This window comes from Nonomuraea turkmeniaca (genome assembly GCF_005889735.1).
GTDB lineage: Bacteria > Actinomycetota > Actinomycetes > Streptosporangiales > Streptosporangiaceae > Nonomuraea > Nonomuraea turkmeniaca.
The window spans coordinates 1-40,803 of the sequence record NZ_VCKY01000082.1; the positions used below are offsets into that span (position 1 = coordinate 1).

The following is a 40,803-nucleotide window of genomic DNA, read 5'->3' on the forward strand; positions in this document are numbered from 1 at the left end:
GGGAGCGAACTGCAGGGCGGTGTTGTTCGCCGCCTTCCCACCGTTGATCATGACCATGGCGGCCGTCGCGGCCAGCACCGCCGCGCCCGCCAGCACCACCGGCGTGAGCCGCCGCGGCCGGCGCCGCCGCGAGCGGCGCTCGGTCGTCACGGGGAACCCGGCCCGGTCGAACGTGTCCCCCCGATCCATGATCAGCGTACGGGTCGCGCCGCGGTCCGGGCTGAGACATGTGTCGATCACCCGGCGGCGCAGCGAGATCGGCGGGAACGCGACCGGCACCATGTCCAGCAGCCGCCCGGCGGAGACCTGCCGGTGCCTGCCCTCGGTGCACACCTCGCAGCCGCCGATGTGCCCCGACAACCGCCGCCGCAGCAGCGGGGTGAGCGGCCCCTCCCACGAGTCGACCATGGCCGACAGGTCGGGGCAGTGCGCCCTGCCCGTCCTGGCCAGTACCACGGCCGCCGCGGCGATCTCCAGATGGTCGCGGGCCCGGCCCAGCTTGGCGGCCGCCTGCCGCGAGGTCAGCGCCAGCACCGCGCCGGCCTCGGACGGGGTCAGGCCATGGCGCAGCGACAACTCCAGGACCTCGCGCTCGGTCCCGCCGAGGTCGCCTAGCGTTTCGTGAACCAGGTCGGCCAGCTCCGGATCCGCCTGCTCCTCCAGGTCGGGGAGCTGCTGAGTGGGAGTGTTCCGGTGCGCCAACCTGGACTGCACCTGGAACCTGGCCAGCGCGTACAGCCAGGCCCGCAGCCGGCCCGGCTCCTTCAGTCGCTCCACGCACCCCTGCGCGGTGACCAGGCCGTCGTGAACGGCGTCCGCCGCCAGGTCCCGCTCGCCGGCCAGGGAGAACGCGTAGTCGTACAGCCGCTCGGCGTAGGAGTCGAAGAGCTTGGCGGGAGCGTCGGCGTCCACGCGCCGCAGAGCCTCCACCAGCTCCTGATCATCGGCGCGATCGACGGTCGGCCATCCAGGCACGGATTCCCTCCCCGCAGGTACGACGGGCATTCAAGCCCCACGCGGAGAGGACGCGGCCTCGTTTGTCCAGGTTCGCCCGTCATGCCCATCGGGCATGACTGTGCTGTGTTGATGGCCTCCACTTTGTGGAGGCGGGCTCGGTCGCTGGAAGCCGCCCTGTGTTGATGGCCTCCACTGCGTGGAGGCGGGCTCGGTCGCTGGAAGCCGCCGCCTTCCCTCGTCGCTCCGGTCGCTTCGCTCCCTGCGCTCCTCAGTCCAGGCGGCGGCGCTCCCTCGCGCTTATCAGCCGTCGCAGTTCGGGGAGCAGAGGCGCCGTTCCATGCCCTGCAGGAAGAAGTCGCGGACCTGGAGGATGTTCTTGGCGATGTACGCCTCGCCGCCTGTGGCCTTGGCCAGCGCGTCCATCTGCTGCTTGCCGGACGCGGCGTCCGGGCCGAAGGCGATGAGCAGGATGCTGACCGGGCGCTTGGGGTCGTAGGTGTCCTTCAGGAACTGCAGGATCGCCGGGTTCTTGATGCCACCGTCGGGATCGTCGTTGCCCGCGCCGTCCGTGAGGATCAACAGCGTGTTGATCTTGTCCTGCTTGTACGTCTTGGTCATCTCCGTGTACGCGGCCTTGAGCGTGTCGTTCAGCCCCGTGTCACCCGTGGCCTTGGCCTGGATCGTGGTGAGCTGCTTGGCCAGAAGCTCCTTGCGGAGAGTGCCGTCGATGCTCTCGGAGAGCGGCCCGACGGGGACGACCTCCCTCCAGTCCTTGCCGCGTCCGTTCATGTGCGTGGAGAACGCCCACACCCCCACCTCGGAGTCGGCCGGGAACAGGCCGAGGCCCTCCGTGGCGATCTTGCTGATGGCCTGCATGCGGGTCATGCCCGTGCCCGGCACCGGCAGCGCCATCGTGCCCGAGACGTCGAGCAGGGTGAGCATGCGGGTGCCGAGGTTCAGCCTGGACCAGGTCTGCACCATCCGCGCCACGGTCGCGCCGTCGGGGGCGGGCAGAGCCTGCGGCGTCTCCGGGGTGAACCCCTTCTCCTTCGTCAGCACGGATCCCGCCTTGCCGTCCGCGCTGCGGAAACCGGCGTCGCGCAGGATCTTCGTGGCCGAGTCCGTGGACAGCGCCTGCTTGAAGTCCGCCGCCGCCTTCAGCGTGGCCGGCTCCTTGGTGAGGATCGTGACCGGGTAGTCGAGGCTGAGCGTGCCCTCCTCGGGGTAGAGGGCGACCACCGGGGCCTCCGGCTTCTTCGCGTTGTGGGCGTAGATGGCCTGCTCGGAGGCGACGCCCACAGGCACCTTGGTGCCCGACTTCACGGTGAGGCTGGCCAGCAGCGCCGTCGAGTCGGAGGCGAGCTGTCCCGACAGCTCCTTAAGCGCACCCACCAGCGCCTTGTCCTGCCCGGCCTCCCTGGCCGTGCCCGCCGCGGCCAGCAGCGCGGCCAGGCCCGCGGAGTTCTTCTGCGGGTCGAGGGCCAGCACGCGGACCTTCTTGCCGGGGCCGTCCACGTTCGCCACGTTCGCCGCCGCGATCATGCTGGTCCAGCTCGGCGTCAGGGAGCCCGACAACTTCGACGCGGCCGACTTGGCCGCCGCCAGTACGACGGGGGAGGCCGCGATCGAGCCCTCCGGCTCTGGCAGCGCCTTGCCCGCCGGGGTCCTGCGCAGGCTCTCCATGAGCAGGCTCGAGTCCGCCACCCAGAAGTCGGCCGTGGCCTTGCCCGCGGCCAGCGAGTTGGCCGTCCTGGCCGCCGCTTCCTTGGCCACCGTCACGTCCACGCACTTGCTGTCGATCGAGTGCATGGCCTTGTTATAGTTGTTCGCGATCTTGGTGAGCGACGGCTCGATGTCAGGGGCCGCGACGACGCGCAGCGCGAGCTTGCCGCCCGAGCAGTCGTGGTCGCGGTTGAAGATGACGAACGCGGCCACACCGAGGAGCACGGCCAGCGCCACGGCGCCGGCCAGTGGCACGAGCACACGGCCCCGGCTGTTGCGGCGCCTGCGGGTCGGGGGTTCGCCGGATCTGTATCCGCCACCGTATCCGCCGTCGAGCTCGTCTGTGCGGTGTCGCCCCACGATGTCCTCTTAGGTGTGTTGAGACCTTCCGGAGACCCTAGCGGGAGATGCTCCGCAATACTCCGGGAACGATACTCGGTGCAGTCAATGGTGCAAAACAGCCCTTTTGGTGCGCCGATTACGCTGTGTGGTGGAAGTCGACCGCCAGTGTGACCAAATGGCAGGCAATATACGGCGGTTGTGCCTGGTGAGCAATGGGCGGAATGGTGGTCGGTGGGGGCAGCCGGCCGATGCTCAGTGGGAGCAGATGTGGCCGCGCCAGGCCCGCCGCCCCTCCCGCACCGCGACCGCCGCCAGCATCAGGGCCACGGCCGGATCCACCCACCACCAGCCCAGGGTGTTGAGCCACAGCCCGGCCAGGACGCCGGCCGCCATCGCCCCGCAGATCACGTTCTGTGTGCCCTCGCCCGACGTGGCCGCGGAGACCAGCCTGCGGCCCAGCCGCCGCTTGACCATCCCCAGCACCGGCATGCCGACCAGGCTGCACGCCGTCACCACGATCCCCAGAGCGCTCGGCGTGGCCCGATGGCCCTCGCCCAGGTCGTGGGCCACGTGCACCACGAGGTAGGGCGCGAGCAGCCAGAAGCTCAGCGCGATCGCCCGCCTGGCGGAGCTCTCCGCGCCCGGCGACAGTGTGCGCGCCCCGGTGAACCGCCACAACACGATCAAACTGGCCGCCGCCTCCACCAGCGCGGACAGAGCCCATCCGATCAGCGCGACGGAGTGCGAGGCCAGGCCCGCCGCCAGGCCGAGCGTGCTTTCCACGCCCAGCCAGGCGAGGGTGGCCACGGAGAGTCGCCGCGCCGTGCGAGCCGCGCGGAGCCAGTCGGCTGACGCGGCCGGACGCTCATGAATCCGCTGATCAGGCACCATGAACCCCCGAATTCCCGGCTATCCGGCCGTCGACAGCGTCCCGTTATCTACCCACCACGGAGTGTGACAGCGGAAGGGGGAGGTAAAGGATCTTCTTTCCTTCCGCACATAATGGGCACTGATCGTTCGGGGATTGCTCAGGGGAGGGCAAGTCTGTGCCGTTCACGCCCAGTCACATGGCGGTGGTGGCGCCGCTGATCTCGTCGCCGCGGGTACGCAGATTCGTGGACCCTTGGGCGCTGGCGATGGGCGCGATGATCCCGGACCTGCCGATCTTCCTCCCTTTTCTGCCTGACTACACCAACTGGCACTCCTGGCTCGGCGTCGTCACCATCGACCCCGTCGCGGTGCTGGTGTTGTTGCCGCTGTTCCACTGGGTCTTCAGGGACCCGCTGATCTCCCTGCTCCCCCCGTCGCTGGCGGGCCGCGCCGCGCTCCTGGCCCCGGACCGGCTCCGGCCGCTCCCCATCGTGGCGGGCGCCGTCCTCGGCGCGGCCACCCACGTGCTCTGGGACTCCTTCACTCACTCCACCGGCCCGGCGGAGTGGGGCCCCTGGCTGTCCGTCTCGGTCTTCGGCGTGATCAGGTTGTTCCGCCTCCTGCAGTACACCTCGTCGGTGATCGGGCTGGCCGTGGTGGCGTGGTGGGGCTGGCGGGGGTTGTCGCGGATGGCGGCGGCGCCCGTACCGGACCGGTTGCGGATCTCCCCGCGCACGCGCTGGACGGTCCTGGCCACCGGCGTCGCGGGGATCCTCGCAGGGGCGCTCCTCTGGCCCCTGGTGGACCAGCCCGACCCGGCGTTCGGCCTGCCCAGCGTGATCACCAAGACCGGCGCAGGCACGGTGATCGGTCTGTGCGCGGTGCTCACCTGCTACGCCTTGGCGTGGCAGGTCGGACGGCGCTCGACCGTATCGGAAGGCGCTTGAGCACGTCACCGGCTGGCAGTATCGGAAGTGTGCTGGAGTACGTAACCGACGCCGACGACCCGCGCCTGTCCGACTACACCCGCCTGCGGGACACGGAGTTGCGCAAGAGCCTGGAGGCCGAGCGCGGCCTCTTCCTCGCCGAGGGCGAGAAGGTGATCAGGCGCGCCATCGGCGCCGGCTACCCGATTCGCTCCGTCCTGACCATGCGCCGCTGGCTGCCCCCGCTCTCCGACGTCCTCGGCGACGCCCTCGTGTACGTGGTGAGCGACGAGACCATGGCGAGCATCGCCGGCTTCCCGGTCCACCGCGGCGCCCTGGCCTCCATGGAACGCCTCCCGCTGCCCGCTTCTGAGAACCTCCTGAAGGGTGGTGCGCGGCGGCTGCTGGTGCTGGAGGATCTCGTCGACCACGCGAACGTCGGCGCGATCTTCAGATCGGCCGCCGCGCTGGGTGTGGACGGGATCCTGCTGTCGCCCCGGTGTGCGGATCCGCTGTACCGCCGTGCGGTGAAGGTGTCGATGGGCGCGGTGTTCTCGATCCCGTACGCGCGGCTGGAGGACTGGTTCCACGGGTTGGCGCAACTGCGGGAGGCGGGCTACCAGACGCTCGCCTTGACCCCGGACCAGGCCGTCACGCCCATCGACAGAGTCAAACTGGCGGATCGGGTGGCGCTGCTGCTCGGCTCCGAAGGGGACGGGCTCTCGTCTCACTGGCTGGAGGAGGCCGATGAGGCGGTGTGCATCCCGATGAGCGCCGCGGCGACGGCCGCAGGCGTGGATTCCTTGAACGTCGTGGCCGCCGCCGCGATCGCCTGCCACGGCTTGATGCGGGCCGACAAGTGAGCAGCACCTCCGTGCCGCACGAGGCCGGCGACCTGTGGTCGAAGGACCGCGAGCGGCAACCTGGCTCTCGGTGACACGGAGGAGCGCACCCTGGGCGGGCTCGCCTCGCTGATCTGATCGAGCCGACCACCCGATGCGCGAACGGATCATCGAGCTGATCAACGGTGGGGCCGAGGGGGAGATTCCGGCCACATCAGGAGCCTGAGGGCGCCGCGTCATCGCCCAGGGCGGCGGCGAACTCAGGACGGCGCGCGTCTGTCGCCAGGCCTTGTACGCCCCTGACCGGGGCGAATAGGTTGATAATTCGCATCAACGGACATTACGGTACATCGGAACCCCGAGCTCCTCCCTCCGTAAGGGCGTCATGTCCATGACCGCGAAAATCCCGAGAGCATGGGCGATGGTCTTGGCCATCGTCCTTGTCCTGACCACAGCCGGCCAGGCGACCGCCGCGACCGCCGGCACGGCGGTCGCCAAGCCCCAGCGGCCGAACATCATCTTCTTCCTCGTCGACGACATGTCGGCCGAACTGCTCCAGTACATGGACACCGTCAAAGGCCTGGCCAAGGGCGGCACCACGTTCACCGGCTACTACGTGGCCGACTCGCTCTGCTGCCCGTCGCGGGCCACGATGTTCACCGGTCAGTTCCCGCACAACACCGGCGTGCGCACCAACGAGGGCTACGACCGGGGTGGCTACCGGGCCTTCGCGCCGCACGAGGGCCGCACGTACGCCGCCGCGCTGCACCAGGCCGGCTACCGCACCGGCTACCTGGGCAAGTACATCAACGAGTATCCGGCGGGCGCGGGCTACAAGGTGCCCGCCGGGTGGGACGAGTGGCACGTGACCGCGGCGGGCGGCTACAACGAGTTCCGTTACCAGCTCACCCGCTACATCAAGGAAGAGACGCCGGCCGCGCGGCCGCGCGACCCCTCCGACGGCACCTACCTGGTGGACGAGCTCGGGCAGCGCGCGGTCGGGTTCATCGAGCGGTCCCGCAGGTACGCGCCCGGCGAGCCGTTCTTCCTCCAGGTCTCGCCCTTCGCCCCGCACAACAGGGTCGACGTCAAGCCGGGCGACAAGGAGCCGCGTTTCCCGCCCGCGCGGCGTGACCGGCCGAAGACCAAGTGGCCGGCCGGGGAGTTCCCCCACGGGGACTGCGGCGGCCCGGACTGCGCCGGCATCGATGTCAGCACACTGCCCGCGTTCGACGAGGACACCGCCGACAAGCCCTCCTGGGTACGCCGGGAGCCGCTCGGCCCGAAGCTCGTCGCGGAGCTGCGCACCGACTTCCGCAACCGGATCCGCATGATGCAGTCGATCGACGACATGGTGGAACGTGTGCTCGCCTCGCTGACGGAGCGGGAGCGGCGGAACACGTATGTCGTGTTCACCAGCGACAACGGATTCCACCTCGGCCAGCATCGCCTGGTACGCGGGAAGACCACCGCCTACGACCACGACGTCCGGGTGCCGCTGCTGGTCAAGCGTCCGGTCGCGGGGCGGCAGGACGACCTTGTTACCGACGCCATCGCCCAGAACGTGGACCTGTTCGCGACCTTCCTCGACATGGCCGGGATCGACCCGGCGCTGCGTGACGGCCGAGACGGGCGCAGCCTGCTGCCCCTCATCCAGGGCCGCCCGGTGCGCGACTGGCGGAACGCGGCGCTGATCGAGCACGTCAAGCCGAACCCCCTCGCGCCGGGCACCGACCCCGACGCGGACCCCCGCAAGGTGGGGAACCCCACGCCCCCCAGGTACGCCGCCGTGCGCACCGCCGGCGAGCTCTACGTCGAGTACAAGGGTGACCCGAAACCCGAGTACTACAACACCGTCACCGATCCTCATCAGGAGACCAACGATCCCGGCAATCCAAGGACGGCCGAGCTCGCCAAGGTCCTCGACGATCTGGCGACGTGCGGCAAGCCCGGCAGGACGAGCTGCTGGACCGCCGCGCACCTGCGCTGACGGTTCAGGACTGGTTGGTGAGCCAGTCCGGATAGTCGTCGACGTCGTGGGCGACCGGCCGGCTGACGATCGGGCCGACTTCGCCGCTGCCCCTGATGTGCTGTTCGAGGGTCTCGGCGTGCTGGACCGTCGTGATGAGCGTGAGCTGCCAGGCGCTGATGGACGGGTGCGGCACCTGCTCTATGTCGATGGACGTCGCCAGGCCCGCACGCAGAATGCCGTTGGCGATCGCGGCCGCCTTTGTGCGGCCCGCGATCGTCGCGCGCACCTCGATGAGTCTCGCCATGGCACATTCCTTCTCAAGTGCTCAGGGGATTTGCTGCTTGGAAGGTTCTCCGACTGTCAGTCCGCGAGGTTCGCATCGACATTGGGGGGCCATTCCTGTCCGTCGCATGGCGAGTGAACCGTACCCCATAGGACTGGGCCTCGCCAGGACAGTTCGTCCCGTTAATGGCATATGTGCGTTTAGAAGCGTGATAAGGGGCACAGGGCAGTTCTCATCGTGAGGAGATGTCGAGATGCAACCCCTTGAGAAAGCCGTATCGCTGGGAATGAGTATGGCCAGCGCCGCGCTGGCGGCCGCGTTGTTCAAACGGGTGTGGAAGCTGACCTCCGGGGACGACGACACGCCGGACGCCGGTGACCTGGAGCGCGGGTGGACGGAGGTCCTCGTCGCCGCCACCGTTCAGGGTGCGATCTTCGGTCTGGTCAAGGCCGCCGTGCATCGCGCCGGCGCGCAGACCTTCCAGCACAGGGCGGCCGGCGGCCGGCGGCGCTGAGCGCCGGACCAGGCGTCAGGCCTGACCCGCGGGGGGCGGGGCGGTGGAGGAGCGGACGATCAGCTCGTGGGGGAAGATCAGGCGCTCGGGCCCGGTCGTGCCGCCCGACAACAACAGCCGCCCCGCCGTCTCGCCGATCTCCTGCTTGGCCTGCCTGATCGTCGTGAGCCCGGCCTCCTCGGCGGCACTGTCGGAGAACCCCACCACCGACAGCTCGCCAGGCACCTCCAACCCCAGATCGGCCGCCGCGTCCAGCACGCCCAGCGCCAGCACGTCGGTGTTGGTCAGGATCGCGGTGGGCCGCGGAGAGCGGCCGAGCAGCGCGTGCCCCGCCTTCCGGCCGGCCTCGCGCGAGTTGCGCGCCACCTCGTAGAACGGCACTCCCGCCCAGTCCAGCCCGGCCTCCTCGCACGCGCTCTGGTAGCCGCCGCGCCGCCGGCGCATGGCTTCGAACGCCGCGCCCTCCTGCCGCGACGGGTCGGCCCAGCCGGTGTGGCCGTCGTCGTGGAGGCCCACCATGGCCACCCCGATCCGCCGGTGCCCGAGCTCCAGCACGTGCCGGGCGGCCGCCGCGCCCGCCGCGGGCTCGTCGATGCCGACGAACGGGTGGCCCGGCACGTACGGCTCGTCCACGATCACGACCGGCAACTTCCTGGCCAGCACCTCCGCCAGCGCCGGATGCCCGTCCGGCAGCGAGACCACGCAGAAGGCGTCCACGACCGCGTCGCGTACGGTCTCGCTGCGGCGGTCGCCGTGCGGCAGCGGCAGGATGAGCAGCCCCACCCCGGCGTCCTCGGCGGCCGTGGCCAGTCCCTGGAAGAAGCCGATCGCGTACGGGTCGGCGAACGCGTAGGCCAGCGTCTCGCTGAAGATCAGCCCGAGCGCCCCCGCCCGCCCGAGACGCAGTGAGCGTGCGGTCGGGTTGGGCCCCGCGTAGCCGAGCTCGTCGGCCACCTCCAGGATCCGCTGCCGCAGCCCTTCGCTGAGCTGGTCGGGCCGGGAGAAGGCGTAGGACACGGTGGCCCGGGAGACGCCGAGCCGGTCGGCGATCGTCTGGAGCGTGACCCTGGCCATCGTCCAACCGTACCGAAGACCTTGCAGGGGCGTTCTTAATCAATTAAGGTCTTAATTGATTAAGGAGGGTCATATGGATGCCATGCAAGTCCTCGCACACCGGACGGCGATGGGCTACCGGGAGTCGCTGGGCGACGCGCTGCCGGGTGCGCCGCGCAGGCCGCACCGGGATCGGGGCGGCGTTCGCGTACGGCTGGCGCATTCGCTCAGGTGGACGGCCGACCGCCTGGATCCGGCGTGCCGCACGGCATGATGCTGCAGAATGTGACGGACCGATTACCCAGGGAGGGGTCCGTGAACATGGCTTGGATCATCGCCGTCGCAACCGCGGCGGGACCGCTGAGCGCTGATGCGGGGAGCTCGCTGAGCCCGCCGGGGGTGGGCGGCGCCCGAAGCCCGTCAGCCGCCCTGACCTGCGCGGTCACCACGCCGCCAGGCCGGCCGCTGGTGTTCCGGCCGTGGGTCGGGCTCGCGCCCCGGCGCGCCGCCGTCCGGGGCCACCTCCAGCTCACGGACTGCACGTCGCCGGACGGCTCGGCGCCCGGCCTGCGCTCCGGCTGGGTCGCCCTGCGGGCCACCGCCGTGCTCTCGTGCACGAGCGCGCGCCGGGTTCACGGCCGCGCCGTCATCACCTGGTTCGGCGGGGACGGCCGCCCCGTCGGCACCTCGACGCTCCGCAGCCGGGGCGACCACCTCGCCACCCAGCGTCCGGCCGACGCCCTGCTCACCGGCGCCGTCACGGCGGGACCGCTCAGGGGTGAGCAGACCCACGGCGGCATCACGCCCGGCACGGGGCTGCTCAGCTGCGCCACCCAGGGCCTGGAGCGCCTGCCCGGCGCGGGCCACATGACCTTCGGTTAGCCTCGCCGGTCTCAGCCCCCTTCCCAGGGCCGTCTCCCTCTTCGAAGGCCCCGTCCCAAGACGCGGGGCTAGCCGCCGGTGATCTGCTCCTCCGCGTGGTCCAGGAGCCGCTCGGCCGTGCTGAAGCGGCGCTCGTTGGCGTCGTTCAGCAACACGCCGACCACCTGCCGGCCGCCGCGCTCGCCCGCGAACAACAGGCAGTAGCCGGCCGCGTTCGTGTACCCGGTCTTCACACCCAGCACCCCGTCCGCCCGGGCCAGCAGTTTGTTGGAGTTGCGCCACGTGTGCGCCCGGTGCAGCGAGGTCTTGGCCACCTTGTACGTCTCTTTGCCGACCACGGTCCTGAACGTGCTGCTCGCCAGCGCCTGCTGCGCCAGCCGGGCCTGGTCGACGGCCGTCGAGTAGCCGCCGTTGGCCGGCGTGGGCATGCCGTCGGCGTTGGTGTAGCGGGTGTCGGTCAGGCCGAGGGCGCGGGCGGTGCTGTTCATCTTGGCGACGAAGGCCGTCTTGCCCGGGCCGTAGTGTCGGGCCAGGGCGTTGGCCGCGTCCGCGCCTGAAGGCAGCATGAGCCCGTACAGCAGGTCTCTGACCGTGAGGCGCTCGCCCTTCTTCAGCCCCGCCGTGGCGGCGCCGCCACGGGCGGCGTATTTCACATCGGTCGCGGTGATCGTGATCGTGTCGCTCAGGTGGGCCTCGCGCAGCACGACGTACGCGGTCATGACCTTCACCAGGCTGGCCACCGGCACCCGGCGCGTCTCGCGCTTGCCGAGGTGGATCGTTCCCGCCGAGTCGACGACGTACGCCGACGTGGCCTTCACGGTGGGCGCCTCGGCCGCGGCGGCGGGGGAGGAGACTCCCACAACCACTGCGAGTACGACAGAGCTGATCAATCCCGCAATACGCATGCCAAACATGTTGGCAGGAGATCAAGGGTTCGTTTGCGAAGTAGCGCCATAAAGCCGCATCAGGCGGGGGTAAACGAATGTTAGATCGGAGCAGGAGGGGGAGGGGCCACCGTGGCAGGGAGGTTCGTCATCAGCGAGGACGGGCAGGGCGGTTGGCGCTTCGCGCTCGTCGCGAACAACGGGCAGACGCTGGCGGTGGGCGAGGGTTACCCGACCAAGGTCGCCTGCGTGAACGGCATCGAGACGGTACGCAGGAACGCCGTGGACGCCGTCATCGTGGACCTGAGCGGTGAGGAGCTATGACACCAGGAGCTTCTCATCCACGGAGCGCTGCTTCTTCCTGCGCCGCCGCACCATGAGCCAGGTCACCCCCGCGACGGCCAGCACGGCGACGACCGCCGCCGTGACCGGCGATCGCCCGGCCAGCTCCAGCCAGCCCCACACCACCGCGGTCAGGCCGAACCACCACATGGGCGCCCAGGTCAGGCAGCCCAGCGCGCTCGCGACCACGTACCAGGGATAGGACACCCGGAGCGCGCCGGCCACCCACGGAAGCGTGTGCCGCAGCATGGGCACCCAGAAGCACCCGTAGACGGCCAGCGCGCCCCACTTCTCGACGACCCGCTCGATCTTCGCGATCCGCTCGCGGCCCACCTTGACGCCGATGCGAGAGTCGTAGAGCTTGTCACCCAGCTTGCGCCCGACCCAGTAGTAGACCTGGAACGCGCCGAACAGGGCGAGGATCAGGATGGCGCCCACCAGCCAGTACGGCAGGCCCAGCCAGAACGGCCTGGCGAAATCGTCCATCGGCCCGCCCTCCTGAAGCCTTAGGTCAGCCTTACCTTAGTTCAAGGTGCAAGTGATTGCCACACCGGCTTGCAAGCCCCCAGCAAAAGGTGCAACTCGCCGACAACCAGCACTCAACCACCTAACTCCACTCTAGGGGTGAGCCAAAAAGGGGTGTTGAAGATGTCGACAACGAGAAGCGCGGCCGTCCTGGCCAGTGGCACCGCGAACGCGGCCAAGTTGTTCGTGGCCGCCCTCGCTTTCACCAGCGCGTACGTCGGCTTCTCCGCCTACAGTAGCGCCAGCTCCACACCCGAGCCCGCTCGGACCGTCAGCCTGTCGGCCCAAGAGGTGCCCATCACGGAGCGGCTGTCCGCCCAGGCCGGCAAGGTCACCGTGAGCGTCCTGGCCGACGGCGGCGCCGGGTGCGCCAAGTCGTACGTCGCCCGCAGCGTGGTGCTCAACCCCGACCCCGCCCAGGGCATGGCGTACGGCTGGCGGCTGTCCCGCTGGAGCTCCGCCACCAAGAGCTGGCGCACCTACCTCGTCGACCACGACGGCTTCGCCGGCGCCGCCCGGACCGTCGAGTGGCGGCCCCAGATCACCGGCAACCCCGGCTGGTACCGCGTCGAGCTGACCGCCGAAGACGCCAAGACCGTCAAGAGCGACCGTTTCCAGGTGAGCTGCTGACCGACCGCTGGGCCGCCTCCACCCAGCGCGGCACGCCCACCCGCTCGGCCACCTCCAGAGCCTTCGTGTAATGGTCCCGCGCCGCGTCCGGCTGTCCCAGGCGGATGGCCAGGTCGCCGAGCGTCAGCGCCACCGGCCACAGCGCCACCACACCGGTGCCGGCGCCCGCCACCCGGTCGGCGAACGGCTTGAGCTTGTCGTAGCAGTCGACCATCCGCTCCCGGTCGTCCAGCAGCATGCCGGCCAGCGCTCGCCAGGTCATCGCCAGCTCGTAGAGGAAGTCGGGGCGCACCGGCGGGCGCGTGGCGGCCACGGCCTTGGCGTCGTTGACGTGCCCGGCCGAGGCCAGGGCCAGCGCGTAGGCGTCGAGCGTCCACTTGGCGCCGCTGTGATGCTTCTCCGCCAGCTGGTCGACGGTCTCCGCGGCCCGCCCGTCCACCAGGTGCAGGCAGAACATCGTGATCAGCGGCAGGTCCTGGCGGCCTTCCAGCATGCCCGCCCGCGCGGTCATCCTGGCCGCCTCGCGGTAGGCCCGCTCGGCGCCCGCGTAGTCGCCGGCGATCATGAGCCGCATGCCGCCGTACCAGACCACGACCGCGGCCGGCGCCGACAGGTCGTACTGCCTGGCCAACTGGTCGGCGGCGGCCGCGTGCTCGTCGGCCGTGGTGAATTCGCCCCTGGCCGCCGCGCATTCAAGTAACACCAGGTGCGCCAGCGCCTGCGTGGCCATCTGCCCCGAACGCTGGGCGACCTCCAGCAGCTCCCTGCCGATGCTCTCCCGGGTGTCCACGGCCGGGATGTCGTACGACTGCCGCAACCGCCCGCTCAGCGCCGCCGCGATCAGTGCGGGGTCGCCGCTCTGCCGGGCCAGCTCCAGCGCCTCCAGCGACGCCTGCCGCCCCCGCTCCGGCGAGGAGGAGCCCTCCAGTTCCAGCGCGAGCGTGGTCAGCAGGCTGGCGCGCAGCCGCTGCTCACCCGCGGGCAGCTCCATGAGCGCCTTCTCGGTGACGTCGACGATCTCCCACGCGGTGCGGGTGAAGTCGCGTGCCATGCCCTTGTGCGGCACGGCCAGCGACGCCGCCACCTTCGCCGTCATCTCCAGGTCGCCCAGCGGCAGCGCGGCGTCCATGGCCTGGCGGCGCAGCAGCCGCGCGGCCGTCATGTCGCCGCACAACGCCAGCGCCCGGATCTGGCGCAACATGAGCCGCAGGCGCTCCTTAGCGCGTTCCGGCGTCTGCGCGCCCGATTCGTCGTTGCGGGACCGGTCGAACGCGGCGATGGCCTGCTCCCACAACGTGGCCGCCTCGCGGTGGGCGAAGCGCCGCTCGGCCTGCTCGGCCGCCAGGCCCGCGTAGTGGACCGCCTTCTCCGCCGCGTCGGCCAGGAAGTAGTGGTGCGCCAGAGCGGCCACGTCGGCCGGCGTGTGCTGCTCGATCACGCCGGCCACGGCCGCGTGCAACCTGGCGCGGCGCAGCCGGGAGGCGTCGGAGTAGATGGTGTCGCGGACCAGGTCGTGGTCGAACCTGAGCAGCCCTGGGCCCGGCTCGGTCACCAGCCCGGTCAGCAGCGCCGCCTCGACCGCCTCGATCACCGCGTCCTCGTCACCGGCCACCGCGATCAGCACGTCGAGATCGACGTCCCGGCCGATCACCGCGGCCTGGAGCAGGATCTGCTGCGCGCCGGACGGCAGCCGCGAGATGCGCCGCCGCAGCACGTCGCGCACGCCGGACGGCACCTGGGAGAGCACCTCGGTGGCGCGGGCCCGGTCGGCCGCGCCCTCGGAGTCCAGCAGGCGCACGGTCTCGCGGACGAAGAACGGGTTGCCGCCGGTCCGCTCGACGATCGACTCGACCGCGTCCTCGTCGATCTCGCGCACGCACGTCGCCCTGACCAGCTCCGCCACGGCCTTCGGGTCGAGCCCCGACAGGCCCACCCGGACCGGTCCGAGCCGGGCCAGCGCGGCCAGCACGTCGGACTGGCGGTCGTTCAGCTCGCTCTCCCTGCACGTCACCACGAGCAGCACGCGGCTGGTCGCCAGCAGGCTCGGCAGGGCCCGCAGCAGCGCCAGCGTCTGGTCGTCGGCCCAGTGCAGGTCCTCGAGCGTCACCAGCACCGGCGCCCGCCGCGCGATCCCGGCCAGGTAGCCGCCGACCGCGCGGTGCAGCCGGAACCCGCCGGACACCTCGTCCTCGTCAGGGTCGGGCGCGGCGTCGTCCAGCAGCGGCGCGAGCAACTGCGCGTATTCGCCCGCGCCCGTCATGCCGACGAGCGTGCGCAGGATCTCCACCCACGCCCACCCCGGCGGGGTGGCGCTGGAGTCGGGGCAGGCGCCGGAGGAGGTGATCCAGCCGTCGCCGCCCAGCTTGCCCGCCAACTGGCGCAGCAGCGTGGTCTTGCCCGCGCCCGCGACCCCGGTCACGATCGCGACCTGGAGCCGGCCCGTGCGCGAGGCCGTCGTGGTCAGCCTGGCCAGCTCGGCGTCGCGGCCCACGAACGGCTCGGGCTCCAGCGGCGGTGGCTCGACCGGCGCGGCGGGACGGGGCGGCCAGGTGTCGGTGGTGGCCGGCGCCGGTCGCGAGGGCCGCGCGGGCATGGCCAGCTCCAGCTCCGGCGACTGCGCCAGGATGTCGGACTCCAGCTTGCGCAGCGCCGGCCCCGGGTCGATGCCGAGCTCGTCGGCCAGGATGTTCCTGGCCCTGCGGAGCGCCGCCAGGGCGTCGCCCTGCCGGCCGCAGCGGTAGAGCCCCAGCGCCAGCAGCCGCCAGCCCTCCTCGCGCAGCGTGTGCTCGGTGGTGAGAGCCTCCAGGTCCGGCACGGTCTCGGCGTGCATGCCCAGCCGCAGCCCGGTGTCGGCGTGCCGCTCGCGCGCCACCAGGCGCAGCTCGGTCAGCCGGTTGACCTCGGCCTCGGCCCACTGCTGGTCGGCGAAGTCGGAGTACGGGGTGCCGCGCCACAGACCGAGCGCCTTCTCCAGGCGGCCTCGTGCCGACTGCGGGTCGCCCTCCTCCAGGTGCTCGCCCGCCGCGCGGACGAGCTGCTCGAATCTGAGCGCGTCGACCTGGTCGGAGGCCACCCGCAACGCGTAGCCGGACGCGACCGTCACCAACAGCCGGTTCGGCCCACCGCGCGGGCGGCCAGGCTCCAGCACTCTGCGCAGGCGCGAGATGTAGACCTGCAGGCCCGACTGCGCGCCCTTTGCCGCATCGTCGTCCCACAGATCGTAAAGAAGCGTGTCAACCGGTACAACCTGACCTCTGGCCACGAGAAGTCGGGCGAGGACGGCCCGCTGCCGCAACCCGCCGAGGTCGAGTTCGTCGTCGTGTTCGTACGCCTCGACTGGCCCCAGAACTCGGAACGCCACCATGTCAGCCGCCACGCTATGCGGGCCTACGAATCACGCACAAGGCCCGTGGTTGATAAGTACGTGAGGGGTTTGGGATTGTCACTGGGGGGCCTTCGACTTCGAGATCGCGGATGGGGACTCCGTGCCGGCGTTCCGGCCGTTGCGCCTGCGCAGCAGTGCCCATGCGCCCAGTGCCAGGCCGCCGAACGGGATCTCGATAGTGTAAGTCCAGAAGCCGAAAAGCAGTGCGGTCGCGGTGGCCGGAGCCGCGGGAACGGCGAACGCGGTGGTGAGCAAAATCACCACGCCGCTCTCCATGATCCCGGCCCCGCTCGGCGTGATCACGGCGCTGGTGAGAATCCGCGACAGGGCGAAGACCGCGATCGACTGCGCCAGCCCCGGCCAGGCGCCCGTGGCGTGCATGCAGGCCGCCATGATCGCCCACTGGAAGCCGAGGAAGAACATCATGCCCAGCGACAGGCCGGGCCACCGGGTCCTGACGACGCCGGCGGTGTCGGCACGCAGCCGGTGGAATGCCTGGGAGGCGTCGATCCTCAGGCGCAGCAGCCGGGTGATCCCGTCGAGCGCCCGGCCGAGCACGTCGGCGGCGCGCTGCCAGTAGAGCGCGGCGGCCACGACCGCGCACAGCACCAGGATGGAGATCGCGCCCGTCCAGCCCGCGTTGGCGACCGTCGTGTTGGGCACCTCGCCCGCGATCAGCAGCGCGATGATCCCGATGGCCGGGAGAATGAATCTGAACAACGTGTTCCAGATGCCGCTGACCAGCGTCATGACCACGATCGACCGGTTGGGGAAACCCCAGCCCCTGGTCATCGCGAACGACAGCGCCACCCCCACCGCCCCGCCGAACGGCAGCAGGTTGCTCACCGCGCTGCCGGCCGCGTTGAGCGTCAGGCCCTGCAGGTTGTTGAGCCCGGGCAGCGAGTTGGTCAGCACGAACGTGTAGGCCAGCAGGCTCAGCAGCCACAGCGCGGTCATCAGGGCGATCTCGCCCGCGCCGAGCGAGCCGAACACCGCGCCGATCTCCGCCCAGGAGACGGGCTTGCCGGTGAGGGCGCGCACGATCTGCGGCAAATAGAGCACGAGCAGCACGGCCAGCCCGAGCGACAGCACGGACAGGGCGATCTGCAGCCACTTGTTCTTCATCGGAGTCCAGTCTGCCGGGTCGCGGCGGGCGGTCTCTTCGTCCGGAAGTATTACTTGGGCCACTGCTCGAAGGGATGACGCAGGCGAGTCCCCTCGGGAAGGCCGCGGCGAACGTACCACTCGGTGCCGAAGACGAAGCGGTAGATCGGGCGCGGGACCTTCAGCAGGACGGCGAGCGTGCGGTCGCTGTCGCCGCCGCTGGCCTGGGAGACGTGCGCGGCCATCGAGGCCCGCTTCTGTTTCGTATATTTCCGGACATTTACCCAGTGGGTGATGGTCTCACCCGGTGAGTACGCGCTCTCGAACGTCCGCACGTCGAACTCCGGCGGAAACTTGTAGAACCGGCTCGCCAGCTTGAGCAGCCGCACCAGCGGATCCCGGTTGACCGTGGCCTCCAGCACGATCTCCGTGCCGGCGATCTGCGCGGCCCGCTTGCCCACCCGGTGCACCTGCACGTGATCGGGATGCCCGTAGCCGCCGGCCGGATCGTAGATCGCCAGCAGGTCGGCCTTCTCCTCCTGCAGGATCGAGGCCAGAGCCTTGGCCGCCCTCTCGGTGTCTGCGTCGATGAAGGCGTTGTCCGGCCGCTCGTCCGCGCTGCCGCCCTTCGGGCTCAGCCCCGAGTCGCCGTAGCCGAGGCACTCGACACGGGCGCAGCCCAGCACCGCCGCCGACTTGTAGAGCTCCTTCATCCTGGTCTCGCCCAGCGCATCGCCAGGCTCGATGTCGGCCAGGCCGCGCTCGCCCGCCGTGGCCACGACGAGCACCACACGGTGCCCCTCGGCCGCGAGCATCGCCATGGTGCCCGCCGTCAGCAGGGCCTCGTCGTCGGGGTGGGCATGGAAGAACACAGCGGTACGTGGAGGCACACGCCCAGATTAGTCTGGGAGGGGTGCGGATCTTTCACGTGAGTGACTGTTACCTGCCGCGACTCGGCGGGATCGAGGTCCAGGTGGCCGATCTCGTACGCATGCAGCGGGCGGCCGGACACGAGGTGGCGGTGGCCACGGCGACCAAGGGCGAGCCGCTGCCGGGCGTGCGCAGGATCGTCGCCAGGATGCCGTTCGACCTGCCGGTGCACCCGTTCGGCGTGGGGCATCTCACGCGGTGGATCACCTCGTCGCGTCCCGACGTGGTGCATGTGCACACAGGGGCGGTGTCGCCGTTCGCCTGGATGGGCGTGCGAGCGGCGGTGCGGGCGGGGACACCGTGCGTCGTGACCGTGCACAGCATGTGGGATCCGGTCACCCGGGGGGTCTACCGGCTGCTGCGGCTGGCGTTCGGCTGGCAGCGGTGGGGACTGGTGGCCACCACGGTCAGCAACGCCGCGGCGGCGCCCATCCGCGCGGTGGCCGGGCCGGGCGTGCCGGTGCGCGTGGTCTCCAACGGCCTCGACCTGTCGGGTTGGGCGCCGCCTCCCGCGAGCTCCGGAGCGCCGGATCGGCGGGAGGAGGTGCACGTCGTGGCGGTGGGGCGGCTGGCGCCGCGCAAGCAGCCGGTGCGGCTGCTGAGGCTCCTGCAGGCCGCGCGTGCCCGGGTGCCGGCCAGGATCCCCATGCGGGCCACGATCGTCGGCGACGGGCCCGCTCGCGGGCAGATGGAGCGGTTCCTGGCCAGGCACGGGATGAGCGACTGGGTGTCGCTGCCGGGCCGTTACACCAGGGAGCAGATCGCCAAGGTCCTGGAGTCGGCCGACGTCTTCGTGGCGCCGGCCCCGCGCGAGTCGTTCGGCATCGCGGCGCTGGAGGCCCGCGCGGCGGGGGTGCCGGTGGTGGCCAGGGCGCAGAGCGGGGTCGCCGACTTCGTCAAGGACGGCATTGAGGGGCTGCTGGGGCGCACGCTCGGCGACCTGGCCCGTGCGGTGGCGCTGCTGTGCGTGGACGCCGGGCTGCGCGAGTCCATCGCCGCGCACAACCGTGCCACGTCGCCCACGGCCGGCTCGTGGCCGACGGTGCTCCAGGGGTTCGAACGGGCCTACCAGCAGGCCCGCGGCTCGCACTAGGCACTCAGCGCCGTAGAACCACGTAACCGTCGCGTTCGAACACCTTCACGTACCCCTGCCCCTGCAGCTCGTTGACCTTGGCGAGCTGATCGCCGAGCGAGCCGAACGGGTACTCCCAGCGGAACGTGTCGGCCACCACCCACGGCGCGCCGCGCGGGGTGGGCGACCATAGCAGGACGGTGGCGCGCGAGGTCAGCGCCGGGCCGACCGAGTTGACGGCCTCGACGGTGACGCCCGAAGGGACCTTGCTCACCGCCTCCGCGGCGGCGGCCGCCTTGGGATCCCCCTTGTAAAAGGCCGGATGGTAGAGCTGGTCCAAGGCGAACTTCGGGACCAGCGTGAGCGCGACCGCGCAGACGGCCACGGACCAGGCCAGCTTGATCTGGGCGTGCCTAGGGTCGGGGCCGCTTCGGCCCTCGTCGGCTTGGCTCTCTCCGGCCGAGCTCTTCCCGCCATCGGCTTCGCTCTCTCCGGCCGGGCTCTTCCCGTCGTCCTCGGAGTACCACCGCAGCAGTCTGGCCAGCCCGTCCACGCCCGCGCAGAACAGGATCACCACGGTGAACGCGTTGTACTGGAAGTCGGCCTGCCACCACTGGACACGGTCGGACAACATACGTTCGAGCACGTGCGGCAGCGCCGCCAGCGACAGCGGCGAGAGCAGGCACAACATGAGCGTCGGCCACGCCAGCAGGAACAGCGTGTCGACCTTGGCCTCCTCGCTGAACGGCAGCAGCAGCGCGGCGAGCGGGTCCCGCATGATCCCCAGGGCCGCGCCGGGAATGTCGCTCCCGAGGTGCCCGTAGGCCCAGAAGTCCTTGGCGTCGCCGCCGAAGACCGCGGTCACCAGACCGCGGGTGAGCAGCACGGCCCCGATGCCGAGCACCGCGCACATGGCGCCCCGCCATCGTTCGCCCATGACGAACAAGCACAGGCCGAAGCCCGCCACCATGAGCCCCATGTCCTCCTTGACGAGGAGGAGCCCGATCATCGCCAGGAGCGCCGGCGCCATGCGCCCGGCGTGATAACGCTCGATCACGATCGCGGTGAGCAGCGGGACGAACATGACCTCGTGCGCGTCGAACACGACCGCCTGCGACACCGGCCACGACAGCGCGTACGCCACGGAGACCAGATAAGCGGGCGCCACGCCCAGCACCCGCCTGGTGAAGCGCCATAGGAACGGGATCGCCGCCGCGAACAGCACCGCCTGCACCACGATCAGGGTCTCCGGCCCGTCGTGGATCCAGTAGAACGGCGCGAGCAGCGCGTAAGCGGGAGAGAAGTGATCGGCGAGCTGGAGGTAGTCCATGCCGCGCCCATGGAACATGCCGAGCACCGGCGCGTACGGCGGCCGGAAGGCGGCGTAGTTGCGCACCGTCTGGTCGATGATCACCAGGTCGAACGTGCTGGCCCGGAAGGACGCCAGCTTGACCAGCCCCAGCACGGCATAGGCCACCGCGGCGAGCAGCGCGATCGCGCCCACCCGCGGGCGGTGGCCGGAAAGCCGGATCCTCCATGAGGCGGCAGCGGCGTCTACCCCCGCACGCGCCGCGAGCGTGTCACCCGTCACGGGCAGCAAGACTAGAACGAATCCATACGAATGTGGCGCGGCCGCCGCGCCGACCTGCCCCCCACAGGCGGAGCGGCGACCGCGGGACCCATCATCAGGTGCAGGCTGCGGTGATCTTCTGGGAGAAACCGTTCATCTTGCCGGTGAACTCGGTGACCCCGTTCAGGTCGCCCTTCTCCATGGTCTCGAAGCCGGCGGCGAGGTCGTTCAGCGCCGCGGCGACGTCGCCGTCGTACTTGCCGGCGAGCTCCTTCGTCTTGTCCGCCGCCGTCTTGGAGGCCGTGCCGATGGCCTTGGTGTCGGTGGCGTTCTTGGTGACGTCTGAGCTCCAGTCGGTCATGATCTTGGTGGCCTCGTTGGCAGCGGTGTTGCAGTCAACGGCCTGGCCCAGAGCACCACAGCCCGTCATGGTGAGGACGGCAAGAGTCAGCGTCGCGGCCGCGACGGCCAGACGACGGCGAGGGGGTGTCATTTCCAGTGCCCTTCGTAGGTTTAGCGAACGAAGGGAACATTATGGGCCCACACTTGACCATCACTTGCACCCCAGTAACACCATCGGTATCAAGCCGATGTAAAGCGGCCGATGTCGGGACAGTCTCGTATGCGCGCCATCGTGATGGGGCGCTGGTGCCGCTTGGCCGCGGTGACCTGCGGCGTTATCGGCGCGTCCGGTCGAAGATCGTGCGCAGGCCGGTCAGGCTCAGGTGGTGAACCAGCGCTTGCGCGGATAACGCACGACGAGCCCGCCGTACTTCGACCTGCCCGTGACCACCACGTGGAGCGTGCCGGGGCGGGGGCGGCTCGGCACGGCGCTCTTGGGCTGGCTGTAGTCGCTGCGGAACCCGTCCACGTTCGCCACCCCGCCCTCGGGCAGGATGATCTTGGCGGATCCGTAGACGAGGTCCAGTTCGACGTGCACGACCGGATGGGTGACGACCGCCTCGGAGAAGTCGAGCTCGACGCTGCCGTACTTGGTCGACACCCGCAGGCGCCGCGGCACCGCCCAGTCGCCCGAGCGCTTGAGGTTGCCGTGGGTCGCGTCCAGTTCGACCACGTCGTCGACCTGCGGTTGCTCATCCGGAAGATCGGTGATCAGTCCGAGCAGGTCGCCGTACGTCTTGGCGGTCAGGGCCACCTCGAGCCGGTCTTCGAGCTCCAGTTGGGTAAGACGGCCCTCGCTGAACGCGTGTTGCAGGCGGCGTGTCGTTCGATCACGATCCTCGTCGGAGACCCGCATCTCCAATTCCGACATGTCATGAGCATAGATCCGCCACGCTCAGAACGGGAGCTGTCGGCCGGAAGGGGTGCGCAGATCGAGGGGTGGCAGCAGGCGTGGAGGACGGGGGCGCTGGATGACCTGGACTCTCTTCACACCGCAATACGTACCCAACGGACTGCCATGAAGTCATCATCGTTGGGTAGCGTGACAGCTGATGCTGGCTGAACCATTCTCGCACCCTGCGCTCTTCTACCGGAGCGACCAGGAATATGTGGCTGCGACCACGGCTTTCGTGCGGGAAGGCCTGGCGGCGGGAGAGCCGGTCGCGGTCGCGGTGCCACCCAGGAATCTCGCCATGATCGAGGCCGAGCTGGGCGCGGACGCGGGTGCCGTGCGGCTGCTCGACATGACCGTGGCCGGGCGCAACCCGGGGCGGATCATCCCGGCGGTGCTGCGTGACTTCGCCGATCGGCACCGCGACGGGCACGTGCGGATCATCGGGGAGCCGATCTGGCCGGGGCGCAGCGAGACGGAATATCCCGCCTGCGCCCAGCACGAGGCGCTGATCAACCTGTCGTTCGCGGGGCGGGACGTGACGATCCTGTGCCCGTACGACACCGTGGGGCTGGTGCCGGAGGTCATCCGCGAGGCCGCACGCACCCATCCTGTGCTGCGCGACGTGTCGGGGGAGTGGTACAGCGACGACTACGCGCCCGATCTGGTGGTCGAGGGGCACAACCGGCCGCTGGATGAGCCCAAGGAGTTCCAGTCGCTGCGTTTCGATCACACCAACCTGTCGGCCGCGCGTGGCATGGCCACGCGGCAGGCGGTCCTGATGGGCTTCGCCGGCGACCGGCTCGACGACATCCGGCTGACCGCGGCCGAGCTGGGCGCCAACAGCCTCGACCACGGGGGCGGGTCCGGCCTCATCAGGGTCTGGGCGGAAGACGGCCGGCTGGTGTGCGAGGTCAGTGACAGGGGGCACATCGCCGACCCGCTGGCCGGGCGCCGGCCGGTTGATCCGCGTCGCTCGGGATCGCGTGGGCTGCTCATCGTCAACCTGCTCAGTGATCTCGTGCGCGTGCACACGCAGGCCGGCGCCACCACCATCCGCGCCTACTTCGACGCGCCCTGAGAGGCGTTTCCGCACAGCACAACGGCCGCCCGCCGTCTCCGCCGCGCCGTAACCCGGTGCAGGTCCTTCGGAGAAAGGGGCCGCGCGGGGCGCGTTCAGCGTTCGACCTCGGACATGTTCGGGTAGCGCGTGCCACGGACGGCGTCCGGGGGCACGGCTGCCGCCAGGGCGTCGAGTTGCTCGGGCGTCAGCGTGATGGCGGCCGCCGCCGCGTTCTCCTCCAGGTACTTCAGCCGCTTGGTGCCCGGGATCGGCACGATGTCCTCGCCCTGGGCGAGCAGCCACGCCAGCGACAGTTGCGCGGCGGTGATGCCGGCCGCCTCGGCGATCCTGGTCACCTCAGCCACCAGCTTGGCGTTGTGCTCGGCGTTCTCGCCCACATTGCGTGGCATGTGGCGGCGGAAGTCGTCCGCCGGCAACTCCTCCGAACGCGGCAAGGTGCCGGTCAGCAGGCCGCGGCTGATCGGCGAGTACGCGACCAGCGCCGTGCCCACCTCCCTGGCCGCGGGCAGGATCTCCGCCTCCAGCCCCCTGGTGAACAGCGAGTATTCGCTCTGCAACGCGGCGATCGGATGCACGGAGACCGCCTCGCGCAACGTCTCGGCGCTCACTTCCGACAGGCCCAGGTAGCGCACCTTGCCCTGCTTGACCAGCTCGGCCATGGCGCCGACCGAGTCCTCGACCGGCACGTCCGGGTCGCGCCGATGCATGTAGTACAGGTCGATGTGGTCCACGCCCAACCGCCGCAGCGAGGCGTCGCAGGCCGCTCTGATGTACTCCGGGCTGTTCTCGATCGAACGGCTGGAACCCTCGCGCTTGACGCCGAACTTGGTGGCCAGCACCACCTCGTCCCGGCGGCCCTTGATCGCACGGCCGACCAGCTCCTCGTTGGCTCCCTTGCCGTACATGTCGGCCGTGTCCAGGAAATCGAGGCCCAAGTCCAGCGCGCGGTGGATGACGGCGATCGACTCGGCCTCGTCGGCCTGTCCATAGAACTCCGACATGCCCATGCAGCCGAGGCCGAGCGCGGAGACCTGGGGACCGCCGGTTCCAAGCGTTCGCTTGTTCATGCCAGCTCCCTGTAGGAATCGATCTTGTAGTCCAGCACCTTCAGGTCCTGGGTGAGCTCGGCGATCCTGGCCCTGACACGCTCGCGGTGCAGCTCCAGCATCTCTCTGCGCTCGTCGGACGTGTGCTCCCCCATGCGGCGCAGCTGCGCGTAGCGGCACATGTCGGCGATCGGCATGCCGGTGCTGCGCAGCCTGGTGAGGAACTCCAGCCACCGGAGGTCCTGCTCGGCGTAGTCGCGGTGCCCGCTGCCGTTGCGCCCGACCGAGTGGATGAGCCCTATTCGCTCGTAGTACCGCAGCGTGTGAGCGCTCAGGCCCGACCGCTGCGCGGCCTCCTGGATCGTCATGTCTCCAGGGTCGCCCTTAGAGTGCGCTCTAAGTCAAATCGGGGGGATCCCTGTATCGACCCTGAGGGGGTACGCCCTACTCAGGGTCACTTCCGCACAGGTCAGCAAGGGTTGCCCAGGGGCGCCCCGACCTAAGGATTAGGGGGTGCTTCAGGGCCGCTTCGGGCCGATCTCCGATATTCGGGAAGGCCGTGTTCCACGAGCTTTGAGGCATGAAGGGATTGCTTGTCAGTGGATTCACGGCCATCGGCGTCGGGACCGGCGCCATGCTGACCCTCCACGCCGAGGCCGGCCTCGACCCGTTGCACAGCGTCATCAGCGAGTACGCCTTCCAGGAGTCCGGCTGGCTCCTCCCCGCCTCGCTGACATTGTTCGCCGTGGGCTCCGCGTTGATCGCGGAGGCGATGCGCCGGACAGGCGTGAACCGCTGGATCGTGGGGCTGCTGCTGGCCTGGGGCGCGAGCATGTTCCTGATCGGCGCCTTCCCCACCGACCGGCCCGGCCTGCCGCTGTCCCTGTCGGGAGGCATCCACCGCTACGCCGCCTTCGCCGCCTTCCTGGTGATGCCCGCGGCCGGGCTGCTGCTGGTCAAGGCCAGGATCCGGTACGCCAAGGCGATGAAGATCCTGTGCGGGCTGGCGCTCGGCGCGCTGGTGCTGGTCGTGATCCCGTACGTGGTGCGCATGTTCGGCATCCCGCTCACCAACGACGACATCCCTGCCGGGCTGACCCAGCGGGCCGTGGTCGTGACCGAGCTCGGCGTGCTGGCAGTGGCCGGGCTGTCGATGCTGCGGCACTCGCTCGTGGGCCGGCCGGTCGTCCGCCAGGCGTGAAAACCGCCCTAGGGGAAGGGGGCTGACATGACGATTCTGATCGCGTACGACGGATCCGACGACGCCAAGGCGGCGATCGCCTTCGCGGGCCGAATCTTGAAAGGGGAGTCCGCTGTCGTGCTGACGGTGTGGGAGCGGCTCGCGATGACCTCGGCCAGGGCGTCGGCCGGGCTCATGATGACCATCGACGGCGACATGGCCGGGGACGAGGCGATCGGCGAGGCGATGCGGAAGCTGGCGCGGCACGGCGCCGACCTGGCCCGGGAGGCCGGGCTGGACGCCGTTCCGCGGTGTGAGGCGGACTCGGTGGCGGTGTGGGCGACGATCGTGGACGTGGCGGACGAGATCGACGCCACGCTCATCGTGACGGGAACCCGGGGGCTGGGCGGGGTGCGCTCGATGCTGCTCGGCAGCACGTCCGACCGGGTCCTGCATCACACGCACCGGCCGGTCCTGGTGGTGCCCTCCCCGCAGACCGACCGCTGACCGGCCCGCCGCTGAGGTTCGTTCCGGCTTTTGTTCCGGTGTGTTCGGCCCGCTGTAACCCTTCTCCCGCTTCGCGTTGTCGGTGGGATGCGGCAGAGTGGGGCTCGATCGGCGGAGGAGGCGGGGGCGTTGCCCGAGGAGCTGGCGCGGCGGCTGGGCACCACGGACGCGGTGGTCGTGGGGCTGAGCGCGATGATCGGCGCGGGCGTGTTCGCCGCGCTCGCGCCCGCCGCGGAGGCCGCCGGCTACTGGCTGCTGGCCTCACTCGCGGTCGCCGCCGTCGTGGCCTACTGCAACGCCACGTCCTCCGCTCGCCTGGCCGCCCGCTATCCCGAGTCGGGCGGCACATACGTCTACGGCCGGCGGCGGCTCGGGCCGCTGTGGGGCTACCTGGCGGGCTGGGGTTTCACCGTCGGCAAGACCGCCTCCTGCGCGGCGATGGCCCTCACCTTCGGCGCCTACGTCGCCCCCGGCCTGGCCAGGCCCCTCGCGATCGCCGCCGTCGTGGCGCTGACGGTGCTCAACCTCTACGGTGTGCGGCGCTCGGCCTGGGTGGCCAAGATGATCGTGGCCTTCGTGCTGGCCGTGCTGGCCGCGGTGATCGTCGTGGGCTTCACCGGGGACTCGACGGTCACCTTCGGCTGGTTCGCCCACACGCCGCCGGCCGAGCCCTTTCTCACCACGTCGCTTGCCATCGGCACGGCGCCCGCCGGTGTCGACGCGTGGGGCGTGCTGCAGGCGGCCGGGCTGCTGTTCTTCGCGTTCGCCGGATACGCCAGGATCGCCACGCTCGGCGAGGAGGTCCGCGACCCGGCCCGCACCATCCCCAGGGCGGTGAGCATCGCGCTGGGCATCACGCTCGTCGTCTACGCACTGGTCGCGATGGGGGCGCTCCGCGTGCTCCAGCCCGAGCTGCTGGCCCGATCCGCGGCGCCGCTGATCGACCTCGTCAACGAAGGCGGGGCCGGATGGCTGGCGCCGGTCGTGGGGGCGGGCGCCGCGGTGGCCGCGCTCGGCGCGCTGCTGGCGCTGTTGCTCGGCGTCTCCCGTACGGTGCTGGCCATGGCACGCGAGCGGGACCTGCCCGGCGTGCTGGCCGCCGTGGACCCGGTGCGGCAGACGCCGCGGCGGGCCGAGGCGGCGGTCGGGGTCGCGGTCATCGTGCTGCTGCTTGTGGCCGACCTGCGGGGCGCGATCGGGTTCTCGTCGTTCGGTGTGCTCGTCTACTACGCCATCGCCAACGCGTGCGCGTTCACGCTGACCCGGGAGGAGGGCGCGCCGCCGAAGGTGGTGCCCGTCCTGGGGCTGGGGTTGTGCTTGGTGCTGGCGGCCACGTTGCCGGCGGCGTCCGTGCTGGCGGGCCTGGCGGTGTTCGCGGTGGGTCTGGTGATCTGGCTGGCCCGCCACCGCTCCCGCTGAAACACCGCTCCCGCTGAAACACCGCCTGCTCCGCCTGCTCCGCCCGCCGCGGCGCCCGCTCCCCCTGGGGCGGGGTCGCGGACGGTCGGGGGCGGCACCCGAGGTCGTCTTATCGGGTGGCCGGTGCGGCGGCGTAGTGGCTAGCATGGCGGGCATGACGATCTCGCTGGTGATGATGGCCCCCTAGGGGCTTTCATCGGCGACGTCTTGTTGAGGCCCTGCGATCCGGGGCCTCACGTCGTTTCCGGGGCCCTTGGGGAGGCACCCGATGTACATCACGACGACCATTCCCTACGTCAACGCCCGCCCGCACCTCGGGCACGCCCTGGAGCTCGTTCAGGCCGACGCGCTGGCCAGGCACCACCGGCGGCGCGGCGAACCCGTGCGTTTCCAGACCGGCACCGACGACAACTCGCTGAAGAACGTGCTGGCCGCGGAGGCGGAGGGCGTGCCGGTGCGGGAGCTGGTGGACAGGAACGCGGCCGCGTTCGAAGGGCTGCGCGGCCCACTGGATCTGTCTTTCGACTCATTTATTCGGACAAGTAGTCACCCAGGGCACCGTGCGGGGGTTGAGCGCATCTGGCGGGCGGTCGAGCACGATCTCTACCAACGGCACTACGAAGGGCTCTACTGCGTGGGCTGCGAGCAGTTCTACGCAGCGGGCCCCTGCCCCGAGGGGCACCAGGAGCCGCTGCAACGGGTGTCGGAGGAGAACTGGTTCTTCCGGCTCTCCCGCTACCAGGACGTCCTCAGCGAGCTGATCCGCGACGGGGGGCTCAGGATCGAGCCGGCCGCGCGGCGCAACGAGGTGCTGGCGTTCGTGGAGGCAGGGCTGGCGGACATCAGCGTCTCGCGGTCGGCCGCCCGCGCCCGCGGCTGGGGCATCCCCGTCCCGGGCGACCCCGCACAGGTGGTCTACGTGTGGTGGGACGCGCTGGCCAACTACATCACCGCGCTCGACGGCGGCGACTACGAGCGCTGGTGGGTCGCCGAGCCGCGCAAGGTGCACCTGATGGGCAAGGGCGTGATCAGGTTTCACGCCGTGTACTGGCCCGCGATGTTGTTGTCCGCCGGGCTACCGCTACCCACGGAGATCTTCGTGCACGACTACCTCACGGTGGCCGGGCAGAAGATCAGCAAATCGTCGGGCGGCGCGGTCGATCCCGTGGCGCTCGTGGACTCGTACGGTGTGGACGCCGTGCGGTGGTGGCTGCTACGCGAGGTGCCGCGCGTGGGCGACGCCGACTTCACCGAGGAACGCCTGATCGCCAGGGCCGACGAGGACCTGGCCAACGGGCTGGGGAACCTGGTCAACCGGGTCGTCACCATGGTCTGCCGCTTCCTGGACGGCCACGTGCCCGGCCCCGCGGAGGACCTGGCCGGCGTGCCGGGCGCGGTGCACGACGCTCTGGAGGAGTACGACTTCCGCAGGGCGGCGGCGGCCGTGTGGACGATCGTCGAGGAGGCCAACCGGTACGTCGAGCGCACCCGGCCGTGGCAGCAGGACCGGGCGGGGCAGGAGGCGTCGCTGGGCACGCTCGTGCACGCGTGCCGGACGCTGGCCGTACAACTGGAGCCTTTCCTGCCCACGGCGGCGGCGCGGGTGGACGCGGCGGTGCGCGGCACCCGCCTGGCCCGGCCCAAGCCTCTTTATCCCAGAGTGGCTGGTTGACGGCGGTCGTGCGGCGGGCCTACGTTGGCGCACACCGACCAGCCGGTATGGAGGCCCACCATGCCCACCGTCAACACCGTCCGCGGCCCGGTAGACGTCGACGACCTCGGCCAGACCCTGATGCATGAGCACATCTTCTTCATGGCCACCGAGCACCTGGACAACTACGGCAGGGGCGCTTGGTGGGACGAGGAGTTCCGGGTCGCGGACGCCGTCGCCAAGCTCAACGCGGTGGCCGCGAAGGGCGTGCGGACGCTCGTCGACCCGACGGTGTGGGGCCTCGGCAGGTACATCCCGCGCATCCAGCGCATCGCCGAGCAGGTGCCCGGCCTGAACATCATCGTCGCGACCGGCATCTACGCCTTCGAGGAGCTGCCGCACCAGTACGAGCACCGCGGCCCCGGCCTGCTCATGGACATACCGGAGCCCATGATCGACGACTTCGTCCGCGACCTCACCGACGGCATCGCCGACACGGGCGTGCGGGCGGCGTTCCTCAAGTGCGTGGTCGAGCAGAAGGGCCTCACGCCCGGCGTCGAGCGCATCTGCCGGGCGGTCGCGCAGACACATGTGCGCACGGGTGCGCCGATAACCGTCCACACGAACTCCTTCACACAGAGCGGGCTGATCGCGCTGGACCTGTTCGCCAAGGAAGGGGTGGACCTGACGAAGGTGGTCGTCGGGCACGCCGGCGACAGCAACGACCTCGACTACCTCATGCGGCTGGCCGACACCGGCGCGACGCTCGGGATGGACCGGTTCGGCCTGGACGTCTTCAACCCGACCGCGCAGCGCGTGGCCACGATCGCGGCGTTGTGCGATCGCGGATACGCCGACCGCATGGTGCTCAGCCACGACGCCGCCTGCTTCGCGGACTACTTCGGCGGCGCCTGGGACGAGGCCCGCGGCACGCTCGCGCCCAACTGGCGCTACGATCACATTCACGATGACGTCTTGGCCGCACTGCTGGACTCGGGTGTGACCGATGACCAGATTGAGCAGATGCTGGTGTTCAACCCGAAGCGCTACTTCTCGTAAAGTGGTCGACAAGCGGTCTCGATCGGGCGAGCAACGCAGGTAGGTGGAGTTGGGTGACTTCGGAGCAGGCCTTGTCGATCAGCCTCGGACTCCAGGGACCCTGCGTCATCGCGCGACTGACGGGGGATTTCGACTTCGGCTCCGCCGCGGAGGTCCGCGACCGCGTCACCAAGGCCCTTGACCTGACCCAGCCCCCGCTCCTCGTCATCGACATGCAGGCCGTCAGCGTGTGCGATTCCTCCGGGCTGTCTGTGCTGGTCTACCTGCACAAGGCGGTCACCGCCTCCGGCGGCCGGCTGCTGCTGTCAGGGCTCAACGGCCGGTGTAAGCACCTGTTCGCGATCACCGCGCTGGACAAGTTCTTCGACATCCGCAGCACAGCCGAGCTGGCCATCGCCGAACTCAACGACGAAGGGAATTCGCCGCCGTTTACCGGGTAGTGCCCGGGCATGTCGGCCGAAGATCCCGATCTGCTCGGCATGTATCTGGAGCAGATCGGAAAGACCCCCTTGCTCTCCGCCGCGGACGAAGTCGACCTCGCCCGGCGGATCGAGGCAGGCCTGTACGCGAGCCATCTGATCGAGCGCGGCGCGAGCACGCCAGAGCTCGCAGCCGTCGCACGCGACGGGCAACGCGCCAAGGACCTGCTGATCAGGTCCAACCTCCGACTGGTGGTGGCCACCGCCAGGCGCTACGCCTTCCGGGGGCTGCCGATCCTCGACGTCATCCAGGAGGGCAATCTCGGACTGATCAGAGCTGTGGAGAAGTTCGACTACCGGCGGGGTTACAAGTTTTCCACATACGGGATGTGGTGGATCCGCCAGGCCATCGAGCGCGGCATCCACGACAAGTGCCGTACCGTCCGGCTGCCGTCCCATGTGGCGGAGGAGCTGTCGCGGCTCATCAGGGCCGAGCGGCAGCTGGCCGCCGAGTTGGGCAGGGATCCGACCGACGTCGAGCTCGCGGAGGCGGCCGACCGCTCGCCGGACCAGGTCGCCGCGTTACGCGTGCTCGGGCAGGACATAGTCAGCCTGGACATCCCGATCGGCGAGCACGGGGAGGGCAGGATCGGCGACATGATCGCCGACGAGGACGGGCTGCAGGTTCAGGAGTCGGCCGAGCGGCGCGCGCTGAGCGACGAGCTCCACCAGGTGGTCACCATGCTCCCGCCGCGCGAGGCGATCGTCATCAGGCTCAGGTACGGACTCAGCGGTCAGCAGGTCCAGACGTACACCGAGATCGGTGAGCAACTGGGTCTGACCAGGGAACGGATCCGCCAGTTGGAGAAACAGGCGCTGAAACGGCTCAGGCAGGGAGGGCCGCTGCTGGCGTGGGCCTCATAGCCTCATAAGGTCGACATAAGCGGATAACCGTTTCGTATCGGATCACTCGTCCCAAATGTGGATCAGTCCGCTTCCCTGATAGTAGTCGGACAGGTACGAGTCGCTGCCAACAAAGCGACCGTCTCTGCATAGGGGGCAGAATGATCAAGAAACTTGCCGGCACGGTCTTAGTGGCTGCTGCCGCGACCGCGCTCATAGCGGCGCCCGCCAACGCGTCCTCCGCCACGGCCACCTCCGTGGCGAGTGTGACGACGGAATCGGAGGCCACCCTCACGGCCGCAGCACAACTGATCCGTACGAGGGTGTCCTTCGGCCGGTGCCGCGACACCTGCAGGATCAACGTCCGGGTCAAGAACATCTCCCGCAAATACCTCTACAACGTCCGCATGAACGCGCGGCTCAGCATCAACGGCAGAAGCGTCGGAACGTGCACCGACTACGTCGGCACGGTCAGGTCCTACGGGGTGCGCTACGCGGCGTGCACCGTGCGCACCAACTCGCTGAGCAACGCCTACAACGACTACCTGGACGGTTTCACCGGCTTCAGGTACTACGCCAGGACGAACGTGTCCTACAGGTACTACCGCTGAGTGAGTGGCCAGGGGCCGCCGACCCACGGCCCGGCCCCTGGCTCACGCGGTGACGAGGAGTGCTACCCCGATCAGCACGGCGACCGGGACGAGCCACATAACGGCCTCGACAGCGAACTCCTTGTACATCGCGCAAATCTCCTCTGAAACGCCCTTTCCGGGCACCGCCGAACGTCAATGGGCAGCATAGCGGCCGTCAGACGGTGATCGCGCCGTCCGAGGCGGAGCCGACCGTCATGACGTACTTGGCCAGCACCCCCCGCTCCACCGGCCGTTCGGGCCGCCGCCACGCGGCCCGGCGCTCGGCCAGCTCGGCCTCGGGCACCAGCAGGTCGATCGTCCCGGCCGCGCTGTCGACGACCACCGTGTCCCCGTCCCGCACCAGCGCGATCGGCCCGCCGTGGTACGCCTCCGGCGTCACGTGCCCGATCACCAGGCCATGCGAGACACCGCTGAACCGCCCGTCGGTGACCAGCGCCACGGACGAGCCGAGACCGCGGCCGACGAGCGGGCCCGTGATCGAGAGCATCTCGCGCATGCCGGGGCCCCCCGCCGGGCCCTCGTACCGGACGACGATCACGTCGCCGGCCACGATCCGGCCTTCCTGGATGGCGTCGTAACAGGCGTCCTCCGAGTCGAACACCCTGGCCGGGCCCTCGTGCCGGAAGTCGCTCTTGCCGCCCAGCTTGAGCACGCAGCCGTCGGGCGCCAGCGTGCCGCGCAGGATGGCCAGCGCGCCGCGCCGCTTGAACGGCCGCTCCACGCTCGCCACGACCTCCTGACCCGGCGTCTCATGGGCGGCCCCGGCGACGTCGACGAGCCTGCGGCCGTCCACCAGCGTGACGTTCTCGCGCAGCAGCCCGGCCGCCAGCAACCTGCGCGCCACCAGCGAGGTGCCGCCGGCCCGCCACAGGTCGAGTGCCGTGTGGTCGCCGCCGCTCGGCTTGAGGCCCGTGATGATCGGGATCTCGCGGCAGACCTCGCCGATCCTGTCGATCTCCAGGGGCAGCCCGGCCTCGCGCGCGATGGCCAGCAGATGCAGCACGGCGTTCGTCGATCCGCCCATGGCCGCCACCGACACGATCGCGTTGTGCAGGGCGTCCTCGGTGAGCACACGGGACGGTCGGGCGTCGCGGGCCAGCGCGTCCATGGCGATCTCGCCGACCTGGAACGCCGCGGCGTTCTTCTCCGGGGCCACCGCCGGGATGTCGCCCACGCCGAACGGCGCCAGGCCGAGGAAGTCGGCGACGCTGCCCATCGTGTTGGCGGTGTACTGGGCGGCGCAGGTGCCGGCGCCCGGGCAGGCGTGCTTGGCCAGGTCGTCCAGCTCGGACTGGTCCATGCGGCCGACGGCGCGTTCGCCCAGCGCTTCCCACATGTCCTGGATCGTCACGTCCCGCCCGCGCCATCGGCCCGGCATCATGCTGCCGCTGTAGAGGATCACGGACGGCACGTCCAGTCGGGCCAGTGCCATGATCGCCGCGGGCACGGTCTTGTCGCAGCCGACGATCGCCACCAGCGCGTCGAAGCCGTGCGCGCGGCCCATCAGCTCGATCGAGTCGGCGATGACCTCGCGGCTGACCAGCGACGTCCGCATGCCTGGCGTGTGCATGGTGAGGTTGTCGGAGACCGCGATGGTGTTGAACTCCATCGGCATGCCGCCCGCCGCGCGCACCCCCTCGGCCACGTGGGCGGCCAGCTCGCGGTGGGTGAGGTTGCAGGGCATGGTGCCGGTCCAGGTGGAGGCGATGCCCACCACGGGGCGGCGCATCTCCTCCTCCGACATGCCCATGGCGTACAGGTGGGAGCGGGCGGGTGCGCGGTCGGGGTCGTTTGCGATGGTCTTTCTGGTCGTCACACCCCCATGATCCCTCACTCCTCCCGGAGGCCCCACGGTGAGTCGTACTCGACGAGCAGGTCCAGGAACGGGCGCGGCTCGAACGCCTCGGGGCCCAGCACGCCCGCGCCCTTCCAGACCCCGCTCGCCAGCAGCTCCAGTGCGACCACCGGATTGACGGCGGTCTGCCAGACGACGGCCTGGGAGCCGTACTCGCGCATCGACCACTGGTTGTCCACCACGTGGTACAGGTACACCTCGCGCGGCCGGCCGTCCTTGACGCCCTTCACCCAGGTGCCGGCGCAGGTCTTGCCGTGCATGCGGTCGCCGAGCCCGGCCGGGTCGGGCAGTACGGCCGCCACCATGTCGCGTGGCGCCACCCGGGCCGTGCCTTGATCGGTCCTGACCGGGATCGGCTCGGTGCTGTCCACGCCCAGCGCGTGCAGGGTCTTGAGGGTGCCGATGAACTCCTCGCCAAGGCCGTACTTGAAGGTGACCCTGCGCGCCGGGATCCACCTGGGGACGAGGAGCACCTCCTCGTGCTCGACGTTCACGCACTCGACCGGGCCGATGCCTTCGGGGAAGTCGAAGACCTCCGGCTCGCTGAACGGCTGCGTCGTGTACCAGCCGCGGTCCCTCTCATAGATGACCGGCGGGTTCAGGCACTCCTCGATCGTGGTCCAGATGGAGAACGAGGGGGCGAACTCGTAGCCGTCGACGGTGAGGTTGGCGCCGTCCCTGATGCCGATCTCCTCGATCTCGTCGAAGAGCTCGTCGGCGGCGTACCTGGCGAACACGTCGGCGAGCCCGGGCTCCACGCCCATGCCGACCAGCGCCAGCCTGCCGGAGGCGGCCCAGTCCGCGTCGCGGGCGAACTGCTCGTCGCCCAGCTTGACCCCGACCTCCTCGTACGGGCGCTCTGGGTGCGGCTTCGACATCGACATGGCCATGTCGAGGTAGTCGACGCCGGCGGCCAGCGCCGCCTCGAACAGCGGCAACACGAAACGCGGGTCGGTGGCGTTGAGGAGCACGTCGCACTCGTGCTCGGTGAGCAGCGCGGTGACGGCGGCGGAATCGGCGGCGTCGATCCTGGCGGCGGTGAACCTGGTCGCGTGCTGGCCCAGCACGGCGACGGCCGCCTTGGCGCGGGGGAGGTCGTAGTCGGCGACGACCATGTGATCGAAGAACGGGCGGCGGGCGGCGATCCGCGTGATGGCGGTTCCCACCCCGCCGGCTCCAACGAGAAGGATGCGCATGACCAAAAATCCCCTTTTATCCGCTTTTGGGGGGTGTGTCCTTTCATCCAACTCGACTATGCTCATCAACGTCAATGGCGTTGGCATAAGGAGACCGGTCATGCCGAAGCGGGTGGTCCCCGAGACGGACCGGCGGCGCCGCCGTCCCACCAAACAAGGCCAGGTCCTCACCCACCAGCTCATCGTGGAGACGGCGCTTCGCATGCTGCGCGAACACGGCGCGGACGGCCTGACCGCCCGCCGCCTCGGACTCGCGCTGGGCGCCGACGCCAGCACCGTCTACCGCTACTTCCGCGGCATGGACGACCTGATCCTGGCCATCGCCGACGAGCTCTTCGCGCACGCCATGGCCGGCTGGCGATCCACCGGCGACTGGCGCTCCGACCTGCGCGAGCTCGGGCTGCGCATCCACCACGCCTACCTGGCCCACCCGCAGGCCGCCGTCCTGACGGCCAGCCGGGTCACCGGCCGCCCGAACGAGGTGGCGGCCGACGAGACGATCCTCGGCGTCCTGCGCGGCGCTGGCTTCCCCGACGCCGACGCGGTCCGCATCTACCACGCCTTCATCGACCAGAGCCTGGCCTTCTCCATCCTGGACGCCGCGACCCTGGCCCTGCCGGTGGCGGCGCGGGAGGCCGACGAGGAGGTATGGCAGGACACGTACGCCCGGCTGCCCGCCGCCACCCACCCCAACATCGCCGCCACGGCGGCGCTGCTGGTGGCCCGCATGAACGACAGCGCGTACCCGACGGCACTCGACATGCTTTTGTCGAGCGCGTCGGCCCAGCTTCGCGGATAGTGGTCACGGCTGCCCGGGCCCGCGTCGCCGTGCGGCCATGACGGTGCCAGGCACCGTACGTCAGAGGCGGTTCTGGGCGATGCGTTTGGCGATGCCGGCCAGGGAGTCGTCCGCCATGAGGTCGGGCAGGCGGGGCGCGTCGTCGTCGATCTGGCGCAGCACCGCGGGCTGATCGCCCGAGAACCGGCTCCAGGCGCGCACCACCTCGGGCATGGCCGCGATGGCCTCGTCCGACATGATCGCCTCCCGGGGCAGCCACGAGGTGAGGAACTGCGACACCCGGGCCGGACTCCACCACAGCGGGCGGTCCCCGACGAACTCGACGAGCTTCTCGAACGCCTCCCGCGCCCCCGGCAGGTCCGGCAGGCCGTCGAAGCGGGACGCGGTGTCATCGCCCGCCCCGCGGACGAGGCCGGGCACGGTGCGGGCTCTGGCGATCGCCAACGGGCGAACCTCGGCCAGCGTGTCGGCGACCGCGGCACCCATGATGTGGTCGCCGAGCTCGAACGCGTCGAGGATCCGGCCCGCGATCACCTCGGGAGCGGCCGCGTCCAGGCTCAGGTCGTCGAGGAACTTCACCTCCTCGACCAGCGCGTCGACCGCCAGACCGCCGTTCGGTTGATCGATCCCCACGACCAGGATGTGGGGCTCCTTGCCGTTCTCGTAGCTAAAGGACACGACCGCCAGAGTCTGCTCACCGTACGGGTCGGCCTTGCCGTACCAGGCGCCCTCGCCCGTCACCCGTCCCATCCGGCGCACCCACTCGGGCAGCGTGGCGATCAACCCTTCCGCGGCGCGCGTGTAAGCCTCCGAAGTGCCGGGTTCGACCGCAGCCAGCGCCACGAGCGTGAGCCGCGACTCCGCGCTGCCGTCCTCGTCCAGCTCCCGCAGGAACGCGGCCACCTGGTCCGGCTCCAGTCTCGCCATGAGCCGCGCAGCCCAAAGCTCCGTGCGCAGCGGAGAACGCCATCTGAGGAGGTCGCGGGCCTGGGTGACCGCCGTGGTAAAGGCTGATGTGCTCACCATCCGACCGTATCTCTGATGCGTGGTCCGAGGGCGCTCGCCTTTCCGGATGTGGCTCCTGCACCCTGCGCTCATATTTTCGAAAAGAGCACATTCGGACAGTCATGGGCTGGTAACTTTCCGCGCATGCCCTCTTCTCGGCACGAGGCACTCCATCGCATCTTCCGCGACAATCCGGGGCTGTACTCGCGTGCTTTCAAGATGCTCAACATCGACTTCCCGACCTCGTGTGAGATCGCTGTGGTCGACACCGACATGACGGAGATAGAGCCGATCGAGCGGCGCGCCGACACGGTGATGATGTTCCGGACCCCGTGGGGCACCAAACACGTGGTCATCAGCGAGTCACAAGGACAGCCGGACGACAGGAAGACGTCCGCCTGGGCCTACTACCTCAGCTACGCGCACATCAAGTTCGGCTGTCCGGTGATCCTCCTGGTGATCTGCCAGGACGTGGCCACGGCCAAGTGGGCACGGGAACCGAAGCGCATCGGCTTGCCCGGCCACCCGTGCCTGATCGTCTACCCCATCGTCCTCGGCCCCGACAACGTCCCCGAGGTCACCGATCCGGCTGAGGCATGCAAGGACACAGTGCTCAGCATGTTCTCGGCGCTCACGCACGCGCATTGCGGATCCTGACGTGCACGGACGCCGCCCTCCTCCTTGAGACCTGGCTCGTCAGGTCGCTCACGGTCACCACCGCGGAGGAGCTCTTCGACTGATCTCGGCTCGGATACGGCGAAGGCAGACCGCGACGCCAGGCGGCCGAACCGCCGACGCTCCGACCGGAGATCGTACAGCGCACATCCCGATGACAGCCGGGATCCGGGTCCGATCGCTTGAACCCTACTGGTGGGCGCTGGAAGGGTGCCTGGGCGGTTGTCGCTCAGGCACCCTCTAGCTGAAGCTCAGCGCCCCTTGTCGTCGGTGAGACCGGCCTTGCGGAGGGCTTCGGCCATGGCGCCCGTCGGGGCCTGGCGGTCCTGGCGGCGCTGACCGCCGCGCTGGCCGTCGCCGCGTCCCCGCTGGCCGTCACCGCGCCCGCGCTGGCCGCCGTCGCCGTTGCCGCGCTGGCCTGCCTCGCCCCGGCCGTCTCCGCGCGTGCCCTGGCCGCGGCCGCCCTGACCTCGACCACGCTGGGTCCCGTCACCGCGACCGCCGCCGCCGCGAGCACCGTCGCCTGGAGCGCCGCCGCCGTCACCGCGAGCGCCCTCACGACCGCCGCCACCCTGGCGGCCGGCTGACCGGCGGGGGCCGTCGCCCGGGCCCTGGGCGGTGGTCTCGTCCTCCAGGCGCAGGGTCAGGGAGATGCGCTTGCGGGGGATGTCCACGTCCAGCACCTTCACGCGGACGATGTCGCCCGGCTTGACCACGTCACGCGGATCCTTGACGTACGTCCGGGACATGGCCGACACATGGACCAGACCGTCCTGGTGCACGCCGACGTCCACGAACGCGCCGAACGCGGCCACGTTGGTGACCACGCCCTCCAGGATCATCCCGGACGTCAGGTCGGAGATCTTCTCGATCCCCTCCTTGAACGTGGCGGTCTTGAAGGCGGGACGCGGGTCGCGGCCCGGCTTTTCCAGCTCGCGCAGGATGTCCGTGACCGTCGGCAGGCCGAATGTCTCGTCGGTGAAGTCCTGTGGCTTGATCGACCGCAGTGCCGTCGTGTTGCCGATCAACGACTTGAGGTCGGTCTGGGCCGAGGTGAGGATGCGGCGGACCACTGGGTACGCCTCCGGGTGCACGCTGGAGACGTCGAGCGGATCATCGCCGCCCCGGATGCGGAGGAAGCCCGCGCACTGCTCGAACGCCTTGGGCCCGAGCCGCGGCACCTCCTTCAGCGCCGACCGCGTACGGAACGGGCCGTTGGCGTCGCGGTGGCGCACGATGCTCTCGGCCAGCGTGGACCCGATGCCCGACACCCGCGTGAGCAGGGGCGCGGACGCGGTGTTGACGTCGACGCCGACGCCGTTGACGCAGTCCTCGACCACCGCGTCCAGCGACCGCGACAGCTTGGTCTCGGCGAGGTCGTGCTGGTATTGGCCGACGCCGATCGACTTGGGGTCGATCTTGACCAGCTCGGCCAGCGGATCCTGCAGCCGGCGCGCGATGGAGACCGCGCCGCGCAGCGACACATCGAGCTCGGGCAGCTCCTGCGACGCGTACGGCGACGCGGAGTAAACCGACGCCCCGGCCTCCGACACCACGATCTTCGTGATCGACGGCATGTGCTGGACCAGCTCCCCGGCCAGCTTGTCGGTCTCGCGCGAGGCCGTGCCGTTGCCGATGGCGATCAGCTCGACCCCGTGCCGCTGCGCCAGCGCGCCCAGCGTGGCGAGCGACTGGTCCCACTGCCGCTTGGGCTCGTGCGGGTAGATGGTCGCGGTGTCGACAACCTTGCCGGTGGCGTCGACCACGGCCACCTTCACCCCGGTACGTAGGCCGGGGTCGAGGCCCATGGTCGGGCGGCTGCCGGCTGGTGCGGCGAGCAACAGGTCACGCAGGTTGGCCGCGAACACCCGCACGGCCTCGTCCTCGGCCGCCTGCCACAGCCGCATCCGCAGGTCGATGCCCAGATGCACGAGGATGCGGGTGCGCCAGGCCCACCGCACGGTCTCGGTCAGCCACTTGTCGGCGGGACGGCCCTGGTCGGAGATGCCGAACCTGGAGGCGACGCGCAGCTCGTAGTCGGGACTCTCGTCCGGCTCCAGCGCGACGGACAGCACCTCCTCCTTCTCGCCGCGGAACATCGCCAGGATCCGGTGCGAAGGCAGCTTCGTGAACGGCTCGCCGAAGTCGAAGTAGTCGGAGAACTTGGCCCCCGCCTCCTCCTTGCCCTCGCGCACCTTCGACACCAGCCGCCCGCGACTCCACAGCTGCTCGCGCAGCTCTCCGATGAGGTCGGCGTCCTCGGCGAACCGCTCGATCAGGATCGCCCGGGCCCCCTCCAGCGCCGCGCCCGCGTCGGCGACGCCCTCGGTCACGAAGCCCTCGGCGACGGCCAGCGGGCTCAGCGCCGGGTCGGCGAGCAGCTGGTCGGCCAGCGGCTCCAGCCCCAGCTCGCGGGCGATCTGCGCCTTCGTGCGCCGCTTGGGCTTGTAAGGCAGGTAAATGTCCTCGAGCCTGGCCTTGGTCTCGGCCGCCATGATCTGCTCGCGCAACTGGTCGTCGAGCTTGCCCTGGGACTCGATCGACTCCAGGATCGCCGTGCGGCGCTCCTCCAGCTCGCGCAGGTAACGCAGCCGCTCCTCCAGCGTGCGCAGCTGCGCGTCGTCGAGAGTGCCGGTGGCCTCCTTGCGGTATCGCGCGATGAACGGCACGGTCGCGCCGCCGTCGAGCAACTCGACGGCCGCCTGCACCTGCCCGTCGCGTACGCCGAGCTCTGCCGCGATCCGCTGGTGTATAGAGAGCACTTGCCTGCCTTTCGATGGTCCCGCCGGTCAATTGTGCAGGACGATGCCGTCCTTCATGACCAGAGTGCGCGCAGGGTGAACGACCACCGCCTCCGCCGCGCTCGCGCACGGCACCACGACCAGGTCGGCGCGGTCGCCCGCGGCCAGCCCGTAGCCCTCCAGCCCCAGCACGCGGGCGCCGCCATAGGTAGCGGCCTCCAGCGCCAGCTCGATGTCCGCGTCCCTGCGGAACGTGCTGCGGTAGGCGACGTGCATCGCCCGCTCCAGCATGTCGCCGCTGCCGTAAGGGCCCCACAGGTCCCTGATGCCGTCGTGCCCGCAGGCCACGGTGACGCCCGCGGCCCGAACTCGCTTCACCGGCGGCACGGGGAAGCTGTAGACGGCGGCGGTCGCCAGCGCGACACCCGCCTCGGCGAAGCCCTGGATCAGCCGGTCCTGGTACGCCTCGTCGAGCTGGCCGAGCGCGTACGCGTGACTGACCGTCACCCTCC

The 40,803-nt window shown here is 70.2% G+C and carries 40 protein-coding genes; 20 read left to right on the forward strand and 20 right to left on the reverse strand.

What is annotated here, in order from left to right:
• From ETD86_RS23695 to ETD86_RS23705, 3 genes are all read right to left on the reverse strand, one after another.
• A partial coding sequence (locus tag ETD86_RS23695) for an RNA polymerase sigma factor (RefSeq protein WP_170223233.1) occupies positions 1-975 on the reverse strand: 975 nt, incomplete at its 3' end.
• A gap of 282 nt (positions 976-1,257) precedes the next feature.
• Positions 1,258-2,940 carry a substrate-binding domain-containing protein gene (locus ETD86_RS23700; protein ID WP_138668357.1) on the reverse strand — a complete coding sequence of 561 codons (1,683 nt, stop codon included), beginning with the start codon at positions 2,938-2,940 and terminating at the stop codon, positions 1,258-1,260.
• Between the two features lie 333 nt (positions 2,941-3,273).
• Entirely contained in the window at positions 3,274-3,828 is a 555-nt protein-coding gene (locus ETD86_RS23705; RefSeq protein WP_246148097.1) for a cation diffusion facilitator family transporter, read from the reverse strand.
• A 239-nt stretch (positions 3,829-4,067) separates the two neighbouring features.
• Between ETD86_RS23705 and ETD86_RS23710 the strand changes: the two genes are divergently transcribed.
• The 3 genes from ETD86_RS23710 (at position 4,068) to ETD86_RS23720 (ending at position 7,649) form a co-directional block, all read left to right on the forward strand.
• A complete protein-coding gene (locus ETD86_RS23710) occupies positions 4,068-4,838 on the forward strand; it encodes a DUF4184 family protein (protein ID WP_138668359.1) in 771 nt (256 codons plus the stop codon).
• Between the two features lie 29 nt (positions 4,839-4,867).
• On the forward strand, positions 4,868-5,680 hold the full coding sequence (locus tag ETD86_RS23715; RefSeq protein ID WP_138668360.1) for a TrmH family RNA methyltransferase: 813 nt from the start codon (positions 4,868-4,870) through the stop codon (positions 5,678-5,680).
• Positions 5,681-6,050: 370 nt separating this feature from the next.
• Positions 6,051-7,649, forward strand: coding sequence for a sulfatase family protein (locus ETD86_RS23720; RefSeq protein ID WP_170223234.1), 1,599 nt, complete (start codon positions 6,051-6,053; stop codon positions 7,647-7,649).
• 4 nt (positions 7,650-7,653) lie between these two features.
• Here the strand turns inward: ETD86_RS23720 and ETD86_RS23725 are convergent, their stop codons facing one another.
• Complete coding sequence (locus ETD86_RS23725; protein ID WP_138668362.1) at positions 7,654-7,935, reverse strand: hypothetical protein; 282 nt, start codon at positions 7,933-7,935, stop codon at positions 7,654-7,656.
• 232 nt (positions 7,936-8,167) lie between these two features.
• On the opposite strand from ETD86_RS23725, the gene ETD86_RS23730 reads away from it, so the two are divergent.
• On the forward strand, positions 8,168-8,428 hold the full coding sequence (locus tag ETD86_RS23730; protein ID WP_138668363.1) for a DUF4235 domain-containing protein: 261 nt from the start codon (positions 8,168-8,170) through the stop codon (positions 8,426-8,428).
• A 15-nt stretch (positions 8,429-8,443) separates the two neighbouring features.
• Here ETD86_RS23730 and ETD86_RS23735 read toward each other — a convergent pair whose 3' ends face one another.
• Positions 8,444-9,502: a LacI family DNA-binding transcriptional regulator gene (locus ETD86_RS23735; RefSeq protein ID WP_138668364.1), complete on the reverse strand. Its 1,059-nt coding sequence runs from the start codon at positions 9,500-9,502 to the stop codon at positions 8,444-8,446.
• A 73-nt stretch (positions 9,503-9,575) separates the two neighbouring features.
• Between ETD86_RS23735 and ETD86_RS23740 the strand changes: the two genes are divergently transcribed.
• Together ETD86_RS23740 and ETD86_RS23745 are read left to right on the forward strand one after the other, a co-directional pair.
• Entirely contained in the window at positions 9,576-9,755 is a 180-nt protein-coding gene (locus tag ETD86_RS23740) for a hypothetical protein (protein WP_138668365.1), read from the forward strand.
• 41 nt (positions 9,756-9,796) lie between these two features.
• Entirely contained in the window at positions 9,797-10,363 is a 567-nt protein-coding gene (locus ETD86_RS23745) for a hypothetical protein (protein WP_138668366.1), read from the forward strand.
• A gap of 68 nt (positions 10,364-10,431) precedes the next feature.
• Here the strand turns inward: ETD86_RS23745 and ETD86_RS23750 are convergent, their stop codons facing one another.
• Positions 10,432-11,229, reverse strand: coding sequence for a D-alanyl-D-alanine carboxypeptidase family protein (locus ETD86_RS23750; RefSeq protein ID WP_246148099.1), 798 nt, complete (start codon positions 11,227-11,229; stop codon positions 10,432-10,434).
• A 150-nt stretch (positions 11,230-11,379) separates the two neighbouring features.
• Here ETD86_RS23750 and ETD86_RS23755 point away from each other — a divergent pair, with 150 nt between their 5' ends.
• Positions 11,380-11,571, forward strand: coding sequence for a YegP family protein (locus tag ETD86_RS23755; protein ID WP_138668367.1), 192 nt, complete (start codon positions 11,380-11,382; stop codon positions 11,569-11,571).
• On the opposite strand, the gene ETD86_RS23760 is transcribed toward ETD86_RS23755, so the two are convergent.
• Positions 11,566-12,075, reverse strand: a complete 510-nt coding sequence (locus ETD86_RS23760) for a DedA family protein (protein WP_138668368.1) — start codon at positions 12,073-12,075, stop codon at positions 11,566-11,568. The genes ETD86_RS23755 and ETD86_RS23760 overlap by 6 nt on opposite strands.
• 162 nt (positions 12,076-12,237) lie before the next feature.
• Here ETD86_RS23760 and ETD86_RS23765 point away from each other — a divergent pair, with 162 nt between their 5' ends.
• Positions 12,238-12,744 (forward strand): hypothetical protein, encoded by a 507-nt coding sequence (locus tag ETD86_RS23765; RefSeq protein ID WP_138668369.1) that lies wholly within the window; start codon positions 12,238-12,240, stop codon positions 12,742-12,744.
• Here the strand turns inward: ETD86_RS23765 and ETD86_RS23770 are convergent.
• The 3 genes from ETD86_RS23770 to ETD86_RS23780 all read right to left on the reverse strand — a co-directional run bounded on the left by ETD86_RS23770 (position 12,713) and on the right by ETD86_RS23780 (position 18,123).
• The gene (locus ETD86_RS23770; protein ID WP_138668392.1) at positions 12,713-16,108 is read right to left on the reverse strand and encodes an ATP-binding protein; all 3,396 of its coding nucleotides are present in this window, start codon (positions 16,106-16,108) and stop codon (positions 12,713-12,715) included. The two genes, ETD86_RS23765 and ETD86_RS23770, sit on opposite strands and share 32 nt — an antisense overlap.
• Before the next feature lie 78 nt (positions 16,109-16,186).
• Positions 16,187-17,254 (reverse strand): lysylphosphatidylglycerol synthase domain-containing protein, encoded by a 1,068-nt coding sequence (locus tag ETD86_RS23775; protein ID WP_138668370.1) that lies wholly within the window; start codon positions 17,252-17,254, stop codon positions 16,187-16,189.
• A 50-nt stretch (positions 17,255-17,304) separates the two neighbouring features.
• Positions 17,305-18,123, reverse strand: coding sequence for a PIG-L deacetylase family protein (locus ETD86_RS23780; protein ID WP_246148100.1), 819 nt, complete (start codon positions 18,121-18,123; stop codon positions 17,305-17,307).
• Positions 18,124-18,161: 38 nt separating this feature from the next.
• Between ETD86_RS23780 and ETD86_RS23785 the strand changes: the two genes are divergently transcribed.
• Complete coding sequence (locus tag ETD86_RS23785) at positions 18,162-19,256, forward strand: glycosyltransferase (RefSeq protein ID WP_138668371.1); 1,095 nt, start codon at positions 18,162-18,164, stop codon at positions 19,254-19,256.
• Positions 19,257-19,260: 4 nt separating this feature from the next.
• Here ETD86_RS23785 and ETD86_RS23790 read toward each other — a convergent pair whose 3' ends face one another.
• The 3 genes from ETD86_RS23790 to ETD86_RS23800 all read right to left on the reverse strand — a co-directional run bounded on the left by ETD86_RS23790 (position 19,261) and on the right by ETD86_RS23800 (position 22,078).
• Positions 19,261-20,826 carry a DUF2079 domain-containing protein gene (locus ETD86_RS23790; protein WP_246148101.1) on the reverse strand — a complete coding sequence of 522 codons (1,566 nt, stop codon included), beginning with the start codon at positions 20,824-20,826 and terminating at the stop codon, positions 19,261-19,263.
• 94 nt (positions 20,827-20,920) lie between these two features.
• Positions 20,921-21,298 carry a hypothetical protein gene (locus ETD86_RS23795; protein ID WP_138668372.1) on the reverse strand — a complete coding sequence of 126 codons (378 nt, stop codon included), beginning with the start codon at positions 21,296-21,298 and terminating at the stop codon, positions 20,921-20,923.
• Positions 21,299-21,526: 228 nt separating this feature from the next.
• Entirely contained in the window at positions 21,527-22,078 is a 552-nt protein-coding gene (locus tag ETD86_RS23800) for a DUF1707 SHOCT-like domain-containing protein (protein WP_246148102.1), read from the reverse strand.
• A 181-nt stretch (positions 22,079-22,259) separates the two neighbouring features.
• On the opposite strand from ETD86_RS23800, the gene ETD86_RS23805 reads away from it, so the two are divergent.
• Complete coding sequence (locus tag ETD86_RS23805; protein WP_138668373.1) at positions 22,260-23,180, forward strand: anti-sigma factor RsbA family regulatory protein; 921 nt, start codon at positions 22,260-22,262, stop codon at positions 23,178-23,180.
• 95 nt (positions 23,181-23,275) lie between these two features.
• Here ETD86_RS23805 and ETD86_RS23810 read toward each other — a convergent pair whose 3' ends face one another.
• Both ETD86_RS23810 and ETD86_RS23815 read right to left on the reverse strand, forming a co-directional pair.
• Positions 23,276-24,250, reverse strand: a complete 975-nt coding sequence (locus ETD86_RS23810) for an aldo/keto reductase (RefSeq protein ID WP_138668374.1) — start codon at positions 24,248-24,250, stop codon at positions 23,276-23,278.
• Positions 24,247-24,597 (reverse strand): MerR family transcriptional regulator, encoded by a 351-nt coding sequence (locus ETD86_RS23815; protein WP_138668375.1) that lies wholly within the window; start codon positions 24,595-24,597, stop codon positions 24,247-24,249. The genes ETD86_RS23810 and ETD86_RS23815 overlap by 4 nt, the downstream gene beginning before the upstream one ends.
• A 212-nt stretch (positions 24,598-24,809) precedes the next feature.
• Between ETD86_RS23815 and ETD86_RS23820 the strand changes: the two genes are divergently transcribed.
• From ETD86_RS23820 to ETD86_RS23855, 8 genes are all read left to right on the forward strand, one after another.
• A complete protein-coding gene (locus ETD86_RS23820) occupies positions 24,810-25,430 on the forward strand; it encodes a DUF998 domain-containing protein (protein WP_138668376.1) in 621 nt (206 codons plus the stop codon).
• Positions 25,431-25,457: 27 nt separating this feature from the next.
• Positions 25,458-25,916 (forward strand): universal stress protein, encoded by a 459-nt coding sequence (locus tag ETD86_RS23825; RefSeq protein WP_138668377.1) that lies wholly within the window; start codon positions 25,458-25,460, stop codon positions 25,914-25,916.
• An 87-nt stretch (positions 25,917-26,003) separates the two neighbouring features.
• Entirely contained in the window at positions 26,004-27,335 is a 1,332-nt protein-coding gene (locus ETD86_RS23830; RefSeq protein WP_138668378.1) for an APC family permease, read from the forward strand.
• 268 nt (positions 27,336-27,603) lie between these two features.
• Positions 27,604-29,007 (forward strand): methionine--tRNA ligase, encoded by a 1,404-nt coding sequence (gene metG / locus ETD86_RS23835; RefSeq protein WP_138668379.1) that lies wholly within the window; start codon positions 27,604-27,606, stop codon positions 29,005-29,007.
• Positions 29,008-29,067: 60 nt separating this feature from the next.
• Positions 29,068-30,045, forward strand: a complete 978-nt coding sequence (locus ETD86_RS23840; protein ID WP_138668380.1) for a phosphotriesterase family protein — start codon at positions 29,068-29,070, stop codon at positions 30,043-30,045.
• Positions 30,046-30,098: 53 nt separating this feature from the next.
• The gene (locus ETD86_RS23845) at positions 30,099-30,485 is read left to right on the forward strand and encodes an STAS domain-containing protein (RefSeq protein ID WP_138668381.1); all 387 of its coding nucleotides are present in this window, start codon (positions 30,099-30,101) and stop codon (positions 30,483-30,485) included.
• Between the two features lie 9 nt (positions 30,486-30,494).
• The gene (locus ETD86_RS23850) at positions 30,495-31,388 is read left to right on the forward strand and encodes a sigma-70 family RNA polymerase sigma factor (protein ID WP_138668382.1); all 894 of its coding nucleotides are present in this window, start codon (positions 30,495-30,497) and stop codon (positions 31,386-31,388) included.
• Positions 31,389-31,528: 140 nt separating this feature from the next.
• On the forward strand, positions 31,529-31,978 hold the full coding sequence (locus tag ETD86_RS23855; protein WP_138668383.1) for a hypothetical protein: 450 nt from the start codon (positions 31,529-31,531) through the stop codon (positions 31,976-31,978).
• A gap of 196 nt (positions 31,979-32,174) precedes the next feature.
• Here the strand turns inward: ETD86_RS23855 and ilvD are convergent, their stop codons facing one another.
• Both ilvD and ETD86_RS23865 read right to left on the reverse strand, forming a co-directional pair.
• Positions 32,175-33,836, reverse strand: a complete 1,662-nt coding sequence (gene ilvD / locus ETD86_RS23860) for a dihydroxy-acid dehydratase (RefSeq protein ID WP_138668384.1) — start codon at positions 33,834-33,836, stop codon at positions 32,175-32,177.
• A gap of 14 nt (positions 33,837-33,850) precedes the next feature.
• Positions 33,851-35,071 (reverse strand): saccharopine dehydrogenase family protein, encoded by a 1,221-nt coding sequence (locus ETD86_RS23865; RefSeq protein ID WP_138668385.1) that lies wholly within the window; start codon positions 35,069-35,071, stop codon positions 33,851-33,853.
• 100 nt (positions 35,072-35,171) lie between these two features.
• On the opposite strand from ETD86_RS23865, the gene ETD86_RS23870 reads away from it, so the two are divergent.
• On the forward strand, positions 35,172-35,870 hold the full coding sequence (locus tag ETD86_RS23870) for a TetR/AcrR family transcriptional regulator (RefSeq protein WP_138668386.1): 699 nt from the start codon (positions 35,172-35,174) through the stop codon (positions 35,868-35,870).
• Positions 35,871-35,930: 60 nt separating this feature from the next.
• Here ETD86_RS23870 and ETD86_RS23875 read toward each other — a convergent pair whose 3' ends face one another.
• Complete coding sequence (locus ETD86_RS23875) at positions 35,931-36,797, reverse strand: hypothetical protein (protein ID WP_138668387.1); 867 nt, start codon at positions 36,795-36,797, stop codon at positions 35,931-35,933.
• Between the two features lie 222 nt (positions 36,798-37,019).
• On the opposite strand from ETD86_RS23875, the gene ETD86_RS23880 reads away from it, so the two are divergent.
• Entirely contained in the window at positions 37,020-37,532 is a 513-nt protein-coding gene (locus tag ETD86_RS23880) for a hypothetical protein (protein WP_138668388.1), read from the forward strand.
• Between the two features lie 269 nt (positions 37,533-37,801).
• Here ETD86_RS23880 and ETD86_RS23885 read toward each other — a convergent pair whose 3' ends face one another.
• Both ETD86_RS23885 and ETD86_RS23890 read right to left on the reverse strand, forming a co-directional pair.
• The gene (locus ETD86_RS23885; RefSeq protein ID WP_138668389.1) at positions 37,802-40,312 is read right to left on the reverse strand and encodes a Tex family protein; all 2,511 of its coding nucleotides are present in this window, start codon (positions 40,310-40,312) and stop codon (positions 37,802-37,804) included.
• Between the two features lie 27 nt (positions 40,313-40,339).
• A partial coding sequence (locus ETD86_RS23890) for an amidohydrolase family protein (RefSeq protein ID WP_138668390.1) occupies positions 40,340-40,803 on the reverse strand: 464 nt, incomplete at its 5' end.

Coding starts and splice junctions, on each gene's coding strand:
- ETD86_RS23720 (WP_170223234.1), top strand. CDS start 6,051: ATGACCGCGAAAATCCCGAGAGCATGGGCGATGGTCTTGGCCATCGTC.
- ETD86_RS23725 (WP_138668362.1), bottom strand. CDS start 7,935: ATGGCGAGACTCATCGAGGTGCGCGCGACGATCGCGGGCCGCACAAAG.
- ETD86_RS23730 (WP_138668363.1), top strand. CDS start 8,168: ATGCAACCCCTTGAGAAAGCCGTATCGCTGGGAATGAGTATGGCCAGC.
- ETD86_RS23735 (WP_138668364.1), bottom strand. CDS start 9,502: ATGGCCAGGGTCACGCTCCAGACGATCGCCGACCGGCTCGGCGTCTCC.
- ETD86_RS23740 (WP_138668365.1), top strand. CDS start 9,576: ATGGATGCCATGCAAGTCCTCGCACACCGGACGGCGATGGGCTACCGG.
- ETD86_RS23760 (WP_138668368.1), bottom strand. CDS start 12,075: ATGGACGATTTCGCCAGGCCGTTCTGGCTGGGCCTGCCGTACTGGCTG.
- ETD86_RS23765 (WP_138668369.1), top strand. CDS start 12,238: ATGTCGACAACGAGAAGCGCGGCCGTCCTGGCCAGTGGCACCGCGAAC.
- ETD86_RS23770 (WP_138668392.1), bottom strand. CDS start 16,108: ATGGTGGCGTTCCGAGTTCTGGGGCCAGTCGAGGCGTACGAACACGAC.
- ETD86_RS23775 (WP_138668370.1), bottom strand. CDS start 17,254: ATGAAGAACAAGTGGCTGCAGATCGCCCTGTCCGTGCTGTCGCTCGGG.
- ETD86_RS23795 (WP_138668372.1), bottom strand. CDS start 21,298: ATGACACCCCCTCGCCGTCGTCTGGCCGTCGCGGCCGCGACGCTGACT.
- ETD86_RS23800 (WP_246148102.1), bottom strand. CDS start 22,078: ATGTCGGAATTGGAGATGCGGGTCTCCGACGAGGATCGTGATCGAACG.
- ETD86_RS23805 (WP_138668373.1), top strand. CDS start 22,260: ATGCTGGCTGAACCATTCTCGCACCCTGCGCTCTTCTACCGGAGCGAC.
- ETD86_RS23810 (WP_138668374.1), bottom strand. CDS start 24,250: ATGAACAAGCGAACGCTTGGAACCGGCGGTCCCCAGGTCTCCGCGCTC.
- ETD86_RS23815 (WP_138668375.1), bottom strand. CDS start 24,597: ATGACGATCCAGGAGGCCGCGCAGCGGTCGGGCCTGAGCGCTCACACG.
- ETD86_RS23820 (WP_138668376.1), top strand. CDS start 24,810: ATGAAGGGATTGCTTGTCAGTGGATTCACGGCCATCGGCGTCGGGACC.
- ETD86_RS23825 (WP_138668377.1), top strand. CDS start 25,458: ATGACGATTCTGATCGCGTACGACGGATCCGACGACGCCAAGGCGGCG.
- ETD86_RS23830 (WP_138668378.1), top strand. CDS start 26,004: ATGCGGCAGAGTGGGGCTCGATCGGCGGAGGAGGCGGGGGCGTTGCCC.
- metG (WP_138668379.1), top strand. CDS start 27,604: ATGTACATCACGACGACCATTCCCTACGTCAACGCCCGCCCGCACCTC.
- ETD86_RS23840 (WP_138668380.1), top strand. CDS start 29,068: ATGCCCACCGTCAACACCGTCCGCGGCCCGGTAGACGTCGACGACCTC.
- ETD86_RS23850 (WP_138668382.1), top strand. CDS start 30,495: ATGTCGGCCGAAGATCCCGATCTGCTCGGCATGTATCTGGAGCAGATC.
- ETD86_RS23855 (WP_138668383.1), top strand. CDS start 31,529: ATGATCAAGAAACTTGCCGGCACGGTCTTAGTGGCTGCTGCCGCGACC.
- ETD86_RS23865 (WP_138668385.1), bottom strand. CDS start 35,071: ATGCGCATCCTTCTCGTTGGAGCCGGCGGGGTGGGAACCGCCATCACG.
- ETD86_RS23870 (WP_138668386.1), top strand. CDS start 35,172: ATGCCGAAGCGGGTGGTCCCCGAGACGGACCGGCGGCGCCGCCGTCCC.
- ETD86_RS23875 (WP_138668387.1), bottom strand. CDS start 36,797: ATGGCGAGACTGGAGCCGGACCAGGTGGCCGCGTTCCTGCGGGAGCTG.
- ETD86_RS23880 (WP_138668388.1), top strand. CDS start 37,020: ATGCCCTCTTCTCGGCACGAGGCACTCCATCGCATCTTCCGCGACAAT.